Source organism: Xanthomonas euvesicatoria pv. euvesicatoria (assembly GCF_020880415.1).
Classification (GTDB): domain Bacteria; phylum Pseudomonadota; class Gammaproteobacteria; order Xanthomonadales; family Xanthomonadaceae; genus Xanthomonas; species Xanthomonas euvesicatoria.
Genome location: NZ_JAJIUJ010000048.1, coordinates 1 through 54,074 on the forward strand (window position 1 = coordinate 1; position 54,074 = coordinate 54,074).

Genomic DNA, 54,074 nt, shown 5'->3' on the forward strand with positions numbered 1-54,074 from the left:
CTCGGTTCACCACGTTTCAGAATGGCTATTGGCAGGTTGCCCGCTCAATAGCGGCTCCCAGCAGCGCACCGCAGCGCATTCCTGGGCACGCTCGATCAGGCACAGACGCTCAGCGCAGCGACTTGATGGTCAGGTCCAGCGCATCCTGGCCCTTTTCCTTCTGCAGCAGGCGCGCCGGGACCGGCAGATCCTTGACCACCCACGCAATCAATTCCTTGTCGCCGTCCACGCGCGAGACCTTGGTGGCCTGCTCCTGCTTGCCGTTGACGGTGATGGTTTCCTTGCCGACCACCTTATAGCTCATCGGCTTGATGCGGCCTTCGTCCACCATGCGGTAGTTCAGTGGTTTGCCGGCGGCCAGATCGCGCGTGATGGCCAGGTTGATCAGCAGCGCGTCCATGTCGCCGGGCTGCAGTTTCACCGGCCCGCGGCGGTCCGGCTTGATGTCGCCGCCCCAGGTCGCCTGACTGGTCTTCCAGTCGTAGTTGGCGGTGACATTACGGCGCTTGACCATCATCGACGAGGTGTCGTTGCTGCTGACCGGACGCAGTTGGCCATTTGCTTCTTCGAACACCGTGCTCTGGGTCAGGTTGGCCAGCTGGTTCTGGATGGTCAGCGTGTAGCGCCACTGGTTGGCGCCGGCAGCGGCCAGGGTCATGGTGCCATTGGCTTGCATGCCCATGTAGTTGGCCGAGTAGTCGGCCTGGAATGGCTGCATGGCCAAGGCAGGCAGACTGGCCAGGGCCAATGCGGCGGCGGCAACGATGGCGCTGGGACGGGGGAGGGTTTTCATCGATCAGGCTCCTTGGTATTCGACCAGGCGTAGATCGACCTGATCCTCACCTTTGTCACGTTGGAGGATGCGCACCGGGGTGGGGACCCCGTTGGCGATCCAGAGGATGGTTTCGTTGTCGCCACCGTTGACGCGGTACACGCGCAACGCGTCGTAGCTCAGATCGCCCACCTGCACCACCTCGGTGGCGTCGGCTGCGCGGTAGTCGTATTTGCGCACCTTGCCTACGTCGACATAGCGATAGCTGAGGTTGCGCCCGGGTTGCGCGTCGCGCATCAGCGACAGGTTCAGCGACAACGCGCTTTGGTCGCCGTGCTGCAAGGGGATCGGCTGCTGGCGATCTTCCTTCAGATCACCGTTCCACTGCGCTGTGCCGGCCTGCCAGTTGTAGACGCCGGTGACCTTCTTGCCGAAGAACACTGCCTTGCGCACCGTGCTCTGGCTTAGCGGCACATATGTGTCGCCGTCCACGCGGAACACCGTGCTCTGCTCCAGGTTCAGGCCCAGGATGCTGGCGAAGCCCTTGCGGCCACGCACCGACATGTCGATGCGCCACTGGCTACCCTCGCCGTGGCTGACCTGCATGGTGGCATCGCCTGCTTCCTTGCCACGGTAGAACGCCTGGTAGGTCGCCACGAACGGTTCCAGTGGCGGCGGTGTCCAGGTGCTGGCGGGCAGGGCTGCGGGCGGTGTCGGCGCGGCGCCTGGAGTTGTGACCGGAACGGGCGCCGCTGGCACAGGCGCGGCGGGCGCCTGCTGCGCACGGCCGGGGCCGGCCTCGGTCAGCAAGGCGACAGTTAACAGCGCGGCGGCGATCGGGATGACGTTCATGCGCTGGTGGCGGGCACGGAGGCCGCAAGGATGTCCGAGACGGGATGAGGGGGATGTCTTCCGCATTCAGGCGAGTGCGGTGTTTGCGGACTCTAGTCGCAGTGGCGTAAACAGGCACTGACCGTCGATAAGTACGGTGTCGCCGTGCACCGCGACGCGGCCACTGGCAAGCAGCTCCAGCGTGGCCAGGAGCAGCGGGTGCTCGCGCGCCAGCACCCGCGTGGCCAGTTGTTCGGCACTGTCTCCGGGCAGGACCGGCACGCGTGCCTGCGCGATCACCGCGCCGGCATCTAGCTCCGGCACCACCAGATGCACGCTGGCGCCATGCTCTGCATCGCCGGCTTCCAGCGCGCGCGCGTGCGTGTGCAGGCCGCGGTATTTGGGTAGCAGCGAGGGGTGGATGTTGAGCATGCGCCCGGCGAAACGGCGCACCAACGGCTCACCCAGGATGCGCATATAGCCGGCGCAGATCACCCAGTCCGGCTGCGTGGCGGCGATGGCATCGCCCAGCGCGGCATCGAAGGCGGCGCGGTCGGCGAAATCGCGCGGGCTGGCGCACCAGCGACGCGCCGGCTCGACTTTCTGCAAGGCCGGCGCCTGCGGGCGATCGGAAAATACGCCGACCACCTCGGCATGCAGGCGTCCGCTGGCGATCGCATCGACAATGGCCTGCAGATTGCTGCCGCGGCCGGAGGCCAGCACGGCCAGGCGCAATGGGGCCTCAGGTGCGGGCATTGGAGAGTAGGCTCACAAACGTCTCAAACCGCAGCGTTGCCGGCACCGAACAGAGCCTTCACCTGCGGACGCAGCAGCACCACCAGCGTAAACACACCGACGACGGTGCCGAACGGCATGAACGAGCAGGAGATGCCGGCCACGATCAGGCACAACAGATGCCGCCTGCGCTGGGCGATGCAACGGCCGGCATAGGCGATGAACCCTGCCAGCGTCAGGCCGCAGCAGATGAACGCTGCCGCGAACACCACGAAAAACCAGCCGAACCAGCGCGGGTCCATTGGCGGCGCGTCCGGGCTGGTGCTCTCCATGGGCAGATGGCCAGTCACGATGGCAAGGCCCATGAACAGATGGATCAATGGAAACAACGAAAACAACCCGGTGATGCCGGCCAGCACGTAGTGGAAGATCGACAGCAGCTTGAGCTGCTGCAGATCTTCGGCGCTGGCAGCGGCAGTGGCAGTGGAAGGGCTGGCGATCGGGGACGCGTCCATGCAGGTCTTCTCTCAGCCAATCCGCACGCGCTCGTCGCCATGCGCCGGCACCACCTGGCCGATGCGCCAGTGCGCCAGCGACTGCGCATCCAGTGCCTGCTCCAGCGTGGCGGCCTGCTCGAGCGAGGCGATCAGCACGAAGCCGATGCCGCAGTTGAAGGTGCGCCACATTTCGGCATCGGCCACCGCACCTTCGCGCTGCAGCCAGGCAAAGACCGGCGGCAGCGTCCAGGCGGTGGCGTCGATGTCCAGACCCAGGCCTTGGGGTATCACGCGGATGATGTTTTCGGTCAGGCCACCACCGGTGATATGCGCCATCGCGTGGATCGCTTCACCGTGCGACTTCAGCAGCGACAGCACCGGCTTGACGTAGAGCGCGGTCGGCGCCATCAGCGCATCGATCAGCTTGGTGCCATCGTCCAGCACATGTTCGGCCGGCGCGCCGGCACGCTCGTAGATCTTGCGGATCAGCGAATAGCCGTTGGAATGCGGGCCGGAGGAGGCGATGCCGATCAGCACGTCGCCGTCGCGCACCTGCGCGCCATCCAGCAGCTGCGATTTTTCCACCGCGCCCACGGTGAAACCGGCCAGGTCGTATTCGCCCGGCGGGTACATGTCGGGCATTTCGGCAGTTTCGCCGCCGATCAGTGCGCAACCGGAGAGCTCGCAGCCACGCGCGATGCCGCCCACCACCGCCGCGGCGGTGTCCACATCCAGCTTGCCGGTGGCGAAGTAATCCAGGAAGAACAGCGGCTCGGCGCCCTGCACCAGCACGTCGTTGACGCACATGCCGACCAGGTCGATGCCGATGGTGTCGTGCCGTCCCAATTGCTGAGCCAGCTTGAGCTTGGTGCCCACGCCGTCGGTGCCAGAGACCAGCACCGGCTCCTTGTACTTGCCGGACAGGTCGAACAGCGCGCCGAAGCCACCCAGGCCGCCCATGACCTCGGGCCGGAAGCTGCGCTTGACCAGCGGCTTGATGCGTTCGACCAATGCATTGCCGGCGTCGATGTCGACCCCTGCGTCGCGGTAGGTCATGGGCGAGGGGCTGGAAGGCGTCTGGCTGGTCACGGGCGGGGGTGGCTCGGCGGTAAAGGCGGCGATTTTAGCAGCCACGTTGGCGCTAGCGCCCCCATTCGGGCAACAATTCACCCGGATACGCTTATGTCATGGAACCGTCGATGCGCCGCAGTCTCGCTTTCTTTCTCGCCCTCGTGGTCGCCATGCCCGTTGCTCCGGCCTTTGCGCAAGCAGATCTGCGCACCGAAGGCGACGTTGCCAAGGCGCAAAGTGCCTACGACGCCGAAGTGCCGGTCAATAGCCAGAGCGAATCCGATCGCCCCGGCGCACTGGCACGTGCGCTCGGCGCCGTGCTGGGCAAGGTCTCCGGCGACCGCGCCGTGATGAGCCGCCCCGGCGTTCCGCAGGCGCTGCGCAACGCGCCGAACTACGTCGAACACTACGACTACCGCCAGGATCAGGGCACCTCGCGCACCGGCGCGCCGACCTTCCGTACGACCCTGGTGGCACGTTTCCGGCAATCGGATGTGGATGGCCTGATCGCCGCGCTGGGCCTGCCGGTGTGGCCCTTGCCGCGGCCCAAGCCGGTGCTGTGGTTGGCCATCGACGATGGCAGCGGCCCACGCCTGGTTGGCGTGGCCCAGGCCAATGCCGCGCGCAGCGTGCTGGACCGTGCGATCGAACGCGGCTACCGCCTCGGGCTGCCGAGCGGCGCCGCCGCCGAGCAGGCGCTGGCTGGCGCGATCTGGCGCAAGGACACCGCCGCGGTGTCGCGCGCCTCGGCCAAGTACAGCCCACCGATGCAGTTGATCGGCAAGCTCTACCGCAACGCCGCCGGCTGGACTGCCGATTGGGTCTTTGTAGACAACGGCAATGTGCTGTCCAGCTGGACCAGCAGCGACGGCGATGCACGCCGCGCCATGGCGGCCGGCGCCGACGGCGCCGCCGATGCGCTGGTCAAGCGCTACGCCAAGCGGGTGGATTCGGGCGTTCCCGGTGTCTACCGCGTGGTGATCACCGGCATCGGTAGCGCCGACGACTACCTGCGCGTGTCGGCCGCGCTGCAGGGCGTCTCGGTGGTACGCAGCATCCGCCCGGTCAGCGCCAATGGCGACCGGATGGAACTGGACCTGGAATTGCTCACGGGTATTTCCGGCCTCAACCGTATGCTCGGCGACAACAGCCCGCTGGTCTCGGTCTCGGTACCGACCGAAGGCCCTATCATTCTCGAAAACGAGCACGCCGAGTACCGCCTGAAATGACTTTGACTCCCGAAGCCGAAATTGCCCTGTTCCTGCGTCGCCTCAAGTGGGCGGCGGTGATTGTCGGTGTGTTGTGGGTGGTCTCGCTGCTGGCGCCGATCCTGACCCCGTTCGTGCTGGCGCTGTTGCTGGCCTGGCTGGGCGACCCGCTGGTGGATCGCATCGAACGTGCCGGACGCTCGCGGAATGTCGCGGTGATGCTGGTCTTCGTGCTGGCGACGCTGCTGTTCGTGCTGGCGCTGATGATTCTGGTGCCGATGATCGAGCGCCAGATCATGACCTTGATCGATGCGCTGCCGCAGATGCGCAACTGGGCGATTGGCACGGCCATCCCGTGGCTGGAAGCCAAGACCGGCATGCAGCTGATGGCCTGGCTGGATCCGGAGCGCTTGATCGACTGGATCCGCAGCCATTGGGAACAGGCCGGTGGCGCCGCCAAGACGCTCTTCGGCTACGTGTCGCGCTCGGGCTTTGCGATGGTGACCTGGGTGATCAACCTGGCGCTGCTGCCGATCCTGGCGTTCTACTTCCTGCGCGACTGGGATCGCCTGGTCGAACGCGTGGCTGCCGTCATCCCGCGCGCCTACATTGGTACCGTGAGTCGCCTGGCACAGGAATCCAACGACGTGCTCGGTGGCTTCATCCGTGGCCAGTTCCTGGTGATGCTGGCGCTGGGTGCGATTTACGCCACCGGTATGTCCATCATCGGGCTCAACCTGGGCCTGTTGATCGGCATCATCGCGGGCTTGATCAGCTTCATTCCGTACCTGGGCGCGACCACAGGCATCGTGCTGGCGCTACTGGCAGCCATCGTGCAGGCGCAAGGGCTGGATCTGAAATTGCTGGTCGGCGTGGGTGTCGTGTTCACGGTGGGCCAGCTGCTGGAAAGCTACGTGCTCACGCCGCGTATCGTCGGCGACAAGATCGGCCTGCACCCGGTGGCGGTGATCTTCGCGGTGATGGCCGGCGGCCAGTTGTTCGGCTTTCTCGGGATGTTGCTGGCATTGCCGGTCGCGGCAGTGGCCAACGTGCTGTTGCGCTATGCGCATGAGCAGTACACGCGCAGCGATCTGTATGCGGGCGAGCGCGCCGGCATCGTGCTGCAGTCCACGCCCGAGCGCAGCGTGATCATCGACCCCAGCAAGGACCCGGACCGGTCGTGAGTGTTCCGCAGTTGCCGCTGGCGTTGCGCGCGCCACCCGATCAGCGTTTCGACAGTTACATCGCCGCGCCCGACGGCCTGCTTGCGCAGTTGCAGGCGCTGGCTGCGGGGCATGTGAGCGATTGGTTGTATCTCTCCGGCCCCGCCGGCACCGGCAAGACGCATCTGGCGCTGTCGCTGTGCGCCGCCGCCGAGCAGGCCGGGCGCACTCCCGCGTATCTGCCGCTGCAGGCGGCCGCCGGCCGCTTGCGCGATGCGCTCGAAGCGCTGGAAGGCCGCGGCCTGGTCGCTCTGGATGGCGTGGAAAGCATCGCCGGCCGACGCGACGACGAAGTGGCGTTGTTCGATTTCCACAATCGCGCGCGCGCGGCCGGCATCACGCTGTTGTACACCGCGCGACAGATGCCCGATGGGCTGGCGTTGGTGTTGCCGGACCTGCGTTCGCGGCTGTCGCAATGCATTCGGATCGGGTTGCCCGTGCTCGACGATGCGGCACGCGGGGCAGTACTGCGCGACCGCGCGCAGCGTCGCGGCCTGGCGCTGGACGAAGCGGCGATCGACTGGCTGCTGACCCACAGCGAGCGCGAACTGGCGGGGCTGGTGGCCTTGCTGGATCGTCTGGATCGCGAATCGTTGGCCGCAAAACGCCGCATCACCGTGCCATTTCTGCGGCGTGTGGTAGCGGGGATGCCGGGACCCGAATAACGCAGAAGCGAAGCGGGTCGCGGTGCAGTTGTGCCGTGTGTTGGATACGCTGCGGTGGATCGGCGGCAGGTAATGCCCACGCCCTGGCGCGTCAGCTTTTCTCGGGTCCCGCCAGTTCCCCCTGCAGCGCGGCCAGCCGCTGCGGCGTGCCGACATCGGTCCAGCGTCCGGGGTGGTGGATGCCATCGATCAGGCCCTCCGCCATCTTTGCGCGCAGGATCGGCGCCAGCGCAAAGCGCGGCGCAGTACCAGTCTGTTCCGGCAACTGGCCAATGACCGATTGCCAATCGCGCAGCAGCGCTGGTCGATACATGCCAATGCCGGAATAGGTGAGCGTCGCGGGCAGATCTGCGCGCACCTTGCCATCCGCATCCAGCGCGAAGTCGGCGCGCGCTGCGTAGCTGGGGCGGTCGACCAGTACCAGCTGTGCAAGTCCTGCGGGTACCTGCGGCAGACGGGAAAAATCGAAGTCCGTCCAGATGTCGCCGTTGATCAGCAAAAAGGGCGCATCGCCTAATAGCGGCAGCGCATGCAACATGCCGCCGCCGGTTTCCAGCGGCGTGGTCCCTTCGTAGGAATAGGTCAGCCGTAGACCGTAGGCGCTGCCGTCTCCCAACAGCTGCGGAAACTGCTCGGCCAGCCACGAGGTATTGATCACCGCCTCGTCCACGCCCAGCGCCGCCAACTTGCGCAGATGCCACACGATCAACGGCGCACCACCGACGGACAGCAGTGGCTTGGGCGTGTGCTCTGTCAGCGGGCGCATGCGCTCGCCGAATCCTGCCGCAAAGATCAGCGCCTTCATGCCGTGGCCTGCTGGGCACGCGCAGCCAGCGCGGGCTTGATCACCTCGTCAAGCAGGCCGATTAACGGCGCAAGCTCGGCGTAGCGCGGCAGCACTTCGTCCAGATACGCCATGAAACGCGGCACATTGTCCAGATACCAATGCTTGCCATCGCGATGACTCAGGCGCGAGAAAATCCCCAGGTTTTTCAGGTGGCGCTGCACGCCCATCCAGTCCGCATCGCGCAGGAACTGCGCCAACGGCGGTACCGGTAATCCAGCCGTTGCGGCACGTGCGTGATAGTGCTGCAGCCAGCTGTCTACGCGAGCGATCGGCCAGCTCACCGAAGTGTCCTTGAACAGGCTGATCGGGTCGTAGGCAATCGGGCCGATCACGCAATCCTGGAAGTCCAGCACCGCCGGGCCATCGGGCACCGGCATCAGATTGCGCGGCATGAAATCGCGGTGGGTGAACACGCGCGGCTGGGCCAGCGCGTTGTCCATCAGACGGCGCTGCACCAATTGCAACTGCTCGGCATGGGCGCAGTCCAGCTGCACGCCCAGGTGGCGGCCTAAAAACCACTCTTCGAACAAGCCGGCATCGCGTTGGAGCAGCGCCTCGCCAAACACGCCACTATCGGCAGGTGGGGGAATTCTTTGCAGCAGCAGCAGCTGGGCAATCGCGCCATCCAGCAAGTCGTCGGCGTTGGCGTCGGTGAGCACCTGTGCCAGCGTCGGAACGCCCAGATCCTCTAGCAGTAAAAAGCCCGTTTCCAGATCCTGCGCAAGCACCTGAGGCACGCGTACCCCATGGGCGCCCAGAAGTGCATGCATGCGCAGCCAGGGCGCCACGTTTTCCAGCTGTGGCGGTGCATCCATCAAGATGCGATCCACGCCACGCCCGCGCGTGCGCCAGTAGCTGCGAAACCCCGCATCGACCGATGCGCGCTGCAGCGAAGCGTGTGGATCGTCGAGCGCTTGTTGTGCCCAATGCAGGCGAAGCGCATCGCGCGCAGGATCCGGATGAAGTGACGTCATGAAGAGAGAAGGCGTAGTGGAGTGATGGATAGACGCAGCAGAAACGCGTTGAAACGCTCAGCGCTTGCTGCCACTGAACAACCGCAATAACGCCAGGATGGCAATCGCGCCGAGTAGCGCGCCAAGGAAACCGGCCGGCTCGCCCGCGCGGTACCACCCCATGTAGCGGCCAAACCAGCTGGCGACCACGGCACCGGCAATGCCCAGCACGATCGTCAGCAGGCAGCCCAGACGTTGGGTACCCGGCGTAATGAAACGCGCCAGCAGCCCAACCACAAAACCGACCAGCAGAATGTAGAGCCAGCTGTCGCTACCAAACAGATGATTCATCGCAGCACCGAAGGTGGACGGGATCGGCAGACTAGCATTTCGGATGTCGCTGCCTCACGCAGCGAGCATTGGAGCGCGCGGGCCGATGCACTGCCTTCAGCATGACATGGTCATCGGCTCCTGCTACCAAGCGCTCATGGTTTCGGGCAGTGAATCCCGGGAAGTTGTCTTCCCGCGCAAAGAAGTCGTCTTTCGATAAACAAACCCCTGCGGGAACGCTTGCCGACTTGGGTGTGCAAAGAACGCCAGTTCTGCGCTGGGCAATGCGCGCCAGGCACGTCCCGAAGAAGAGCAACCGATCTCCCCTCTGCCAGCGGCAGAGGGGATCGGGTAAGGATGCGGTCCAGGCAGTACGTGGAGCCCGGCGGCCAGGTTGCGCCAGAAAGCCTGAGCGCCAAAGCGGGTCAGCCCGACGACCACGGCGCACCCGCTCATCCCCACTTAAAGCGCAGCCCCACCTTTCATGAAATCGATGCGCGCCAACCGCACGCATCGATGAAGCCACAACTCAACAGCAACCATGCCCACCATGACGGGTGCCGCTATCGGCCGCCACCGGCGAGCCGCTGGTTTCGCCGCGCAGGCAGGCGGCGTGATGGTCGGCAATCACCTTCGAGACGCAGGCAGTCACGCGCTTGCCCATCGGGATGTGCAGGAACTCGTTGGGGCCATGCGCATTGGAATGCGGGCCAAGCACGCCGGTGATCATGAACTGCGCGCCGGGAAACTTCTCGCCAAGCATGCCCATGAACGGGATCGAGCCGCCTTCGCCCATGTACATCGCCGGCTTGTCGAAAAAAGCCTGGCTGGCGTCGTCGATCGCCTTCTCCAGCCATGGTGCCATCGCCGGTGCATTCCAGCCGGACGAGGCCTTTTCCAGCTCGAGCGTCACCTGCGCGCCATTGGGCGGGTCGCGCAGTAGTGCGGCCTTGAGCAACTCGCCGCAGGCCTTGCCGTCAGCCGTTGGCGGCAGTCGCAGCGACAGTTTCACCGCGGTCTGCGGACGCAGCACGTTGCCGGCCGACGCCAGCGGCGGCTTGCCATCCACACCGGTAATCGACAGCGCCGGGCGCCAGGTGCGGTTCAACACCAATTCGGTGAGGTCCTCGTGCATCGGCACCAAGCCATCGACCATCGGGAACTTGTCGAAAATCGCGGTATCCAATGTGGCAGCGGCGGCCTTCGCTTGGGTCAGCCGCTCGGCGGGCACCTCCACATGCAGGCCATCGAGCAGGATGCGGCCGGTGGTTTCGTCTTCGATGCGGGACAGAAGCTGGCGCAGCAGGCGGAAGCTGGACGGCACCACGCCCGACGCATCGCCCGAGTGCACGCCTTCTTCCAGCACTTTGACCGTCAGGTTGCCGCCGGTCAGCCCGCGCAACGAAGTCGTGCACCACAGCTGTTCGTAATTGCCGCAGCCCGAGTCCAGGCACACCACCAGCGACGGCTTGCCGATGCGCTCGGCCAGATGGTCCACATAGGCCGGTAGATCGTAGCTGCCCGATTCCTCGCAGGCCTCGATCAACACCACGCAGCGCGCATGCGGCAGGCCCTGGTTGCGCAGTGCCAGAATCGCGGCGAGAGTAGCCGCACATTCTACGCCCGCCTCGGGGGGTAGGTATTTCCCTACAAGGCGGCGCGCAGTTCACCGGCTGTGTGAAAAGTTCGTTGGCGATAGGATTGCTGCATGTGGCGCGGGACACTGGCTCCGCCGGCAGGAATGCTGGCTAGGACCATCACCCAAGCCACAAGGAGCGTTGCAATGAAGTCATTTACCGTAGTCCTGAAGTCCCTGCTACTGGCGTTGTTGTTGTCCTCGAATGCGTATGCGCTCGACAAGGTCGATATCAACACCGCGTCTGCTGAGGAATTGGACAAGGTGCTGATGAATGTCGGGCGATCAAAAGCCGAGGCAATCGTCGAGCACCGTCAGGCAAACGGTCCCTTTAAAAGTGCCGAGGAACTGGCACTGGTCAAGGGCATCGGACTCAAGACGGTCGAACGGAATCGCGACCTGATCGAAGTTGGAGCCACGATGGCTCCAGCCAAGAAGGCTGCCAAGGGGGCGGCGGTGAAACCGGTGGGACGGCGTTAAGGGGAAGGGATCCGAGATACGGTTCGACGCGAGGATGCGTGGCCGCAACCTAACTGGACAGGATGTCTGGGGGATGGCTGGAAGCCGACAAGGACGTGGAATCGCCCGGTGTTGCACTTGGATGTGCAGCCGGGCGTTTTTCGTTTTTGGCCTGTGAAGATATTGGGATCGCGCATCGCCAAGGTGTTTTGAAGTGGACAGCAAAACTTGGTGGGCATTCTTCAGGCTGAGTGGACTGCTTCAAAGCCTCCAAGTGTTCGAGTGACTCATGCGTACCAAGTATTGGTAGAGCCCGCCTTGCGATGGGTCGTGGCGTCAGCCCGCCGCTTGATGTTCAGGTCACTGGCTATGCGTCTTGCCGATAAAGACAGACGAAGCGGCAAGATACAGCCTGATCTCGGGGCGTGAGCTTGAGGCACAATGCGCCGATGCAGCTGACAGACCTGAGCAGCCGGGTGATCCCGGCCAATGAGTACCGCCGTGAGCGGTGGCGCAATCAGTTGGGTTGGACGCGGGAGATCCTGCGTGTGGGCGATACAGCGCAGTGGGCATTGCGGCTGTCGATTGCCGAAATCGAGCAGGATGCCGCGTTCTCGGCATTCCCGGGCATCGATCGTGAGTTGGTGCTGCTTCGGGGTCATGGCATGCGTTTGACGTTCGGCAGCGGCGATGCTGATGTCCAAGCCGCAACCAAAGCCAAACCCAAAGCCGAAAGCCATATCCATACCGGTGCTAGTGAGATTGCCAGCGCTCGTGCGACCGTCGGTGCCGAGAATGCCGGAGCCGAAACCGAAACCGCTGCGGGCGCCTGGAAGGGTGTTGGTTCAGACGCGAGTGGCGCAGAGAGTGTTGGCGAGCATGCTGCTGTCGATGGATCTTTGAGCGCTGGTGAGCGCCTTGTTGCAAACGCTTCGCGCAGCAGGCGATGGGTGGACTTAGTACCGCCCTATCAACGCGTGCGATTTGCCGGCGAAGAGGCGGTTGAGGCAGTGCTGCTGGACGGTCCTACCCAGGATTTCAACCTGATGTGGCGGCGCGATGTGCTGCAGACCGAGCTGCTGCATCGTCCTCTGGTCGGCACCATGTTGTTCTTTGCCGACCCAGGTAGCGCCTGGGCGATTCATCTGCTTGCCGGCCAGGCCAGTTTCGGGCGCGACAGCGGTTTGCCGCCGTTGGCGGCTGGCGATACCGCGTGGTTGAGTGCAGCGACGCGCACCCGTTACGTACTCGACGGTGGCGGCGAATTGCTGGCGATTCGGGTGAGTCCGGTCTAGGGCCTTCTTCACGTATCTGCGAGCAGGGCGCGCCTCCTGGCACGTGCCCGGATGCATTCGTGTCAACGCAGACAAGCGACGGCATCGCTGTGCCACCTGGCTAGGGAACAGTGCAGGCGCCGCGAGTGGTTCCGGCAATTCCAGGGGGAAACCAATGAGTACCATCAGCTCGGTCGGAGCCGGCTACGCCGCCTACGCGTCCTATGCAAGCCGCAGTGCGACCACCGGCAACGCCGCATCCGCCGCACAGGCGGAAAAAACCAATCCGCTGACGCAGTTGTTCAAATCCATCGATAGTGACAGCGATGGCAGCCTGACCGCCTCCGAGCTATCGACCGCGCTGTCGTCCAATAGCAATGACGACGGCAAGATCGACATCGACGGGCTGCTGAGCATGCTCGATCAGGATGGTGGCGGCACCGTCAGCGAGAGCGAACTGGCACAGGCCTTGTCGCCGCCTCCGCCACCGCCGGGTGAGCAAGGACAGGATGTGCAGTCGTTGTTTGCCGGCCTGGACAGCGATGGCGACGACAGTGTCAGCAGCGGTGAATTGAGCACGCTGGTCAATGGCGACAGTACGTCGAGCACGCAGCTGCTGGACCTGCTCGACAGCGACAAGAGCGGGGCGCTGAGTCTGCAGGAACTGCAGGAAGCGATGCAGCCACGCGATCCGCCGCCGCGACCGCCGTCATCGGCCGATGCATCCAGCAGCGACGGCACACAGCAGGCCTATGCAGCGTTGATGCAGATGGCCGTGGGGCAGTACCGCAGCGTTGGCGGCAGCGCGACAACGAGCAATCTGGTCGATCTGGCAGCGTAATGCGGTGATCGAGAGAGAATGGGGAAGCCGGAGCGCGGTCCTGGATCAGCCGGCGCGTCTAGCGCGCAGCCACCGCAAGCAGGGATGTTGCGGATTTCAGCAGCAGACGCGCTGCGGGTATCTGCGTAATCGCTTTGTTGAGCGCTTTTGGCGGTGGCGCGTGCGATGGTTCAGTACACGTCGCGGCGATAGCGCCCGCTGCCCAGCAGTTCCTGGCTGACATCGGCTCCGAGGATGCAATCCAACGTGCGGTCGAGTTCGGGTGCCATGCCGCGCAGACTGCCGCAGACGTAGATACAGGCATCTTGATTGATCCAATGACGCAGGCGGTCGGCGGCTGCGGCCAGTGCGTGTTGGACGTAATGCGGTGGCTGCGGTTGATCGCGCGAGTAGACAAGCTCCAGGCGTTCGATCCAGCCGTCCTGGTGCCACTGCTGCAACTCGTCGGCATACAGCGCGTCGTGCGCGGCATTGCGTTCGCCGAACAGCAGCCAGTTGCGCCGCGCGCCGGCTGCGATGCGTGCACGTAGATGCGCGCGCAGACCGGCGATGCCGGTGCCGTTGCCGATCAGCAGCATCGGCTGGTCGGGTGCGGGCGGGTGGAAGCCGGGGTTGCTGCGCAAGCGCAGCGCGATGGGCGCGCCTATCTGTGCATGGACGCAGAGCCAGCCGCTACCCAGCCCCAGGCTGCCGTCGGCGTGCCGATGCTCGCGCACCAGCAGTTCGGCATGGCCTTCCTCGGGGATGGAGGCAAGCGAATAGTCGCGATGGGGCAGGGTGACCAAACTGCGCACCAACGCATCTGCGTCCAGTGGTGAAGTTGTGCCTGTTGCTGTTCCCGTAGCTGTATCAGTGCCTTTACCTGTGCCCGTAGTTGGGTCGATTCTGACTTCGGCATCGGCATCGGCATCGGCATCGGCATCGGCATCGGCATCGGCATCGGCATCGGCGCCAGCCCTAGCACTAGCACTAGCTCTGAGGCTGGCACCGGTATCCACATCGATACCGAGAGCGGCATCGGTATCGACAGGAAGTTGCGCGCCGCCGAGCCAGTCGAGCAGGGGGCGGCCGTCGATCTGCTGCGCGCCATCGTAGTGGTTACGCCGCAGCCAGGACTCGACCGCATCCGGGGTGTGACGCGGTGCGATCTCCGCGATATCGCCTGCGCTCCACTGCGGCAACGCGCCATCGCATGGCGTCAGGCGCAGTCGGTAAATCGGCGCACCCGCACTGCCGGGATTGACGTGGACACGTTCGCGTAGCTGCCAGGTGGTGTAGGTGGGCAGGCTCCAGTCGGGTTGCGTCGCCATTGCGGGCGCCAGTTCCGCCAGACGGCGTTGCCAGTGCTGCAGGGCGTTCGGGTCAGCGTTATCGACCTCGATGCGTTCGAACAGGCGAGTGGCGCCGCGCGCCTGCAGGCGATCGTCGAGGCGTCGGCCGAACGCGCAGTAGTGCGCGTAACCACGGTCGCCAAGCGCCAGCACTGCGTACTGCACCGCCGTCAGATCCTGCGCGTGGTCGGCACGCCAGGCGCGCTCGGCGGCCTGCGCATGGTCGGGCGCATCGCCTTCGCCGGTGGTGCTGACGATGCACAGCAGCCGCGGCACGCGTGCGAGTTGATCGCTATCGACGGCTTCGATCGGCAGCGCATGCGCGCCGACGCCAGCCGATTGCAGCGCGGCAACGCTGCGTTGCGCCAGCTCACGCGCAAATCCGGTCTGGCTTGCCCAGACGATCAACACGCCGCTGGCGTCTGCGCGTTGTGCGCCGACGCGCTTGCGGGCACGCAGCAGCACGACCGCACACAGGCCCACATACAGCGCCAGGCCGAGTGTGGCCAGTTGCCAACGATGCGGCGTGGGTGGGCTCCACCATGCGCCCTCATGCAGGCCGGCCAGCCAGCCGACGATGACCGCAAGCGCCAGCAGAACCAGCCCGTTGCCCAGCCACACGCGTGAGGTGGCGCCGCTCATGACGCGGACAGGTGGCGTTCGAATGCCGGGCTCATGGATTCGAGCAGGATGCCGTCCTTGCGTGCCAGGAATCGCACGGCCAGTTCCGCCTTGCGTGCATGGGCAAGACCGGCATCGACGCCAAGCACGGTCATCGCGGTGGCCCAGGCATCGGCCTGCATCGCATCGGGCGCGAGTACGGTGACCGCCGCAGGGGCATGCGGAACGGGCGCGCCGGTGCGTGGGTCGAAGGTGTGCGTATAGCGTGTGCCGTCGGCATCGAAGCGGTGCCAGCGATCGCCGGAGGTGGCGGCCGCCAGGCCGTCCAGCGCCAGCACGCGTGGTGGTAGTGCGCTGCCGGCGTCTTCGTCGGGGGCGGATTCGACCAGCACGCGCCACACGCTGGTATCGGGCTTGCGTCCGTAGCCGAACAATTCGCCGCCGACCTCGATCAATGCACTGTCGATACCCGACTGCAGCAATGCGCGATGCACACAGTCCACACCGAAGCCCTTGGCGATGCCGGACAGATCCAGTGCCACTGCGCCTGGCTGCAGCACACGCTTGCCATCCAGCTGCAGGCGTTGCCAGCCGCAACGCAGGCTCGCCAATGCGATCGCCTGCGCTTCCGGCACACGCCGGCGCGCGCCGGCGGCGCCGAAGCCCCATAGCTCGATCATCGGACCGACGGTGGGGTCGAAGGCACCCTCGCTGGCCTGTGCGATCTCCAATGCTGCGCTCAGCACTGCGTGGAATTCGTCGGGCAGGTGATGCCAGCTGCCCGCCGGTGCGCGGTTGTAACGGTTGATATCCGAATCGACCTCCCAGGTACTCATCTGCGCGACCACGCGATCCAGCGCGGCCTGGATGCACGCATGCAAGGGGTGCAGATCGCGTCCGCGCGGCGCCACCAGCTTCACGCTCCAGGTGGTGCCCATGCTGCGGCCGCCGAGCGTGGCAATGGCGTGGTCGGCGGAAGACGATGCGGGCATGGACGGGTCTTATGAAGATGGGGCGGCAGGATGCACGCTGCGTGTGCTCCTGCCGCGTGCCGGCAGATTACTGCGGCAGCACTTCCAGCGTGGCGACATAGCCCAGGCGACGTTGCTTGGCCTGCGGCAGCGAGGTGGTTGTGTCTTCGCTGGTGGTTTCCAGCCAATACATGCCGGCTTCCGGCCAGGTCACGCTGAAGCCACCCTTGGCATCGGTCTTGAGCTTGATCTCGTTTTGCGCATTCCGGTAACGGGTGCCGCCGCGCACGATGTCGATCTCCAGCCCGGCGGCCGGTTTGCCGTCCAGCTGCAGGGTGAACTGCGCGGGTTCGCCGGCAACCAGATCGTTGGGATGGGTCACCGGAATCAACTCGATGCCCTTGCCGGCGGGCTTGAAGACCGTGGTGGTCGGCGCACCGCGGGTGACGAAGGCTTCCACCCGATTGAAGGACTGCGAGACCTGTAAATCCTGCGCGTTCTTTGGCACCTCGGTGGCGAAGCGGGTTTCGTCGCCACGCCAGCGCTTGGGCTTGCCGTCTTCCTTCCAGCTGGCGAACAGGCCTGCATTGACGATGGCCAGCTTGTAGGTGCCGGGCTGGGTGAGCTGCAGGTCGAACACGCTGCGGTACTTGCCGGTCGCCGGGTTCTCCGGCGTGAGCGCACTGCCATCGGGGGCGGTGATGCTCAGGTTATCCAGTCGCAGCGGCACGTGGTTGAAGTAGAACAGATCGTTGGACACTGCAGCATCCACGGTGATCCACGGCGCATCGCCAGCGATGACGGTCTGCGACGGCAGCAACCAGGCCTTATGAGCAAGTGCGCTGAGTGGCAGGCTGGCAAGCAGGCTAATCAGGACGAGCGAGCGTTTCATGACGACTCCTTGAAAGACGATGACAACGATGGGACGCACGTGGAATCAGGGCGAGACTGCAGCGCTGTCTGCATGCATGGAAAGCGCCGGGTTTGAAGCAACACGCCTTGCCGCCATGCGGCAGGTGTGACCTGCGGAAACAGTGACGTGCTGGAGAGCACCGCCAACGCCAGCGCAGCGTTCAGGGCTTTGCAACCAGGATGATCGCACCGAGCTCGCTGCTGCCGCTGGCTTTGGCTGTCTGCGCGGAGGTCGCCGGCCAGGTGAAAGGCACCTTGACCAGCTCGCGGCCGCCAACTTCGCGTGCGGCTTCCACCACCAGCGTGTATTGCCCAGCCGGCAGCGACTTCAATGCGCCCTTGGTGTCGGAAAACGACAGCGCATGCGCGCCGGCCGGCCGGGTGGGGCCGGTGACACCGTCGACCGGCACGCTCAGGGTGCGGCCGCTCTTGCGCCACCACTGGCGCAGATCCGGCAGCCATTTGGTGCCGTGGCCTTCGGCGGTGTCCCTGGATTGATACCAGACCGCCAGATTGGCGGCGACCTTCTGATCGGCACCTTCCAGCCAGATCGCGACATACGGGCGGTGGTATTCGGCGACGTTGAGCTTGGGGATTTCGACGTTGATGTCGAGCGTGACCGCATATGCCGGCATGGCGAGCAGGCCGCTTAAGGCGATGGTCAATGTGGCGCGCATGATCGTCTCCGGTAGAAGGATTCAGTGGACCAACAGCAGGGCAAGCAACAGCGGAATCAGCAGGCCCAGGCCGACCAGCGGCCAGGTCATGTGTCGCTGCCGTGCATGCAAGTGAAGAAGAAACAGGCCGGTGATGCAGAACACCAGGCAGGCGATCGCAAAGACATCGATGAACCAGCCCCAGGCCGGCCCGGCGTTGCGACCTTTATGCAGATCGTTGAGATAGGCGACCCAGCCACGCGATGTGCGCTCGTATTCGATTGCACCCGTTGTACGGTCAAGGCTCAGCCACGCATCGCCGCCTGGGCGGGGCAGTGCGACATACACCTCGTCGGCCGACCATTCTCCGTTGCGTGCGCCGATGCTGATGTCGAGCTGGCGCGCCAACCATTGCGCCACACGGGGCGGCAGCGGTGCATTGCCGTCCTGCCGCTTGCCCAGCGTGTGCAGCAGGGCAGGCGGCAGCGTCAGCGTGCGTTGCTCGGTCGATGGGCTGGCTTCGATGCGCGCGGCGTGATTCAAGGTCAGCCCGGTGACCGTAAACAGCAGCATGCCGATCAGGCACAACGCCGAGCTGATCCAGTGCCACTGATGCAGCATGCGCAGCCAGAAACCGCGACGTTGCTGCGCGCTGGCGAGGTGAGCGTGGTCTGAGGTGGACATGCTGCGCTCAGGCCATAACGTCAGAAACGCGAGGCTGCAACTGCCGCTGCCGTGCAGCCACCTCGTGCAGCAGGGCGCGCAGGCGCGGATGGCGCGCGCGGGCCAGCAGCGGGGCGAGCTGTTGCAGAAAACCGGCGTGGCCACCTGCGATGGCGCGGCGCATCCACTGTTCTGCGTCATCCAGCTCGCCGCTGTCGGCGAGCAGGGTGGCGTAGCCGGCCTGACCGCGGAAATCGCCCGCTTCGGCAGAGCGCCGGTACCACACGCATGCGGCCAGGGGATCTGCAGCGCAGGCCAGGCCCTGGTCGAGATAGCGCGCCAGGAAGTTCATCGACTTGGCATGACCGGCTTCGGCCGCGCGGCGGTACAGCGCCAATGCCTGCGTGTGGTCCTGCGCCACGCCGCGCCCGGAGGCGTACATGTGTGCCAGGTTGTACATGCCCCAGACCAGGCCATGTTCGGCGGCGTGGCGATACCACAGCACGGCCAGCACATCGTTGCTGGCCGTGCCGAACCCGAGCTCATGGCAGCGGCCCAGCTGGTTCATCGCCTCCGCACACCCTGCGTTGGCGGCCACTTCGTACCACAGCATCGCTGCAGCCGGATCTGCGGCAATGCCGCGTCCTTCGGCGTACATCTGCGCGAGCAGCACTTGTGCACTTACGTCATGGTTCGCAGCGGCTTTGTGCAAGAGCGCACGTGCCTGTTCCGGCTGCGTGCGCAGCAACGCGCTCAGCTGCGTGATGTCCAGCGCCGGCTCAGACATCGGCCCATTGCCGCAACAGGTTGTGATACACGCCAGTGAGCTGGATCAATGAGGGATGCCCGGGCGTGTCCTGGGTGAGGCGGCGGATCGAGACATCCAGTTCGAACAACAGGCGGCGCTGCGCAGCGTCACGCAGCATGCTTTGTGTCCAGAAAAAGCACGCCACGCGCGCGCCACGCGTGACCGGCATGACCCTGTGCAGACTCGTGCCCGGATAGATCACCAGATGCCCGGCCGGCAGCTTGACCGACTGCGTGCCGTAGGTGTCTTCGATGACCAACTCGCCGCCGTCGTAGCTGTCCGGGTCGCTGAGAAACAAGGTGGCGGAGACATCGGTGCGCACGGGATCTGCGCCGCCGCGACTGCGGTCGTAGCGGATCGCATTGTCGACGTGGTAGCCGAACGACTGCCCGCCGCTGTAGCGATTGAACAGCGGCGGATAGATCCTGCGCGGCAGCACTGCGGAAAAGAACGTGCTGCTGCGCGCCAGTGCCTCCAGCACCAGCGCGCCGGCCTCGCGTGCAACGGCGCTGTCTTCGGGCAACTGTGCGTTGTCCTTGGCCTGTGCCGACTGGTGGCCGGCGGTGATGCGGCCGTCTGCCCAGTCGGCCACGTCTAGCTGCGCGCGCAGCTGGCTGAGCTGCGCGGGGCTGAGCACATCGGGAATGGGCAGCAACATGCGGTGGTCTCCACGTCGCCCGCGCAGCGCGCACGGCGTGCCTGAGGGTTAGAAGCTGAAGGTGGCGTTCAACACTGCCGAGCGGCCGTCCCCCGGCAATGCCCAACCGCTGCCCGCCGTGACGGTTCCTGCGGCATTGACAGTGAGGTTGTTGCGGATGCTGGTGTAGTAGACCTTGTCGAACAGGTTGTTGACGTTCAACTGCAGGCTGAGCCACGTGTTGACGCGCAGGCCGACCATGGCGCGATGCACCCAATAGGCGTCGGTCTTGCGGTAGACCGCGGTCGAGGTGTTGTTCGGGTAGAAGCTGCCCTGATAGTTGACGCCGTAACCGAAGGTCCACTGGTTGAGCTGGTAGGTGGTCCACAGATTGCCGGCGTTGCGCGGGGTCTGCACCAGCTCGCGCCCGGCGATGGGGTCGCCTGTCAGGCTGGCGGTGCGGTTGGACACGCTCTGCAGCACTTCGCTGTCCAGGAAGGTGTAGTTGGCGAAGATGGACCAGCGGTCGGTCAGGTAGCCGGCCGCACCGAGTGCGATGCCGTCAACGCGCGCCTTGCCGTCCAGCACCTGTTCCGGGACCAGCGGATCGCCGCTGTTGACCTTGTAGTTCTCGCGTTCGTTGCGGAACACCGCAGCGGTCAGCGCCAGGCGCTCGTCCAGCGCATCCCACTTGCCGCCCAGTTCGATATTGACCGCGGTTTCCGGTTCGACATTGCAGTTGGCGCCCACGGTGGAGGTGGCAATCGGCGTGCACGAGCCGTTGACCGAGGCTTTGGAAGGCGTCTTCGCATTTGCATAGGACAGGTACAGGCTGGCGTTGTCGACCGGCTTGAACACCAGGCCGGCGCGATACGAAAACAGATCGTCCTTGCTGCCGGCGGGGAAGCCTGCAGCCACGCCGGTGATGCCGCCGGTGGCGTTGACGGTGTAGGTGGTGGTGTCGCCTTCGTTGTGCTCGTAGCGGCCACCCAGGTTGAGCATCCATTGCTCGTTGAATTGCAGCGTGTCGAACAGGTACACCGCCTGGTTGGTCAGGCTGCCCTTGCTGCGGCCGGTGCGAAAATAGTTCTGCGGGCCGGTCCAGATGTTGTACGGGTTGTCGAACGACTGCAGCGGGTAGGTGATGCCGGTGGTGGAGCCGTCGGCATTGCGGAACAGCGAACCGCTATCCAGCTCGAAGTCTTCCTTGCTGAAGGCGACGCCGGCGACGACGCGATGTTCGATTGCACCGGTGTGCAGCGTGGCGGTCAGGTCGGTCTGGCTGTGCGCGATGAAGTTTTCGGTATCGCGCACCAGTCCGCGCGGCCCGCTGTTGGGGCTCCAGGTGGATGGCGGCTGGCCCACGCACGCGCGGCCGGTGTAGGCGTTGGTGTTGTCGGGCAGGCACCAGGTGCCCTCCGGAGCAGTGGCGGTGGTGCGCTGATCCACGCGCTGCAAGCGCGCCAGGCTGCGCAGTTTGACGTTGTCGTCGAAGTCCATTTCCAGCACGCCGGTGAGCATGTCCACGTCGATCTCCTGACGCGCCACATTGCGATAACCGTAGTAGGTTTCGCGGTCCACGCCCGGAAGCTGGCCATCGTTGAACGGGCTGAGCGCGAAGGGCACGCCGTACTGCGGCAGGTTGTTGTCGTGCTGGTGCAGATAGCTCAGCGTGAAACGCGTGTCCGAGCCCAGGCCGAACGCCACCGACGGCGCAAACCCCCAGCGGTGACGGAATTCTTCATCGCGGCCCGGCACGTCCTGGGTGTGGCCCATCGCATTCAAGCGCACGGCAGTGCCGTTTTCGAAATCGTAATTGCTGTCGGCAGTGAGGCGGCCGTAACGGTCGCTGCCGCCGCCGATCATGACATTGGTGAAGTTGCCCTGGCCGGCAGTCTTGGTGACCAGATTGATGTTGCCACCGACCGAGCCGGCGCCGGACATGGCCGAGTTGGCACCGTTGATGAGCTCGACGGATTCGAGGTTGAAGGTGTCGCTGCGGCTATACTGCGCGCTGTCGCGCACGCCGTCGGTGGTGATGTCGCTGCTGGCGGTGAAGCCGCGCAGGTTGATGCTGTCGCCATAGCCGCCGCCGCCTTCGCCCGCGCCGAAGGTGATGCCGGGCAGGGTGCTGAGCACATCGCGCAGCGACAGCAGATTCTGCTGGTCCATGGTCTGCTTGGTGACCACGGTAATGGTCTGCGGCGTGTCGCGCAGCGCTTCTGTGTACTTGGGCGAAGAGGGCTTCTGCGCACGTTCCTGCTGCACCCGGATCGCATCCAGATCCACCGCCCCTGGAGGCGCCGACACATCGTCGGGCTGGGCGAAAGCGGGGGCGGACAGCGTCAGCAACACGGCCGAAGCGAGCGGGGAAATGCTAGGCGTCATGGAAGGTCTCAAAGAGGAGGCGAGGCTCCCACCTGGCGATGGCTCGGCGGATGCGGGATGGAATGCGTGGAGGCTGCGCCGGCTAACCCGAAGCGCTGCGCCGACAGTCGCCCAAGCCAGGCAAGCTGAAGCGCTGCGCGAGGGCGCGCAGGCGGAGCGAACGAGCGGGGCGGGTGTCGAGCAGGACTGGTTGCATGGGGTCGCAGACAGGCCAGTTGTTAAGAAGGTCTTAAGGATGCGATCTTAAATGCAAATCATTCTTCTTTGCAATATTTACCTGTCGATGGCAGACGCTGCCACGCGTGGCGCCCTGGAGCGCTGGCCGCCGCAATGCACTGCGTCAGCGATCGTCGCGGGTCCAGATACCGTCGTGTTCGCGCTTGACCGGGAACTTGGGCACGGCCGTGTAGGCAGGCGCGCACAAGGGGCGGCCGTCGCGGATATCGAAGCGCGCGCTATGCAACTGGCATTCGATGGTGCCGGCAACCGGATCGAAGCTGCCGGGCGACAATTCGTAGTCTTCGTGGCTGCAGCGGTCTTCCAGCGCGTACAAGGCGCCATCGAGGTTGAACACCACGATCGGCGTGTCGGTGACCTCGTCCCAGACGGTTTGCATTTCACCGGGCAGCAGCGCATCGCTGGCACAGACGAAAGTCCAGGTGTCGCTCACGGGGTTGGCCCGCCCAACTGCTTTTCCAGCACTTCAAAACGCAGATCCTGGCGCAGCGGAATGCCGAAGCGCTCGTCGCCGTACGGGAAGGGTTTGACGATGCCGGTGCGGCGATACCCACGGCGTTCGTAGAACGCGATGAGTTCATCGCGCACATCGATGACGGTCATGCGCATGACCGTCAGCTGCCATTGGCTATGTGCGAGGCGCTCGGCTTCGGCCAACAGCGTCTTGCCGAGCCCGCTGCCCTGCAACGAAGGATCCACCGCTAACATCCCGAAGTACCCGGCGCCGTGGTCATCGGCGATATGCGCACAGGCCACCAGCCGCTCATCCTGTTCGACCACCAGCACCAGGCTGCGTTCGCGCAGGAGATCGTCGCGCAGCACGGCCGGATCGATACGCGCACCCTCGAGAATATCGGCCTCGGTGGTCCAGCCCACGCGGCTGCTATCGCCGCGATAGGCCGAGGTCACCAGCAGGACAAGGGCGTCGATGTCAGCGACGGTGGCGGTGCGGAAAGTGGTGGTCTGCATGGAGGCAGTTTAATCGGGAATGGGGAATGGGGAATGGGGAATGGGGAATGGGGAATGGGGAAAAGCATGTGCTGCTCGATGAGCCATGTTCCATGCATCGAGCGTTACCGGCGTTCGGGAGAACCGCTCTTCCGATTCTCCATTCCCGATTCCCGATTCCCGATTCCCATCAGCCCAACAGTCGACGCACCTTCATCAACGCGGCGACAAAGCGCTCGATTTCGTCGTGCGTGTTGTAGAACGCCAGCGACGCGCGGCAGGTGGCGGCGACACCGTAGTACTGCAGCAGCGGATGCGCGCAGTGTTGGCCCGAGCGCACCGCGACGCCTTCCAGGTCGAGCAGGGTGGCCAGGTCGTGCGAGTGCGCACCTTCGATCAGGAACGACACCACCGCGGCCTTGTCGGGCGTGGTGCCGAAGATGCGCAGGCCATCGATGCGTTGCAGCTCTTCAGTGAAATGGGCGAGCAGTTCGGCTTCGCGTGCTTCCACGTGCGCCAGCCCGAGCGACTCCAGGTAATCCACCGCCGCACCCAGGCCGACGAAACCGGCGATATTGGGCGTGCCGGCTTCGAACTTGTGCGGCGCATCGTTGAAGACCGTGTTCTCGAAGCTGACTTCCTTGATCATCTCGCCGCCGCCCAGAAACGGCGGCATCGCCTGCAGATGCTCGCGACGTGCCCACAGTGCGCCGGTGCCGGTAGGGCCGCACATCTTGTGCCCGGTGATGGCGTAGAAATCGCAGCCGATGCTGGCCACGTCGATGCGTCGATGCGGTGCCGCCTGCGAGCCGTCCACCATGGTGACGATGCCGCGCTTGCGCGCTTCGCGGCAGATCTCGCGTACCGGGTTGACCGTGCCGAGCACGTTGGACACGTGGGTGATTGCCAGCAGCTTGACGTCCGGGGTCATCGCCTTGCGCAAGGCATCCAGATCCAGCGCGCCATCGGGCGTGATTTCGGCCACGCGAATGGTGGCGCCGGTGCGCTGGGCCACCAACTGCCACGGCACGATGTTGGCATGGTGTTCCATGCGCGAAATCAGGATCACATCGCCGGCGCCCAGCCGCGGCAATGCCCACGAATACGCCACCAGATTGATTGCAAAGGTGGTGCCGCTGCACAGCACCAGCTCATCGGCGCGGACGTTGAGAAAGCGCGCCAGCTTGCTGCGCGCGCCCTCGAACGCGTCCGTCGCCTCGCTGCCGAGCGCATGCACGGCACGGCTCACGTTGGCATTCTGGCGCCGGTAGAACTCGTCGGTGGCGGCAATCACCTGCAGCGGCTTCTGGCCGGTGTTGGCGTTGTCGAAATAGATCAGCGGCTTGCCATGCACCTGCCGCATCAGCAGCGGGAAATCCAGGCGCACACGGTCCCAATCGGGCGCTGCGCTGGGCGGAATGGCCGGCATGTTCATGCCACGCCTGCCGAATTCAATGCACGGTCCAATTGCAGTGCCAGCACGGCACTCAGGGCGGCTGGCAGCACGCGCAAGGGCTCATGACAGAACGCGGCGCTCAGCAGGCGCTGCGCTTCTTCCTGCGGCAAGCCGCGCGAGCGCAAGTAGAACAAGGCGTTGTCGTCGAGCTGGCCCACCGTGGCACCATGCGCGGCCTGTACCTCGTCGGCATCGATCACCAGCACCGGCTGGGTGTCGATTTCGGCGTTGGACGACAGCAGCAGATTCTTGTTGGACAACCGTGCATCGGTGCCGTCGGCACCTGCGCGGATGCGGATGCCCCCATGGAATACCACGCGGCTGCGGTCCGCGCCCACACCGCGCCACACCAGCTCGCAGGCGGTGTCGCGCGCGATGTGCTCAATGCCCAGGCGCGTGTCCACATGCCGGCGGCCGTTGCCGAGCAGCACGCCATTGGCGGTGAGCTGGGCGTTGTTGCCTTCCAGCCGCACGTTGAGCTCGTGCCGCGACAGCCCGGCACCCAACTCCAGGTCCACACGCTGGTAGCGGGCGTCGCGTGCCAGCACCGCCTCGGTGCGCAGCAGCGACGTCGCATGTGCGCTGCCGGCTTGCACGCGCGCGTGCGACAGTGCTGCACCCTGGGCCAGATGCACATGCATCACGCTGTTGGCCAGATGCGCGGCATCGCCCACGTGCAGATGATGCTCAACCACCTGCAATGCGGCGCCGGCACGCAATTCGATCAGATGGCGGTGATGCCAAGACAGATCCTGCTCGCCGGCCACGCCGACGAACACCAGATGCAGCGGCAGCTCGATCTGCGCGCCGGCTTGCACGCGCACCAGCACGCCTTCGTCGGCAAGCGCAGCATTCAGACGCGCAAAGACTTCATCGCTGCCGTCGAAGCGGCGGCCCAGCAACTGCTGCGCCTCGTCGCTTGCAGCCAACGATGCAGACAGGGTGTCCAACTGCACGCCTTCCGGCAACGTGGACAGATCGCTGAGCGCCTCGGATGGGCGGCCATTGACGAAGACCAGGCGTGGCGACGGAATGTCGTCCAGCGCGGCGGCATCCACCAGCGTGGGCACCAGCGGGGCAGGCTGAAAGCTGCGCCGTTCCAGCTGCCGCAACGAGGTGTATTTCCAGGCCTCGGCACGCGGGCCGGGCAGGCCGGTCTGCAGGGCGGCATCGAGCTCGGCGCGGCGTGCGTCACTGCCGCAGAAACCGCGCGCCAGGGAATCGAGCAGGGCGCTCATCAGGCGGCAACCTCAGGCACGACGCGGTCCTTCAGGAAGTGGTAGCCGTGCTTTTCCAGCTCCAGCGCCAGTTCCGGGCCACCGCTCTGCACGATGCGGCCCTCGGCCAGCACATGCACCACGTCCGGCTTGATGTAGTCGAGCAGGCGCTGATAGTGGGTGATGACCAGGAACGAACGCTCGGGCAAACGCAGCGCGTTGACGCCGTCGGCCACGCTCTTGAGCGCATCGATATCCAGGCCCGAATCGGTCTCGTCCAGGATGGCGAGCTTGGGCTCGAGCACCGCCAGCTGGAAGATCTCGTTGCGCTTCTTTTCGCCGCCGGAGAACCCTTCATTGACACCGCGATGCAGCAGCTCGTCCTTCAGATGCAGCACGGCCAGCTTCTGCCGCACCAGCTTGAGGAACTGCATCGAATCCAGCTCGTCTTCGCCGCGCGCCTTGCGCTGCGCATTGAGCGCGGCGCGCAGGAAATAGGTGTTGTTGACGCCGGGAATTTCCACCGGGTACTGGAAGGCCAGGAACAGGCCGGCGGCGGCGCGTTCTTCCGGTGGAAGGTCGAGAAGATCCTTGCCGTCGAACTGCACGCTGCCTGCGCCGACCTCATAGCCATCGCGACCGGCCAGCACATTGCCCAGCGTGGATTTACCCGCGCCATTGGGACCCATGATGGCGTGCACCTGGCCGGGCTGGATGTCCAGCGACAGGCCTTTGAGGATGTCTTTGCCGGCGATGCTGGCGTGGAGGTTTTGAATGTTGAGCATAGTCTTATCCAGTGATTGAGCCCCTCTCCCGCCGGGAGAGGGGTTGGGGTGAGGGTTGGTGCGAAGCATCGTGCTGTTTGAGTGCACTTGGCTTCGCTCGTACCCTCATCCGGCGCTGCGCGCCATCTTCTCCCGAGGGGAGAAGGAAAGATGTGTCAGCCGACGCTGCCTTCCAACGAGACTTCCAGCAGCTTCTTGGCTTCCACTGCGAACTCCATCGGCAGCTCGCGGAACACCTGCTTGCAGAAGCCGTCGACGATCAACGACACCGCATCTTCCTGGCTGATGCCACGCGCGCGGCAATAGAAGAGTTGGTCGTCGCTGATCTTGGAGGTGGTGGCCTCGTGTTCGACGGTGGCACCCGGGTTCTTCACCTCGATATAGGGAAAGGTGTGGGCGCCGCACTGCTTGCCGATCAACAGCGAATCGCACTGCGTGTAGTTGCGTGCGCCATCGGCATTGCGGTCCACCTTGACCTGGCCGCGATAGGTATTTTGGCCGCGTCCGGCACTGATGCCCTTGCTGACGATCTTGCTTTTGGTGCGCTTGCCGATGTGGATCATCTTGGTGCCGGTGTCGGCCTGCTGACGGTGGTGGGTCAGCGCGACCGAATGGAATTCGCCCACCGAATCGTCGCCGATCAGCACGCACGACGGATACTTCCAGGTGATCGCCGAGCCCGTTTCGACCTGGGTCCAGGTCACCTTGCTGCGCGCGCCACGGCATTCGGCGCGCTTGGTGACGAAGTTGTAGATGCCGCCCCGGCCCTCCTCGTCGCCCGGGTACCAGTTCTGCACGGTGGAATACTTGATTTCTGCATCTTCCAGCGTCACCAGCTCGACGACCGCCGCATGCAGCTGGTTCTCGTCGCGCATGGGCGCCGTGCAGCCTTCCAGATACGAGACGTAGGCCTTGTCTTCGCACACGATCAAGGTGCGCTCGAACTGGCCGGTATGGCCGGCATTGATGCGGAAGTAGGTGCTCAATTCCATCGGGCAACGCACACCCGCAGGGATGAACACGAAACTGCCGTCGGAGAACACGGCCGAGTTGAGCGCGGCGAAGTAGTTATCGCCCACCGGCACCACGCTGCCCAGATACTGCCTGACGATCTCCGGGTGTTCCTTGATGGCCTCCGACATCGAACAGAAGATCACGCCTTTTTCGGCCAGCTCCTTGCGGAAGGTGGTACCGACCGAGACCGAATCGAACACCGCATCGACTGCGACGCCGGCCAGCTTGGCGCGCTCGTGCAGCGGCACGCCAAGCTTGTCGTAGGTGTCCAGCAATTCCTTGGGCACCTCGTCCAGCGAGGCGTACTTCGGGCCCTTGGGTGCGGAGTAATAGCTCAGCGCCTGGAAATCGATCGGCGAGATCTGCAGTTTCGCCCACTCCGGCATCGGCATCTTCAGCCAATGGCGATAGGCCTCAAGACGCCAGTCGGTCATCCATTGCGGCTCGTCTTTCTTGGCCGACAACGCACGGATGACGTCTTCGTCCAGGCCGGGCGGCAATGAGTCCGATTCGATTTCGGTGATGAAGCCGGCGTCGTAACGTCGACCCAGCCGTTCGAGGATCTGCGCATTCTGCGGAGGAGCAAGTTCGGTGGCCATTGGGCTGCCTACAGGTCAGGTGGTCGCGACGCGTGCGGCGATCGAACGCCGACGGCTGTCGCCAGGGAGAGAGAGGGGCTGCAACATCTGCGCGAGCGTGACGCGGCGCAAGGCATCGCCGACCACGTCGTTGATCAGGCGCCAGTTCGACCGCACGCCGCAGCGCTGCGCGATACCGCACTGGCTGTGGTCCTGGCTGCATTCGGTGATCGCCAACGGACCTTCCATCGCTTCGACGATCTCCACCAGGGTGATGTCGCTGGCGGCGCGCGCAAGCCGGTAGCCGCCGTGCACGCCGCGCAAGCCTTCGACCAGGCCTGCCTGCGACAACGGCTTGAGAATCTTGCTGACAGTCGGTGCTTCCAGACCGGCCTGTTCGGCCAATTCGCTTGCGCTGAGCACCTGATCGCAGCGTGCCGCCAGGACGGTCAGCACCACGGTGGCGTAATCGGTGAGTTTGGTGACGCGCAACATGGGGAAGGTGGAATCCGAAAGCGGACCGAAATTGTACTCTTTCCGGCAGGGCAGGGCCAACGGCGCGGTTCAGCCGCCGGCAAGCGTGGCCCGTTGCGGCGCACGCTGCGCTTGTGCTTGGCGCAGTGGCGCGCTGCAGTCACAATGAGCGGCCCCATCACTGGACCCTTACATGTCGCGCAAAGTTGCCGCCCGCAAGTCTCGTATCCACGGCAATGGCATGTTCGCCCTCGCCCCGCTCCGCAAGGGCGAGCGCATCATTCAATACAAGGGGCGGCTGCGCACGCATGCCGAAGTGGATGCCGACGACGCCGGCGACGTGGAAAGCGGGCATACCTTTTTGTTCACGCTCAGCGACGACTACGTGCTGGATGCCAACTACGAAGGCAATGTCGCGCGCTGGATCAACCACAGCTGCGATCCCAATTGCGAGGCGGTGATCGAAGAAGCCGAGGGCGACGACCGCCGCAAGGACAAGATCTTCATCGAGGCCAAGCGCGACATCAAACCCGGCGAAGAGCTCACCTATAACTACGGCATCACCCTTGCCGAGCGTCATACGCCACGCCTGAAGAAAATTTGGGAATGCCGGTGCGGCTCGAAGAATTGCACCGGAACGATGCTGCAACCCAAGCGCTGAGCACGCAGCCATGTGCGCGTACTGACGCCGCGCACACATCGGTTCACGGATGCGCAACGGCGTGATTCCTAGGGTCTGGGCTTCTTTTCAAGGAGCCTCCCATGTCTCATTCGCTCTCTGGCAAAACCGTCGCCGTGCTGGCCACCGATGGCTTCGAGCAATCCGAACTGACCGAACCCAAGCGCCTGCTGGAAAGCTGGGGTGCCAAGGTCGAGGTGATCGCGCCCGGCGACGGCACGCAAATTCGCGGCTGGAATCACACAGAGTGGGGCGATTCGGTAACGGTCGATCGGCGGCTAGATCATGCAGCGGCGGAATCCTACGACGCACTGGTGTTGCCTGGCGGTGTGCTCAATCCCGACACACTGCGCACCGATGAGCAGGCAATCACGTTCATTCGCGCGTTTTCGAACGCACAAAAACCGGTGGCGGCGATCTGTCACGGGCCGTGGTTGCTGCTCGAAAGCGACTTGGTCCGCGACCGCAAGGTCACTTCATGGCCATCGGTCAAGACGGACCTGATCAATGCCGGTGCGCGCTGGCAGGATGCCGAAGTGGTGGTCGACGGCCAACTGATTACCAGCCGCAAGCCGGACGACATTCCTGCATTCGCCGCAGCCGTGGCCAAGGCCTTGGCTGCATAGGTTCTTCACTGGCCAGTGTCAGCTCGAAACACCAAGGCCCGGCGCAGATGCGTCGGGCCTTGATGTGTAGCCTTGCGTGGATTGTCGCCATCCACGCCAATACCACGCGGACCTACTTCCCGGACAGCGCTGCCGCGGGCACCAGTTGCTCGATGTTCTGGTTGAAGTTGACCGCAACCCGCCCGTTCTGGATGCCGACCGATTCCACCTGCACCGCACCCATCACGGATGCAATGGCCGGGTCGATCCGATAGATCGGCTCCTTGCGCGCATAGTCGGCCAGCCAGGTATTGAGCAGCTGCCGCGTGCTGTGGTCGAGCTTTGCGCCTGCATGGGCGGGGCGGAAGTCGTCGATGCTGGGTTGATCCAGATAAAAGCCCTGTTTGGCCACGTCGTAGCGCAGTGCGCTGGTCAAGGTCACATTGCCGACCGGTGCAGGAGCGCCGCCTGCGGTCGCCACGGCAAGATCGAAGGCCATCTTGAGCCGATCGCCTGGCGGCAACGATAGCGCCGGGTTGCTGACCGTCATCGCGATCAGCCCGCCCAGCGTGTCATGTGTCTGCGGGAAGCGACCACCCAGATAGTGCCGCAGGTCGCTGGCCTGCACGCTGATCTGTTTTCCCTGGATCTGCGGCGCAGCCCAGGCGCTGGTGATGGGCATTGCCAAGGCGAGGGCGAGCATGGAACCGGCAAGCGAACGCAGTTTCATCGGGTGACTCCGGCAACAGATGACATCACCTTAGTCGGCGCCGGTGAACCACGGGTTAGCGCAACACCGGTTGCAGCGTGGCCGAATAGATTTCCCAGCCATCGCTGCCGGCCCGGGGTTGCAGCCGGTATGCCCCGACCAGGCGTTGTGTGCCGGTGGTGGTGCGTACCGTCAACTGCACCGGTACTTCGATACGCTGTGGCGGCTGCGCCTGATCCAGTGCAAAGGGCGGATCGTTGTTGATGCGCATCGACTGGATATTGGGGATGGCACGCAAGGCCGCATCGTCCGGTACCGGGGGAGGGCGACCGCCGGTCCATAAGGCATCGGCCTGCGCGCGCGCAGCTCCCGGCAACGCGCCGAGGTAGCGTTGAACGGTGGCGCTTGCTTGGGCGTAGTTGGCCAACGCAATGGCATCGGTGGGATCAGCCGCAGGGGCAGGTGATGCGGTCGCGGTGCCGGTAGCGGCGTTATCGAGCGGACGCGATGCGCTCGCAGCGTGCGTCGCCGAGGCGACGTTTGCCTGCGGATCGCCAGTGCGATGACAGCTGCAACCGGAAAGTGCGGCTGCGACAACGAGCATTCCCATCCAGCGCATGGCGCGTCCCCATCCCCGAGGTGCGCAGTGTAGCGGGTACGTGCGGCGATGCGTCTTCAGGCGCCGGTGGCGGGGTGCACGCGCTGCAGGCGTTCCAGCAGCAGCTGCAGTTTGGGACGCAATGCGTCCAGCGCATCGCTGGGCTGGGCGCGTGGGCGGGCCGCCAGGTCTTCCAGCAACTGCGAGCCTACGGTCAGTGCCGCGCATTCGTCGCTGCTCAGGTCGCGGCGCAGGTGTAGTTCTTCGAGCAGCCGCATCCAATCGGCGCGCGAGCGTTGTTCGAATTCGATGGTGCAGCGGTCGTCACAAGGGCGGCCGTCGTTTTCGATCGGCGTGACCGTGATGCGATAGCGTTTGCGGGACATATGGGTCGCGTCGTTCTGGGCTGTGCTCACCATAGGCGTAGGACGCAACCGTCTCGATAGGGTGGCCCATGACGCAGTGTTCCAACGTGCTCAGTTTGCTGGCCGAGCGGCAGGTTTGCGCAGGAGTGGCAGCGGATCGTACGCACCGTTGCGTCCATAGACACCATAGTGCAGGTGTGGCAGCGTGCCGCGCGCATTGCCGGTGCTGCCGACCTTGCCGAGCAGGGTGCCGGGCTCGACCACATCGCCTACTGCGAGGCCGGCAGCCCAATCGTCAAGATGCGCGTAGTAATGCCGTTCCATCGCTGGACCCAGCAGCCAGACCTGTTTTCCGCCCAGGCCCTGGTCGCGGATGGCGCTGACCACGCCGCGCGTTGCCGCCACCACCGGTGTACCGCGTGGCGCGAAGATATCCACGCCCGCATGCGTACGGTCGCGGCCACGCGGTGCACCAAAGGTGTCGGCAATCTGTCGCGCACGCACGCCTTCCACCGGCACATGCAACTGCGCAGGCGGCGGCATTTGCGACAGCTCCCAGCTGGTACGGAGCTGATGGGCGATCGGCAGCTGCCAGGCCCAGCGCGCGGCCACCGCCAGCACGCACAACAGCGCAATGGAGACAACAATGCTGCGCAGGCGACGTGCCGGGCTACGGGTGGCAACTCGGCGTGGCGACGACGGCGGGGTGTTCGACGGACCGGTCACAGGCACCTGCAGATGGCGAACCAGCATGCAGGGTAGGGCAGTGCCGATGAGCGGTATGTGCTGCACTCTGCGGAGCGAGCCCAAAAAAAAGACGGCCCGCAGGCCGTCTTCGTGATACAGGATGCGTGCTCGATTAGAGCGCCGCGTCCTTCAACTTCTTCAGTGGACGTGACTTGAGCTTGGTGGTCGCAGGCTTGGCGGCGAACATCTGCTCTTCCTTGGTGAACGGGTTGATGCCCTTGCGCTTCGGCTTGGCCGGCACGTGCACGGTGGTCAGCTTGAGCATGCCCGGGATGGTGAAGCTGCCGACGCCCTTCTTGCTCAGCGAGGCGTGTGCGGTGGCTTCCAGCGAAGCCAGCACGGCGCGGACGTCCTTCGGGGCCAACTGGGTGCTTTCGGCAATGTGCGCGACCAGGCCGGTCTTGCTCAGTGCTTCCTTGATCGGCTTGGGCGCAGCGGACTTGGCAGCAGCGGCCTTGGCCGGCTTTGCGGTCTTGGTCGCGGCGACCTTTTTCACTGCCTTCTTGGGGGCAGCCTTCTTAGCGGCGGTTTTTGCCATGAGTGATGTGTTCCGTATTCGTTGGTGGTGTTGGGTCTGCCGACCCAGTCGGCAACGCGAAATGTAGGGCAACTGCTGCGCGCCGCCAATAGGCAAACGATGAAACAGCACGAAAAAAGCATCTTTCGACGGGGATTCGTTCACCAGCGGCAGAAAAAGCGCACAAAACGCATCGGCTTGCCCGTGCCATGCGCGCGTTCGCTGCATGTCTGACGCACAGCAGCAGATCGTTTGCGCGAGCAAACGCCGCAACACGCATCCGTGGGGACGATGGAACGAGCCGATAAGGCCAGCCTTTTGGGGGATGCATGTAACGGGGCCACGCGCCGACAAGATGGCTGCCATCGATTGCAAACGTGGACGCACGTTCCATGTGCGGCAAATGGAGCGGTTATTGGGCGCTATGCAGCCTTCGGCCTTGTATTGCCCTGCATCCACCTTCCGGTGATCAGGCGCTGGCGCGGCGGTTTGCGCAGATGTTCGAATCGTTTTCGGCGTGCCATGCGCGCCACGCGAAGGCGCCGTGCGATACGCGACATGCAGACCCGCCGCGTTTCAATCAGTCATTGGCCGCGGACAAGCTGCGGCCGCGTTCGGTCGCTGCGGCAATGGCCTGGGCGGTAAGGGCTTCAAAGCCGCCGGCCTGGAACGTCTCGATGGCGGCGTGGGTCGTGCCGTTGGGCGAGGTCACGCGGCGACGCAGGACCTCCGGTGGTTCGCCCGATTCGGTGAGCATGCGTGCGGCGCCGAGCAGCGTTTGCAACACCAAGGTACGCGCGGTTGCGGCGGGCAGACCCTGGGCTTGCGCGGCAGCTTCCATCGCTTCTGCCAAGAGAAAAACATAGGCCGGTCCACTGCCGGAGACCGCGGTCACCGCATCCATCTGCGCTTCGTTGTCGATCCAGACGGTGACGCCGGCGCTGTCCAGCAGTTGGGTCGCCTGTTGGCGTTGCGCCGCCGACACGCGCGCGTTGGCGTACAGCCCGGTGACACCGGCGCCGAGCAGGGCGGGTGTGTTGGGCATGGCACGAACCACCGCGATATCGCCGCCCGACCAGCGCTGCAGCTGCGTGGCGGTGATGCCGGCAGCGATGGAAACCAGCAGCGGTTGTTGTGCCTGCGCCAGATCTGCCAGTTGCGCGCACACCATTGGCAAGACCTGCGGCTTGACCGCCAAGACCCAGGTCGTGGCCGCATCGACAGCGGCGCGCGCATCCTCGACCACCTGCACGCCGAAGTCGCGCGCCAAGGCGTCGCGCAGCTCGGCCACCGGCTCGGCCACGCGGATGCTGGCAGCCGGCGTGCCCTGCCGGATCAGCCCGGCAATCAGGCTGCGCGCCATGTTGCCGCCGCCGACGAAAGCGATGGACGTGGCAGCGGAAGACGAGGGCGATGACGAGGCAGGTGTGTTCATTGCGGCACCTTCATAAGACGAATCGATGTGGGAGGCGAGGCGATCAGGCAGAGGCGGCCGGCGCCTGATCGCGCGCACCGAACAACGCCGTGCCCACCCGCACCATGGTGGCGCCGGCCGCGATCGCTTCGGCGAAATCCGAGCTCATGCCCATCGACAAGGTGTCCACCTGCCGATGACGGGCTTGCAGCTGCTCGAACAGCGCCTGCATGCGCATGAACGCGGCCTGGCGTCGTGCCTGATCCGGAAACGGGGCAGGGATGGCCATCAGTCCGCGTAGCTGCAAACGCGGTTGCAGGGCGATCGCTTCGGCCAGGCTGTCGATCGCTTCGGGTGCGCATCCATGCTTGCTGTCCTCGTCGTCGATGTTGACCTGGATCAACACATTCAACGGCGCGCGGTCGGCAGGGCGATGGCGTGCCAGCAGCGGAATCAATTTGGCGCGGTCCACCGTCTGCACCCAATCGAAGCACTGGCTCGCCAGTTCGGCCTTGTTGGATTGCAGGTGGCCGATCAGATGCCATTCCAAACCCAACGCACGCAACTGGGCAATCTTGGCATCGGCTTCCTGCACGTAATTTTCGCCGAAGGCGCGCTGGCCCTGCGCGGCCAGGGCGGCGACGGCGTCGGCCGGCTTGGTCTTGGAGACCGCCAGCAGCCGCACGTCGGCACGCGCGTGTGCGGCCGCCGCGGCGTGGATGGCATCGAGAATCTGCTGCAGCGACGAAGCCGGCACGTGGCATTCCGAAGAAAGGCGGGAGCGCTATAGTGCCGGCCGCAGACGCTTCCATCCAGTTGGGGGCTGCCAGGCGCCTGGATCGGCGCGCCGGCGCTGCATGTATTTAGAGGAGTGTCTGGAAGCAAGGTGGGAGACCGTCCCCAGGTCCGCCCAAGGCCGGGCGCGATACGCACTGACGGCAGCGCGGCCGGCTACGCTCGGGCCAGCGCTGCGCTCGCCAGCGAGTCCTTGAAGCCACCGAGCAGCAGCCATTCGGCCTTGGACGGTTCCGCACCCGGGCGCAAGGCAACGGTTTCAGCCAGGCGCGTTGCGGCCGACCTGAACCGGCGACAGGGCTGCTTCCCGCCGGCAGCCAGAACGCTATACTGCCGGCCGGGGAGTACCTTCCAATCGCAGCCTAGGGGAAAAGCAGCGCATGGATATCGCTGAACTATTGGCGTTTTCTGTCAAGAACAAGGCATCGGACCTGCACCTGTCTGCAGGGCTGCCGCCGATGATCCGTGTCGATGGCGATGTCCGTCGCATCAATATTCCGGCGTTGGACCACAAGCAGGTGCACGCGCTGGTGTACGACATCATGTCGGACAAGCAGCGGCGCGATTACGAGGAATTTCTCGAGGTCGACTTTTCGTTCGAAATTCCGTCGCTGGCGCGTTTCCGCGTCAATGCGTTCAACCAGAACCGCGGCGCCGGTGCGGTGTTCCGTACCATTCCGTCCGAAGTGCTGACGCTGGAAGACCTGGGCTGCCCGCCGATCTTCCGCCAGCTGATCGACCAGCCGCAGGGCCTGATCCTGGTCACCGGCCCGACCGGCTCGGGCAAGTCGACCACGCTGGCAGGCATGATCGACTACATCAACAAGAATGAGTACGGGCACATCCTCACCGTCGAGGACCCGATCGAATTCGTGCACACCTCGCAGAAGTGCCTGATTAACCAGCGCGAAGTGCACCGCGATACCCACGGTTTCAACGAGGCGCTGCGCTCGGCACTGCGCGAAGACCCGGACATCATCCTGGTCGGCGAATTGCGCGACCTGGAAACCATTCGCCTGGCGCTCACCGCCGCGGAAACCGGCCACCTGGTGTTCGGCACCTTGCACACCAGCTCGGCGGCCAAGACCATCGACCGCATCATCGACGTGTTCCCGGCCGGCGAAAAGCCGATGGTGCGCTCGATGCTGTCCGAATCGCTGCGCGCAGTGATCTCGCAGGCACTGCTGAAGAAGGTCGGCGGCGGCCGCACGGCGGCGTGGGAAATCATGGTCGGCACCCCGGCCATCCGCAACCTGATCCGCGAGGACAAGGTGGCGCAGATGTATTCCTCGATCCAGACCGGCCAGCAATACGGCATGCAGACGTTGGACCAGCATCTGCAGGACCTGGTCAAGCGCAGCCTGATCACGCGCAACCAGGCGCGCGAGTACGCCAAGGACAAGCGGATATTCGAGTAGCCGGGATTCGGGATTCGGGATTGGGGATTCGCAACTGCGATTTCCCGTGCCGGATCCGCTCTTGCCAATCCCGAATCTCCACTCCCGAATCCCTGCTCCAGAGGAGCACGCCATGAGCACCATCGACTTCACCTCCTTCCTCAAGCTGATGGCGCATCAGAAGGCCTCGGACCTGTTCATCACCTCGGGCATGCCGCCGGCGATCAAGGTGCACGGCAAGATCAGCCCGATTACCCAGACCCCGCTGACTGCGCAGCAGAGCCGCGACCTGGTGTTGAACGTGATGACGCCGTCGCAGCGCGAGGAATTCGAAAAGACCCACGAGTGCAATTTCGCCATCGGCGTATCCGGGGTCGGGCGTTTCCGTGTGAGCTGCTTCTACCAGCGTAATCAGGTGGGCATGGTGCTGCGCCGGATCGAAACGCGCATCCCCACCGTGGACGAGCTGAGCTTGCCGCCGGTGATCAAGACGCTGTCGATGACCAAGCGCGGCATCATCATCTTCGTCGGCGCCACCGGAACCGGTAAATCGACTTCGCTGGCGGCGATGATCGGCTACCGCAACCAGAATTCCACCGGGCACATCATCACCATCGAAGACCCGATCGAATTCGTGCACAAGCACGAGGGCTGCATCATCACCCAGCGCGAGGTCGGCATCGACACCGACAGCTGGGAAAATGCGCTGAAGAACACCCTGCGCCAGGCGCCGGACGTGATCATGATCGGCGAGGTGCGCACCCGCGAAGGCATGGACCATGCGATCGCCTTCGCCGAAACCGGCCACCTGGTGCTGTGCACGCTGCACGCCAACAACGCCAACCAGGCGATGGACCGCATCATCAACTTCTTCCCAGAGGATCGGCGCAACCAGCTGTTGATGGACCTGTCGCTCAACCTCAAGGGCGTGGTCGCGCAGCAGCTGATTCCGACCCCGGACGGCCGCGGCCGACGCGTGGCGATGGAAATCATGCTGGGCACGCCGCTGGTGCAGGACTACATCCGCGATGGCGAGATCCACAAGCTCAAGGAGATCATGAAGGAGTCCACCAACCTGGGCATGCGCACCTTCGACCAGAGCCTGTTCGAGCTCTACCAGGCCGGCGAAATCAGTTATGAAGATGCGCTGCGCTACGCCGACTCGCAGAACGAAGTACGCCTGCGCATCAAGCTCTCGCAGGGTGGCGATGCCAAGACCTTGTCGCAGGGCCTGGACGGTGTGGAAATTTCCGAAGTGCGCTGAGTGCAGCACGCTTCGGTGCCCGCGTGCACGGGTGCCAGTGTCGACGGATAACAAACGCGGATACCTGCCCGGGCGTGCACGGAACTGACCTGCTGGCGCCGCGGCGACGCCAGCCCGTCTGCGTGCCGCTGCCATTTCGTGCCGGGCGTGGCGACCAGCGTTGCGCCAGGATCGTACCGACGACGCGGCCCGGGCCGCCGCGTGGAGGGGGCGCCTGAGCGCGCCAAGGAAGACGACGGCCTGGCTCGAATCGTCCGCGCATCTGCCGACGATCGAGGAGCCCGGCCATACCGTTGCCGCGCCGCCGCGGCATTCCGGGTGCTGCGGAGGAGGGCGGCGGTCGACGGCCGGCCGAGGCGCCCCTGTCACGCAGCGAGCTGGCGAGGCGTCGTCCCGGTTTCAGATGTAACCGGGTAGGTCGATAGTGTCTAATATCGCACCCCACTGCAGTGCCCAAGCCCGTGAGCCTTCCCGATTCCGATCTGCGACCGGAGCAAGAACCCTTGCCCGACGATGGTGCCGTGGTCACCGCCGGCCCGCTCACTCCTCCGCCGGATTCGGCCGGAACTGCCGCCGACGACCACGCCTTCCATCATTCGGTGGCTGAGGATGCGCAAGGCATGGTGCTGGCGACCCTGGTTGCATCCCTCGGTCTGGCCATCTTTGCCAAGGGCGGACTGATGATCGGCGGCATGGCCGGCGTGGCCTTCCTGTTGCACTACGCGCTGCACTGGAATTTCGGCCTGGTGTTCGTGCTGGTCAATCTGCCGTTCTATTGGCTGAGCGTGCGCCGGATGGGGTGGGAATTCACCCTGAAGACCTTCGCGGCAGTCGGCGCGTGCGGCGTGCTGACCAACCTGCTGCCGCGCTGGGCCGACTACGCGCACATGAGCACGGCATTTTCGGCAATCGCCGGCGGCGCGCTGTCTGGCCTGGGAATCTTGTTCTTCATTCGCCACCGCGGCAGCCTGGGCGGCATCGGCATCCTGGCGGTGTACCTGCAGCGCGAGCGTGGCTGGAGCGCGGGCAAGGTGCAAATGAGCTTCGACGCGATGCTCATGCTGGTCGCCTTCTTCGTGCTGACCCCGGACAAGGTGCTGTATTCGGCCATCGGCGCCTTGATGCTGAGTCTGGTGCTGATGTTCAATCACCGCCCGCACCGCTATATGGGCGTGTGATACGTGCCGAAGATCGCTCGCATGCGTCCGGGAGCGGCTAGCACGATGTCGCGGGCAGACGGTCAGCGGGCGCGGCTGGCGCGGCCAGAACCGCAGCGTGCCAGCGATGCATGCCGCTTTCCGTGTAACGGCCAGGCCCGTCTGGCGACAAGCGCCGTCGTTTGTCAGCAGTTCTAGGTGGTTTCGCGTGCCGGGCAATCGGTAGGCAACTGCAGCCGTTGCATCAACCCGCGCGCATCGAACGGTGCATGCACCTTCATGTCGTTGTCGAAATAACAGTACACATCGCGCATTGCGCGCTTGCGGGCGCGTGCGCCGACCCGGGCTGCATCGTCCGGTTCGGCTCCGCTGGCCCACGCGGCGATGCGTGCTGCCCAGCGATCCAGTGCGGTATCGCTGTAGCCGCTGGCGTACAACTGCGCATCGCCATGCAGACGCACATAGACAAAATCGGCGCTGACGTCCTCCATGTACGGGAATTTGCCTGCGGTGTCGGCGACCACCACCGCGACATTGTGACGCCGCAGCAGGCGCATGCAGGCTGGATCGCAGAAGCTGTCGTGACGAACTTCCAATGCGTGACGGATCGGCCGATTGCGATCGATTGCCAGGGCGCTGCGGCCCTGCATCAGCGCGGTGTCGCGCTTGCGCGCCCGCGCCAACGCGGCCTCGCTGTCGCGCGGCAGGCTGCCTAGAAATGCGTCCAGCAGCTCGGCATCGAACCGGAGTGTCGGCGGTAGCTGCCAGAGGACCGGGCCCAGTTTGGCGCCCAGCCGCAAGATTCCCGAAGCAAAGAAGTTGGCCAGCGCCTGCTCGCAATCGCGCAGGCGCTTCATGTGGGTGACGAAGCGCGGGCCCTTGACCGAAAAGACGAAGTCCTCGGGCGTTTCGTCATGCCAGCGCTGGAAGCTGTCCGGACGCTGCAGCGAATAAAAGGAGCCATTGATTTCCACGCTGGGAAAGCATCCCGCGGCGTATTCGAGCTCACGCCGCTGGGCCAGGCCAGCCGGATAGAACGTGCCGCGCCAGCGTGCGTAACGCCAACCGGAAATGCCGATGCGAATAGCCATGACCCCGAGCATTTCGCGTGCGCCGTGCAAGAGGTGTCTAGCCGCGCTGGACCGTGCGCGTTTTCGCCGGCGTCTGCGCCTGCAGCCAGGGCGGCGCCAGTGCCCGGATCTGCGCAAACACCGGGCACCGGGCATGGTGTGCGCCGGGCAGGTAGCCCAGGCTCATCAGGAACTCGCCGGTGATTTCGCCGCCGGTGAAGCGGAAGGTCTTCTTGAACAGCTTGACCCAGGCCGGTTTGTCGAGCGGGTGGTGGGCGTCCAGCCACTGCGCGAAGCTGCCGTGCGTGGCGCGTAGCGCCTGGATGACCTGTGCATTGTGGATGGCCGCCAGCACCTTGAGGCGATTGCGGATGATGCCGGCATCGCCCATCAACCTGCTGATGTCCTGGTCGCCATATGCCGCAACAGCGTCCACGTCGAAGCCGTCGTAAGCCCGCTGGAAATTGACGCGCTTGCGCAGGATGGTTTGCCAGCTCAGTCCGGCCTGGTTGATCTCCAGCACCAGCCGTTCGAACAACTCGCGTTCGTCGCGCTGCGGAAAGCCATACTCGTGATCGTGGTAGTGGCCATGGACCGGATGGCCTGGGGCGATGCTGCAGTAACCGCTCATGTGGATGCCTGTGGTTGTGGGGCGAGGCTTGCCAGTCGCGCGCCGGTCGCTGCCGTGGCGGGCGAGCGGCAGTAGCGCAGAGGCCGGGAGGCCGTTTGCGCCGCTGCAGCGCTGCAACTCGCACGCATCGCGGTCAAGCTGAACGTGTCGGTCAGGCGCCGCATGCGGTCTGCCGCGAAGGCTGCCGCATCGGCGGCATCGCACGTTTCCGGCGCCGGCAAGGCCCAGTATGGCAGCGGCTCTGCGCGCGGCGAAGCGAACGGCTAGAATGCGGCCATGTCTGTTTTGCCCACGCCTCTGGCCAACCAACTGCTGATTGCGCTTCCGGCGCTGTCCGACCCCACCTTCTCGCGCAGCGTCGCGCTGATCTGTCAGCACGACGAGAACGGCGCCATGGGCGTGCTGGTCAACCGGCCTTCCGAATACACCCTGGGCGAAGTGTTGTCGCAGATGGGCATCGACACCGACGATGAGCCGCTGCGCGAGCAGGTCGTGCTCAGCGGCGGGCCGGTGCACCCTGAGCGCGGTTTTGTGATCCATGACGATGCGCGCGAATGGGATTCCAGCCTGGAAGTGGGGCAGGGCGTGTTCCTGACCACCTCGCGCGACATCCTTGAGGCGATGGCGGCCGGCAACGGCCCGCGCAATGCGCTGGTCGCGCTGGGCTGCGCGGGTTGGGGTGCCGGCCAGCTGGAATTCGAGCTGGGCGAAAACAGCTGGCTCACCGCGCCCTCGGATGCCAACGTGCTATTTGCGACCGCGCTGGAAGATCGCTGGCAGACCGCTGCCGGGCGTATCGGCGTAGACCTGTTCCGGCTCACGGATTATTCCGGGCATGCCTGAGGCGGGCGCGATTCGCCCCGATGGCACGGTGCTGGGCTTCGACGTGGGGTCGCGCCGGATCGGCGTGGCGGTCGGAACCGCGCTCGGTGCCGGCGCGCGCGCGGTGGCTGTCATCAATGTGCATGCCAACGGCCCGGACTGGGTTGCGTTGGACCGCGTGTACAAGCAGTGGCGACCGGACGGCCTGGTGGTCGGCGACCCGCTCACGCTGGACGACAAAGACCAACCCGCCCGAAAACGCGCACACGCGTTCGGCCGCCAGCTGCGCGAGCGCTATGCGCTGCCGGTTGTCCTGATCGACGAGCGCTCCAGTTCGGTTGAGGCTGCGCAGCGTTTCGCGCGCGAGCGCGCCGATGGGCGCAAGCGCCGCCGCGACGCCGAAGCGCTCGATGCGATGGCCGCCGCAGTGATCGTCGAACGCTGGTTGGCCGCGCCCGACCAAGCCACCTCTCTTCCTTGACTCCCGACCTGCGATGACCACCATGCAACTCGATTCGGACGGACGCCTGCGCCACCTGCTCACCCTGGAAGGACTGCCGCGCACCACGCTGCTGCAATTGCTCGACCGCGCCGGCCAGATCCGCGATGCGGCGGTGGGGCGCGTGGGCAAGCGCAGCGTGCTGGCGGGCACGGCGGTGTGCACGCTGTTCTTCGAACCCTCCACGCGCACGCGCAGCTCCTTCCATCTGGCGGCGCAGCGGCTGGGCGCGGACGTGCTCAATTTCGATGCATCCACCTCATCCACCCGCAAGGGCGAAACCGCGCGCGACACCTTGAAGAATCTCGAAGCGATGGGCGTGCGCGGCTTCGTGGTGCGTCACCCCGACGACGGCGCGGTGGAAGCGCTGGCGACCGCCGCGGGCGAGGGCACCGCGTTGATCAATGCCGGCGACGGACGCAGCGCGCATCCTACCCAGGGCCTGCTCGACATGCTCACCCTGCGCCAGGCCAAGGGCACCGATTTTTCCAAGCTCAAGGTCGTTATCGTCGGCGACGTCAAGCACTCGCGTGTGGCGCGCTCGGACCTGCATGCCCTGCGCACGCTGGGCGCTGGCGAGATCCGCGTCTGCGGCCCGGCCAGCCTGCTGCCGGACGACGGCATACTGGAGGGCTGCGTGGTCGGCCAGGATTTCGATGCCATGCTCGAAGGCGCCGACGCGTTGATGATGCTGCGCCTGCAGCGCGAGCGCATGGAAGAAGGCCTGGTGCCCTCGCTGGAGCAGTACCACACCGAATATGGTCTGACCCGTGAGCGTCTGGCGCGTGCTGGCCGCGACGCCGCGGTGCTGCACCCGGGCCCGATCAACCGCGGCGTTGAAATCACCGATGAAGTGGCCGACGGCGCGCAATCCTGCGTGCTGCGTCAGGTTGCCAATGGCGTTGCCGTACGCATGGCCGTGCTGGAAACCCTGCTCGGCTAAGCGCGGCTGCGCCGTCAGATCGTGAGTCGCTCCAGGAGCGGCGCCCCCACCGCGCAACCAACGCGCGGTGGCCTTTGATCCATGAGGCGTCGATTGCGAAGAGGCAGCCGCTTCTCGCCGAACGTGCACCGTGGTCGGTCGCGCGGTGGCGTTCGATGCGCAACATCATGCGTGCAGACAAACAGTCGCTTGCTGCCTGAGGTGCCTGGCGGTCTGCTCTTGCGAATCCCGAATCCCGAATCCCGAATCCCCGCACCACCAGCTAACACCCTCTCACCTATCGTGAGCGCTCCTTTCAGCGCAGGAGATCGCAATGGGTATTTCACGTCACGCCACCGCCCACTGGGAAGGCGACCTCAAGACCGGCAAGGGCCAGCTCAGCACGCCGCAGAGCGGCTTGATGGACAACACCCGTTATGCCTTCAGCAGCCGCTTCGGCGACGAGAAGGGCACCAATCCGGAAGAACTCATCGCCGCCGCGCATGCCGGCTGTTTCACCATGGCGTTGTCTGCGCAGTTGACCGAAGCCGGTTTTCCGCCGGCCTCGCTGGACACGCGCGCCGATGTGGATCTGTCGATGGAAGGCGGCCCGCAGTTGTCGCAGATTCGCCTCAAGCTCAAGGCCGTGGTGCCCGGCATCGACGAGGCCAAGTTCCGCGAGCTGGCCGACGCCGCCAAGAAGAATTGCCCGGTCTCCAAGGCACTGAGCGCGGTGCCCATCAGTCTGGAAACCGAGTTTTCCAGCTAACGCCAATACCGCTGCGACGCGTCGGCGCAAACGCCCGGCGCGCGCAGCTGGCGGCAACCTGAATGGGGCTTTTTACGGCCGGTTTGGTTCAGTGCGGTTTCACTGGCGCAGGACGAGCATCGGCAGCGTGTCCTCCCTATGAAGCTGCCGCAATGAAAACTCTCGTGCTTGGTGCTCTGGTGATGGGTCTGGTCGTGGCGGGCAATGCCACGGCGCAGCGCTATGACAGCGGCTACCGCGATTACGGCCGCAGCGGCTACGAGGATGGCCGTTACGAATATGCGCGCGTCGTGCGCGTGGATCCGATCATCGTTGCCGACTCCTACAACGAGCGCACCAGCGAGCGTTGCTACGATCGTCCCGCCGACGGTTATTACACGAGCAACGACGGGTATTACCGCGACGGCGGCTATGCACAGGCCGGTGTGTCCAATCGCGGCGTGGCCAGTGTGATCGGTGGTATTGCGGGTGCCGTGCTCGGCAGCCAGGTCGGCGGCGGCAATGGTCGTCTGGTCGGTACCGCCGTGGGCACCATGGCGGGCGTCGCGGCGGGCCGTTCGATCTATGAGGCCAATCACCGCACCTACCAGGGCAACGTGAGGGTCTGCGAGCCGGTGTCCTACCGCCGTGAACGCGACCGCGTGGATGGCTACGACGTCACCTACGAATACGCCGGCCGCATGTACCACACGCGTAGCGATTACAACCCGGGCGACCGAATCCGTGTGCGTGTCGACGTGCGCCCCGACTGATCAGTGCCGGATGCATGCGGTGCCGCTGGTGGCTCCGGCATCGGGCTAAACAGAACGCTGCGGGCAACCGCAGCGTTCTTGCGTTTGGCGGAGCGATTGCCGGCAGCAGTGGCACGTCAACCAGGCGTGGGCGCTGATCGATGCGAGGCGCCTTGCTGTTTCACACAAGCGCCGATGCGCGGTGCACCGGCGGTGATCAGAAATTGGCAGCACCTGCAGGCCACCCGCTGCGTTGAATCCAGCGCAGCAGCGCTGCTGCCGCCCTAAGCCCAGTCCAGCGTGCCGCGAATCACCGTCTGCACCTGGCCACCCGACCACACGTCGCCGTCGGCATCGATATGCAGTTCCAACAGGGCATCGAAGCCGATTTCGCGGCCCTGGCTGACGGTGTAGCGACGGTCGGTACCGGGCAATGCGTCACGGCTGTCCAGCCATGCGGCCAGCACCGCATTGGCCGCGCCGGACGCCGCGTCTTCGAAGCGCCGGCCATTGCCGACGAAGGCTCGTACTGCCAGATCGTAGGTGCCCGGTGCGCCGGCGCGTGCATACGCAAACACGCCCATGCTGCCGGTGGATTCTGCCAACCCGGCAATCGCGTCCCAGTCCGGCTGCAGGCCGCGCAGCGCGGCTTCGCTTGCCAGTTCCACCACCCACCAGGTGCGGCCGCCGTCCATCAGCGCAGGCGGCAGCCTCCCCAGCGGCCAGCCCTGCAAGGCATCGCGCAGGCGCGGATCGTTGGCATCCACCTGCTCGGCCACGCGTGCGCGTGGCGTGCGGATCGCGATGCTGCGGTGGCCGCCGCGCTGCTCCACACGCAGCGGCAACCGGCCGGCGATGCCGTCCTGTACCAGGACGCCATCCTGTGGTGCGGCCAGGCCGGCCTCGAGCACGGCATGCGCAGTGCCCACACTGGGATGGCCGGCAAACGGCACCTCCTTCTGCGGCGAAAACATGCGCAGCCGGTAGCTGCTGTGCGTGCTTTCGGCGGGAAAGACGAAGGTGGTCTCCGGCAGTTTGGTCCAGCGTGCGATGGCCTGCATCGCCGCATCGTCCAGACCCTGCGCATCCAGCACCACCGCCAGCGGATTGCCGCTGCCGGGGCGGGCGGAGAACACATCCAGTTGCAGGAAACGGCGAGTGGTCATGGGCGTCGATCCGCAGTAAAGGCGCGGCAGCTTACCAATCGATGCGGCCGTCGATCACCTGCAGCGTCGCTCCGCCAATCCAGACTTCGCCTTCCGCGTCCACCTCCACCTGGACGCGGCCGTCGCGGCCAACCTCGCGGCCCTGACTGGCGACGTAGCGCGACTGCGCTCCGGGCAGGCGGCCCTCGCCATGCAGGCGGGCGGCAATACAGGCATTGGCGCTGCCGGTGACCGGGTCTTCCGCAATGCCATCGCCCGGGCAGAACGCGCGGACGGCCAAGTCGGCATCGCCATCGTGCACGGGCGCGTAGATGGCCAGGCCAACGGCGGCGCTGGCCTGGGTCAGGCGCGCAATGGCGGCAAGCTCCGGGACTGCCTGCCGTATCGCCTGCGCGTCGGCCAATTCCAGCAACCACCAGTTCGGGCCGTTGTTCCAGAGTGCGGCCGGCTGCGCGCTGACGCGCAGGCCAGTGCAGGCGCCACGCAGCGCCTCGGCGTACGTGTCGCCCGTGTCGATGGCGCGTGCGCGCGGGGCGCGCAGCCGCACCAGCAAGGCGCCGTGCCGGTCGAACACGTCCACCGGCAGCACGCCGGCCGCGCATTGCTGGCGCAGCCGGCCGTCGGGCTTGTACGCGGTCACGCCGTGGGTCACCGCCGCCCACGCGGCACCGACGCTGGGGTGGCCGGCAAACGGTAGCTCGGCACGTGGGGTGAAGATGCGGATGTGGTAATCGGCATCGGGCACGCTGACCGGCAGGAAGAAGACCGTCTCGGACAGATTCAGCCACGCGGCGATCTGCTGCATCTGCGCAGACGACAACGTCTCTGCATTGAAGACCACGCCCAGCGGGTTGCCGCTGCCGGCCCGGGCGGCGAAAACATCCAGTTGCAGATAGCGGTGCTTGCTCATGGTGGGGACATCTCGATCGAAGGAGGGCGCGGCGATGGTTGCAGTGCAAACCGATACGGCAGTGGACGTGGCGACCGTAACGCTGTGATCGCACGCGGGGTCATGTCAGCAGCATTGGCAGTAGAATCGGAGGTTCCGCTCGGCATCCCGGGCATCTTCCCCCCATCCTAAACGCATATCTCAATGTCAGCTCCCCACTCTACCGATCGTTGGATCGTCCTCAAGTTCGGCGGCACTTCGGTGTCGCGTCGTCATCGCTGGGACACGATTGGAAAACTGGCGGGCAAACGGGCGCACGAGACCGGCGGTCGCGTGCTGGTGGTGGTGTCTGCATTGTCGGGCGTGACCAACGAGCTCACCGCCATTGCCGACGGCGCCGCCGATAGCGCACAGCGCGTGGCGGCACTGGACCAACGCCATCGTGAGTTTCTGGCCGAGCTCGAACTGGACGCCGATGCGGTGCTGGGCGAGCGACTGGCCGCACTGCATGCGTTGCTGGGCGACGCGCGCGCTGCAATGCGCACGCTGGACTGGCAGGCCGAGGTGCTGGGGCAGGGCGAGTTGCTGTCGTCCACCATCGGTGCGGCGTACCTGCATGCCAGCGGCCTGGACATGGGCTGGCTGGATGCGCGCCAATGGCTGTCGGCGCCGCCCCCGCAGCCGAATCAGAGCGAGTGGTCCAAGCGGCTGTCGGTGTCGTGCCAGTGGCAGTCCGATGCCGATTGGCGCACGCGTTTCGCCGCGCAACCGACACGCTTGCTGATCACGCAAGGCTTCATTTCGCGTCATGCCGATGGCGGCACCGCGATTCTGGGCCGTGGCGGTTCGGATACCTCGGCGGCGTACTTCGGTGCGCTGCTCGGCGCCAGCCGCGTGGAAATCTGGACCGATGTGCCCGGCATGTTCAGCGCCAACCCGAAGGAAGTGCCGGACGCGCGGCTGCTGACCCGGCTGGACTATTACGAAGCGCAGGAAATCGCCACCACCGGCGCCAAGGTGCTGCATCCGCGTTCGATCAAGCCGTGTCGCGACTCCGGCGTGCCGATGGCGATCCTGGACACCGAGCGCCCCGATCTGCCGGGCACCAGCATCGACGGCAATGCCGAACCGGTGTTGGGCGTCAAGGCGATCAGCCGCCGCAACGGCATCGTGCTGGTGTCGATGGAAGGTATCGGCATGTGGCAGCAGGTCGGCTTCCTGGCCGACGTGTTCACGCTGTTCAAGAAGCATGGCCTGTCGGTGGATCTGATCGGTTCGGCCGAGACCAACGTCACCGTGTCGCTGGATCCTTCGGAAAACCTGGTCAACACCGACGTGCTGGCGGCGTTGTCGGCCGATCTGTCGCAGATCTGCAAGGTCAAGATCATCGTTCCTTGCGCGGCCATCACCCTGGTCGGGCGCGGCATGCGTTCGCTGCTGCACAAGCTCTCCGACGTGTGGGCCACGTTCGGGCAGGAGCGCGTGCACATGATTTCGCAGTCGTCCAACGACTTGAACCTGACCTTCGTCATCGACGAAGCCGATGCCGACGGTTTGCTGCCGATCCTGCATGCCGAACTGATCGACAGCGGTGCAATGCCGGTCAGCGAGGGCGAGGTGTTCGGCCCGCGCTGGCGGCAGATCATCGGCTCGGTACGTCCGCGTCCCACGCCGTGGTGGCATGCCGAGCGCGCGCATCTGCTGTCGCTGTCCAAGGCCGGGACGCCGCGTTACGCGTACCACCTGCCCACGGTGCGTGCGCGTGCGCATGCGCTGGCGCAGATTGCCGCGGTGGATCAGCGCTATTACGCGATCAAAGCCAACGCGCATCCGGCCATCTTGATGGCGCTGGAACAGGCCGGCTTCGGGCTGGAGTGCGTCTCGCACGGCGAATTGCGCCGCGTCTTCCAGACGCTGCCGGAGTTGTCGCCGCGGCGCGTGCTGTTCACGCCGAGCTTTGCGCCCAAGGCCGAATACGAGGCGGCCTTCGCGCTGGGCGTGACGGTGACCGTGGACAACGTCGAAGCGCTGCGCAACTGGCCCGAGGTGTTCCGTGGCCGCACGATCTGGCTGCGCATCGACCTGGGGCACGGCGACGGCCATCACGAGAAGGTCAACACCGGCGGCAAGGCGTCCAAGTTCGGCCTGTCGTCCACGCGCGTGGATGAATTCGTCGATGTGGCGCGCACGCTCGAGGTCACCATCACCGGCGTGCATGCGCATCTGGGCAGTGGCGTGGAGACCGGCGAGCACTGGCGGATGATGTACGACGAGTTGGCCGGCTTCGCGCGTCGCATCGGCACGGTAGAGACCATCGACATCGGCGGCGGCCTGCCGATTCCGTACAGCGCCGAAGACGAGCCGTTCGATCTGGAGGTGTGGGCCAAGGGCCTGGCCGAGGTCAAGGCGGTGCATCCTGGCTACCGCCTGGCGATCGAGCCGGGCCGCTATCTGGTGGCCGAAGCCGGCGTCTTGCTGGCCAGCGTCACCCAGGTGATCGAGAAGGACGGTGTGCACCGCGTGGGCCTGGATGCGGGCATGAACACCTTGATTCGCCCGGCGTTGTACGACGCCTGGCACGACATCGAAAACCTCAGCCAACTCGACGCGCCGGCCGGCGGCATGTTCGATATCGTCGGGCCGATCTGCGAATCGTCGGACGTGTTCGGCAAGCGTCGCCGGCTGCCAGCGGCCACTGCACCGGGCGATGTGGTGCTGGTCGCCGATGCCGGTGCCTACGGCTACACGATGGCCAGCACCTACAATCAGCGCGAATTGCCGCGCGAAGAGGTGATCGATGCGTCCACTGGCTGAGTTCGTCGTACTCAGCACGTTGGCCGGTGGCGTGGCGATGGTGTTTTCCACCGCCATCGATATCGCCGGGCAACCGACCCCGTGGACCGACAGCTTGAAGTGGGCAATCCCCGCATTGGTCGCTGCCGGCCTCGGCGCGTGGAGCGCAGCGTTCTGGCAACGTCGGCGTGCCCGGCAGGCACGCGCGCAGCGCGCCGGCGGCATGGCATTGCGCACCGTGGTGTTGAGTGCGCTTGGCTATCTGCCGGCGTTGCTGCTGTATCTGCTGGTCGCGTTGGCCATCACCGGCGACGCAACGGTGATTCGCTCGGATGTGATGCTGCTGTTGTTCGTGATCGGTTGCCTGCCGTTGCTTTGGGCGGCGGTGCCGTTTTCCATGATTGAATATGTCCTGTGCCGACGTTATCTGCGTCGTGTACGTGTTTCTGCAGGTAGTCCATGAGCGCTTTCGACAAACATCAGATGTCCACCTTCCGTTTCGTGCGTTGCGCACTCGACGCGCAGACCGGCGTGGCGACGCTGGTGTATGCCTTCGATCAAGGCCCGGAGCTGGTCGAGACCGTTGCGGTGCCGGGCGCTCCGTTCGTGCTAGAGGGCGCGCGGGCAACTGCCGTGCAACAGGCGCTGCGGCTGCTGCATCTCATTGCAGGGGTCAGTTATTTCAAGGCCGCGGTGCCGCCGAACATCGCCATCGACAGCTACGGCATCGATGCCGAGACGGCCGCGCTGGTGGAAAGCGTGTATCTGCACGGCCTGGGCGAATTTGCCTACCGCAATGGCTTGGATCTGCACGGCAAGATCCACTTCCCGGTGGAGGCGCAGGCTTCTGCCGCCGCGCCGGCGGTGGGGTTGCGCGAGCATGCGCTGGTGGCGATCGGCGGCGGTAAGGATTCGCTGGTCAGCATCGAGGCGCTGCGCCAGGCCGGCCTGGCGCAGACCGTGAGCTGGATCGGCGGTTCGCAACTCATCCGTGCCTGCGCAGAGCGCACCGGGTTGCCGGTACTCAACATCGGCCGCGTGCTGGCACCGGAATTGTTCGAACTCAACCGCCAGGGCGCGTGGAACGGGCATATCCCGGTGACCGCGGTGAACTCGGCCATTCTGGTGCTGGCAGCGCTGCTCACTGGTGTTGATCAGGTGGTGTTCTCCAACGAACGCTCGGCCAGTTACGGCAGCCAGATTCCCGGCACCGGCGAGGTCAATCACCAGTGGTCCAAGGGCTGGGCCTTCGAACAGGCGTTCGGCGAGTACGTGCAGCGGCACGTGGCAGCCGATCTGCGCTATTACTCGTTGCTGCGGCCGCTCTCGGAGTTGGCGGTGGCGCGGCAGTTCGCCAAGACCGATCACTACGACGCGCATTTTTCCAGCTGCAACCGCAACTTCCACATCATGGGCGAGCGCCCGGTGCACCGCTGGTGCGGCGTGTGCCCGAAGTGCCATTTCGTGTTCCTGGCGCTGGCGCCGTTCATGCCCAAGACACGGCTGGTCAACATCTTCGGGCGCAATCTGCTCGACGATGCGACCCAGGCCGGCGGCTACGACGCGTTGCTGGAATTCCAGGACCACAAGCCGTTCGAATGCGTGGGCGAAGGCCGTGAATCGCGCGCGGCGATGGCGGTGCTGGCCAGCCGCGCGGAGTGGAAGGAGGACGCGTTGTTGAAGCGCTTCATCCGCGACATCCAGCCGCAGCTCGACCCAGATGATCTGCAGGTCGAGCCACTCATGGCCATCGATGGCGAGCACCGGATTCCGCCGGCGCTGTGGGAGCGCGTGCGTGCGAATTTCGCAGCTTGAAGGCAAGACCGTTGCGTTGTGGGGCTGGGGGCGTGAAGGACGCGCGGCGTACCGTGCGCTGCGGACGCGCCTGCCGACGCAAGCGCTGACGGTGTTCTGCAACGCCGAAGAGGCGCGCGAGATTGATGCGCTGGAAGATGCGGCCTTGCAGGTGGAAACCGCTGCCAGCGCGCAGGCGCTGGGGCGATTCGAGATCGTCGTGAAGTCGCCCGGCATCAGCCCGTATCGCGCCGAGGCATTGGTCGCCGCCGCGCAGGGCACGTGCTTCATCGGCGGCACCGCGCTGTGGTTTGCCGAACACGCGCAGGCGGACGGCAGCGTGCCCGGTGTCATCTGCGTCACCGGCACCAAGGGCAAGAGCACCACCACGGCGCTGCTGGCGCACCTGCTGCGCGCGGCCGGGCATCGCACCGCGTTGGTCGGCAATATCGGCCAGCCCTTGCTGGAAGTGCTGGCACCGCAGCCGCCGCCGGCGTATTGGGCGATCGAGTTGTCCAGCTACCAGACCGGTGATGTCGGGCGCAGCGGCGCGCGCCCGGAACTGGCACTGGTGTTGAATCTGTTTCCCGAGCATCTGGACTGGCACGGCGATGAGGCACGCTATGTGCGCGACAAGCTGTCGCTGGTGACCGAAGGCCGGCCGCGGATCGCCTTGCTCAACGCTGCCGACCCGCTGCTTGCCGGCCTGCAGTTGCCGGATAGCCAGGTGCGTTGGTTCAATCATTCCGCCGGTTGGCATCTGCGTGGCGACGTGGTCTATCGCGGCGAACAGGCCATTTTCGATACCGCCGATGTGCCGCTGCCGGGCGAGCACAACCGCCGCAACCTGTGCGCGGTGCTGGCGGCGGTAGAGGCCTTGGGCCTGGATGCGGCGGCACTTGCGCCGGCGGCAGCGAGCTTTCGTCCATTGCCCAACCGCCTGCAGTTGCTCGGCAGCGTGGACGGCATCAGCTACGTCAACGATTCCATCAGCACCACGCCGCATGCATCGCTGGCTGCCCTGGCGTGCTTTGCGCAGCGACGCGTGGCACTACTGGTCGGTGGCCATGATCGCGGGCTGGATTGGCACGATTTCGCCCAGCAGATGGCGCGGCAGGCGCCGCTGGAAATCGTGACCATGGGCGCCAACGGCCCACGCATCCATGCATTGCTGGCGCCGCTGGCCGAGGCGGGGCACTTCGGCCTGCATGCGGCCAACGATCTCGAACACGCCATGGGACTGGCGCGCGCTGCGCTGGGCCAGCAGGGCGGTGTGGTGCTGCTCTCGCCCGGGGCGCCCAGCTTCGGCGCCTACAGCGACTATGTTGCGCGCGGCCGCCACTTCGCGCAGCTGGCAGGGTTCGACCCGGCGGCAATCAGCGCGATTGACGGACTGGGTGTGCACTGAAGGCGGCTAACGCACCGGCTGCACTCATCGGCTGGTGGGCATGGCCGATGCTCGGCAATGGTATGTGCCGCTCGCACACCGCTGTGCCTGCGCGCTGTTCTCCGCCACCAGATGGATGTTCGTTGCCTGTTGGTCGCCGCGCCAACGCCAGCGCCGCCGCGGTGGCGCGATCGCCTCGAAAGCACGCATGCGCAGCGCATGCGAACGCGCAGGTGCGATCGGACTGACTGCCTGCCGCCACCGTGGCCGGCAGCGGCGACGATGACCTCTCCTGCACGGCAGCAGCGCCTACACTCGCCGCACCATCCTGGGAGCAAGCACATTTACAAGCAACGGACATGGCGTGGCATTGGGTTGATCGGTGTTCTGGCTTCGCTGGCCTTCCCCGCAGCAGCGGCGATGCAGGCCAAGCCGCTGGAATGGAAGATCGGCAAGGACACCTATAGCGGCGTGCTGGTGTACGACGATGCCGGCGATGCCAAGCGCCCGGGGCTGGTCATGGTGCCCAACTGGCGCGGTGTCAACGACTCGGCGGTGACCAAGGCCAAGCAGCTGGCCGGCGACGATTACGTGGTGCTGGTGGCCGACGTGTATGGCAAGGGCAAGCGCCCGGCCAACGACAGCGAGGCTGGGCAGTTCGCCGGCGCCCTGAAGAAGGATCCGCCGGAGTTGCGCGCACGCGCACTGAAAGCGGTAGAGGTGCTCAAGGCGCAGGCCGGCAAGGCGCCGCTGGACGCAGCGCGCATCGGTGCGGTGGGTTTCTGCTTCGGCGGCACCACGGTGCTGGAGCTGGTGCGCTCAGGCGCGCAGCTGGCCGGCGTGGTGAGCCTGCATGGTGGCATCGCGACTCCCAGCCCGGCCGCCGCCGGCTCGGCCAAGACGCCGCTGCTGGTGCTCAACGGTGCCGACGACAAGAGCGTGAGCAAGGCGGATATCGCCGCGTTCGAAACCGAAATGAATGCGGCCGGCGCAGATTGGCAATTCGTCAATTTCAGCGGCGCGGTGCATTGCTTTGCCGAGGCCGACGCCAACAGCCCGCCGGGCTGCCTGTACAACCCGCGTGCGGCCAAGCGGGCGTATCGCATGCTCGGCGATTTCTTCGACGAGCGCTTTGGGCAGTAGCCGGGATTGGTGATTTGGGATTGGGGATTCGCAAGAGCGAAGTCCCGTCCTTCAGCGAATCAAACCCCCGGGTTTTTGCTCGGGAGTTTCGCTGATCAATCATTCGGCTAACCGATGTCGGGACGCGCAAAACCGCGATCAAGCCGCCTTTGCGAATCCCTAATCTCCAATCT

General features: G+C 65.2%; 55 protein-coding genes, 1 other RNA gene and 1 pseudogene. 22 read left to right on the top strand and 35 right to left on the bottom strand.

Annotated features, from left to right (window positions below):
- Positions 1-109: 109 nt before the first annotated feature.
- The 5 genes from LN450_RS08235 to purM form a co-directional block, all read right to left on the bottom strand.
- Positions 110-793, bottom strand: a complete 684-nt coding sequence (locus LN450_RS08235) for a DUF3108 domain-containing protein (protein WP_008572650.1) — start codon at positions 791-793, stop codon at positions 110-112.
- A gap of 3 nt (positions 794-796) precedes the next feature.
- On the bottom strand, positions 797-1,624 hold the full coding sequence (locus LN450_RS08240; protein WP_008572646.1) for a DUF3108 domain-containing protein: 828 nt from the start codon (positions 1,622-1,624) through the stop codon (positions 797-799).
- A gap of 66 nt (positions 1,625-1,690) precedes the next feature.
- On the bottom strand, positions 1,691-2,359 hold the full coding sequence (gene purN, locus LN450_RS08245) for a phosphoribosylglycinamide formyltransferase (RefSeq protein WP_011348140.1): 669 nt from the start codon (positions 2,357-2,359) through the stop codon (positions 1,691-1,693).
- A gap of 23 nt (positions 2,360-2,382) precedes the next feature.
- Positions 2,383-2,853 (bottom strand): hypothetical protein, encoded by a 471-nt coding sequence (locus tag LN450_RS08250; RefSeq protein ID WP_011348139.1) that lies wholly within the window; start codon positions 2,851-2,853, stop codon positions 2,383-2,385.
- A 12-nt stretch (positions 2,854-2,865) separates the two neighbouring features.
- The gene (purM, locus tag LN450_RS08255) at positions 2,866-3,891 is read right to left on the bottom strand and encodes a phosphoribosylformylglycinamidine cyclo-ligase (RefSeq protein WP_011348138.1); all 1,026 of its coding nucleotides are present in this window, start codon (positions 3,889-3,891) and stop codon (positions 2,866-2,868) included.
- A 131-nt stretch (positions 3,892-4,022) separates the two neighbouring features.
- Between purM and LN450_RS08260 the strand changes: the two genes are divergently transcribed.
- The 3 genes from LN450_RS08260 to hda are packed head-to-tail and all read left to right on the top strand — an operon-like array spanning position 4,023 to position 7,002.
- Positions 4,023-5,135: a DUF2066 domain-containing protein gene (locus tag LN450_RS08260; protein WP_011348137.1), complete on the top strand. Its 1,113-nt coding sequence runs from the start codon at positions 4,023-4,025 to the stop codon at positions 5,133-5,135.
- Positions 5,132-6,298, top strand: coding sequence for an AI-2E family transporter (locus LN450_RS08265; RefSeq protein ID WP_008572638.1), 1,167 nt, complete (start codon positions 5,132-5,134; stop codon positions 6,296-6,298). The genes LN450_RS08260 and LN450_RS08265 overlap by 4 nt, the downstream gene beginning before the upstream one ends.
- A complete protein-coding gene (gene hda / locus LN450_RS08270) occupies positions 6,295-7,002 on the top strand; it encodes a DnaA regulatory inactivator Hda (protein WP_011348136.1) in 708 nt (235 codons plus the stop codon). Before LN450_RS08265 ends, hda begins: the two co-directional genes overlap by 4 nt.
- Positions 7,003-7,093: 91 nt before the next feature.
- Here the strand turns inward: hda and murU are convergent, their stop codons facing one another.
- The 4 genes and pseudogenes from murU to LN450_RS08290 form a co-directional block, all read right to left on the bottom strand.
- Entirely contained in the window at positions 7,094-7,807 is a 714-nt protein-coding gene (gene murU, locus LN450_RS08275) for an N-acetylmuramate alpha-1-phosphate uridylyltransferase MurU (protein ID WP_011348135.1), read from the bottom strand.
- Positions 7,804-8,823, bottom strand: a complete 1,020-nt coding sequence (locus tag LN450_RS08280) for an aminoglycoside phosphotransferase family protein (protein ID WP_011348134.1) — start codon at positions 8,821-8,823, stop codon at positions 7,804-7,806. The genes murU and LN450_RS08280 overlap by 4 nt, the downstream gene beginning before the upstream one ends.
- Before the next feature lie 57 nt (positions 8,824-8,880).
- Complete coding sequence (locus LN450_RS08285; protein ID WP_005913344.1) at positions 8,881-9,153, bottom strand: GlsB/YeaQ/YmgE family stress response membrane protein; 273 nt, start codon at positions 9,151-9,153, stop codon at positions 8,881-8,883.
- Positions 9,154-9,661: 508 nt separating this feature from the next.
- A pseudogene (locus LN450_RS08290) lies at positions 9,662-10,735 on the bottom strand (M20/M25/M40 family metallo-hydrolase); the annotation flags it as partial.
- A gap of 138 nt (positions 10,736-10,873) precedes the next feature.
- Between LN450_RS08290 and LN450_RS08295 the strand changes: the two are divergent.
- The 3 genes from LN450_RS08295 (at position 10,874) to xopAW (ending at position 13,342) form a co-directional block, all read left to right on the top strand.
- Positions 10,874-11,248, top strand: coding sequence for a ComEA family DNA-binding protein (locus LN450_RS08295; RefSeq protein WP_008572623.1), 375 nt, complete (start codon positions 10,874-10,876; stop codon positions 11,246-11,248).
- Positions 11,249-11,676: 428 nt separating this feature from the next.
- Positions 11,677-12,522: a HutD/Ves family protein gene (locus LN450_RS08300; protein ID WP_011348130.1), complete on the top strand. Its 846-nt coding sequence runs from the start codon at positions 11,677-11,679 to the stop codon at positions 12,520-12,522.
- A 154-nt stretch (positions 12,523-12,676) separates the two neighbouring features.
- Complete coding sequence (gene xopAW, locus LN450_RS08305; protein WP_011348129.1) at positions 12,677-13,342, top strand: EF-hand domain-containing protein; 666 nt, start codon at positions 12,677-12,679, stop codon at positions 13,340-13,342.
- 170 nt (positions 13,343-13,512) lie between these two features.
- Here the strand turns inward: xopAW and LN450_RS08310 are convergent, their stop codons facing one another.
- The 15 genes from LN450_RS08310 to LN450_RS08380 all read right to left on the bottom strand — a co-directional run bounded on the left by LN450_RS08310 (position 13,513) and on the right by LN450_RS08380 (position 29,059).
- Entirely contained in the window at positions 13,513-15,315 is a 1,803-nt protein-coding gene (locus tag LN450_RS08310; RefSeq protein WP_039418426.1) for a flavodoxin domain-containing protein, read from the bottom strand.
- Complete coding sequence (locus tag LN450_RS08315) at positions 15,312-16,286, bottom strand: FAD:protein FMN transferase (RefSeq protein WP_041855074.1); 975 nt, start codon at positions 16,284-16,286, stop codon at positions 15,312-15,314. Before LN450_RS08315 ends, LN450_RS08310 begins: the two co-directional genes overlap by 4 nt.
- A gap of 67 nt (positions 16,287-16,353) precedes the next feature.
- On the bottom strand, positions 16,354-17,157 hold the full coding sequence (locus LN450_RS08320) for a DUF4198 domain-containing protein (protein WP_011348126.1): 804 nt from the start codon (positions 17,155-17,157) through the stop codon (positions 16,354-16,356).
- 181 nt (positions 17,158-17,338) lie between these two features.
- On the bottom strand, positions 17,339-17,854 hold the full coding sequence (locus LN450_RS08325) for a DUF2271 domain-containing protein (RefSeq protein WP_011348125.1): 516 nt from the start codon (positions 17,852-17,854) through the stop codon (positions 17,339-17,341).
- A 21-nt stretch (positions 17,855-17,875) separates the two neighbouring features.
- Positions 17,876-18,517 (bottom strand): PepSY-associated TM helix domain-containing protein, encoded by a 642-nt coding sequence (locus LN450_RS08330; RefSeq protein WP_011348124.1) that lies wholly within the window; start codon positions 18,515-18,517, stop codon positions 17,876-17,878.
- Between the two features lie 7 nt (positions 18,518-18,524).
- A complete protein-coding gene (locus LN450_RS08335) occupies positions 18,525-19,283 on the bottom strand; it encodes a tetratricopeptide repeat protein (RefSeq protein ID WP_011348123.1) in 759 nt (252 codons plus the stop codon).
- Positions 19,276-19,962: a Fe2+-dependent dioxygenase gene (locus tag LN450_RS08340; RefSeq protein ID WP_011348122.1), complete on the bottom strand. Its 687-nt coding sequence runs from the start codon at positions 19,960-19,962 to the stop codon at positions 19,276-19,278. Before LN450_RS08340 ends, LN450_RS08335 begins: the two co-directional genes overlap by 8 nt.
- Before the next feature lie 48 nt (positions 19,963-20,010).
- On the bottom strand, positions 20,011-22,329 hold the full coding sequence (locus LN450_RS08345) for a TonB-dependent receptor (RefSeq protein WP_011348121.1): 2,319 nt from the start codon (positions 22,327-22,329) through the stop codon (positions 20,011-20,013).
- A 340-nt stretch (positions 22,330-22,669) separates the two neighbouring features.
- Positions 22,670-22,999 carry a non-heme iron oxygenase ferredoxin subunit gene (locus tag LN450_RS08350; protein ID WP_003487771.1) on the bottom strand — a complete coding sequence of 110 codons (330 nt, stop codon included), beginning with the start codon at positions 22,997-22,999 and terminating at the stop codon, positions 22,670-22,672.
- The gene (locus LN450_RS08355) at positions 22,996-23,535 is read right to left on the bottom strand and encodes a GNAT family N-acetyltransferase (protein WP_011348120.1); all 540 of its coding nucleotides are present in this window, start codon (positions 23,533-23,535) and stop codon (positions 22,996-22,998) included. The genes LN450_RS08350 and LN450_RS08355 overlap by 4 nt, the downstream gene beginning before the upstream one ends.
- A gap of 169 nt (positions 23,536-23,704) precedes the next feature.
- Complete coding sequence (locus LN450_RS08360; RefSeq protein ID WP_011348119.1) at positions 23,705-24,949, bottom strand: cysteine desulfurase; 1,245 nt, start codon at positions 24,947-24,949, stop codon at positions 23,705-23,707.
- Entirely contained in the window at positions 24,946-26,208 is a 1,263-nt protein-coding gene (gene sufD, locus LN450_RS08365) for a Fe-S cluster assembly protein SufD (protein WP_005913315.1), read from the bottom strand. The genes LN450_RS08360 and sufD overlap by 4 nt, the downstream gene beginning before the upstream one ends.
- The gene (sufC, locus tag LN450_RS08370) at positions 26,208-26,972 is read right to left on the bottom strand and encodes a Fe-S cluster assembly ATPase SufC (protein WP_011348118.1); all 765 of its coding nucleotides are present in this window, start codon (positions 26,970-26,972) and stop codon (positions 26,208-26,210) included. The genes sufD and sufC overlap by 1 nt, the downstream gene beginning before the upstream one ends.
- Before the next feature lie 155 nt (positions 26,973-27,127).
- On the bottom strand, positions 27,128-28,585 hold the full coding sequence (sufB, locus tag LN450_RS08375) for a Fe-S cluster assembly protein SufB (protein ID WP_008571839.1): 1,458 nt from the start codon (positions 28,583-28,585) through the stop codon (positions 27,128-27,130).
- Positions 28,586-28,600: 15 nt separating this feature from the next.
- Positions 28,601-29,059, bottom strand: a complete 459-nt coding sequence (locus LN450_RS08380; protein WP_011348117.1) for an SUF system Fe-S cluster assembly regulator — start codon at positions 29,057-29,059, stop codon at positions 28,601-28,603.
- Positions 29,060-29,231: 172 nt separating this feature from the next.
- On the opposite strand from LN450_RS08380, the gene LN450_RS08385 reads away from it, so the two are divergent.
- Positions 29,232-29,699: an SET domain-containing protein gene (locus LN450_RS08385; RefSeq protein WP_011348116.1), complete on the top strand. Its 468-nt coding sequence runs from the start codon at positions 29,232-29,234 to the stop codon at positions 29,697-29,699.
- A 101-nt stretch (positions 29,700-29,800) separates the two neighbouring features.
- Positions 29,801-30,343: a type 1 glutamine amidotransferase domain-containing protein gene (locus LN450_RS08390; RefSeq protein WP_011348115.1), complete on the top strand. Its 543-nt coding sequence runs from the start codon at positions 29,801-29,803 to the stop codon at positions 30,341-30,343.
- A 112-nt stretch (positions 30,344-30,455) separates the two neighbouring features.
- Here the strand turns inward: LN450_RS08390 and LN450_RS08395 are convergent, their stop codons facing one another.
- The 7 genes from LN450_RS08395 to LN450_RS08425 all read right to left on the bottom strand — a co-directional run bounded on the left by LN450_RS08395 (position 30,456) and on the right by LN450_RS08425 (position 35,429).
- On the bottom strand, positions 30,456-31,052 hold the full coding sequence (locus tag LN450_RS08395) for a DUF1439 domain-containing protein (RefSeq protein ID WP_011348114.1): 597 nt from the start codon (positions 31,050-31,052) through the stop codon (positions 30,456-30,458).
- Positions 31,053-31,107: 55 nt separating this feature from the next.
- The gene (locus LN450_RS23250; protein ID WP_011348113.1) at positions 31,108-31,650 is read right to left on the bottom strand and encodes a hypothetical protein; all 543 of its coding nucleotides are present in this window, start codon (positions 31,648-31,650) and stop codon (positions 31,108-31,110) included.
- Between the two features lie 56 nt (positions 31,651-31,706).
- Complete coding sequence (locus tag LN450_RS08405; RefSeq protein WP_003489901.1) at positions 31,707-32,048, bottom strand: DUF3861 family protein; 342 nt, start codon at positions 32,046-32,048, stop codon at positions 31,707-31,709.
- Between the two features lie 57 nt (positions 32,049-32,105).
- Positions 32,106-32,747, bottom strand: coding sequence for a M23 family metallopeptidase (locus LN450_RS08410; protein ID WP_011348112.1), 642 nt, complete (start codon positions 32,745-32,747; stop codon positions 32,106-32,108).
- A gap of 106 nt (positions 32,748-32,853) precedes the next feature.
- Positions 32,854-33,279: an HU family DNA-binding protein gene (locus LN450_RS08415; RefSeq protein WP_008571830.1), complete on the bottom strand. Its 426-nt coding sequence runs from the start codon at positions 33,277-33,279 to the stop codon at positions 32,854-32,856.
- 559 nt (positions 33,280-33,838) lie between these two features.
- Entirely contained in the window at positions 33,839-34,693 is an 855-nt protein-coding gene (gene proC, locus LN450_RS08420; RefSeq protein WP_011348110.1) for a pyrroline-5-carboxylate reductase, read from the bottom strand.
- Positions 34,694-34,736: 43 nt separating this feature from the next.
- Positions 34,737-35,429 (bottom strand): YggS family pyridoxal phosphate-dependent enzyme, encoded by a 693-nt coding sequence (locus tag LN450_RS08425; RefSeq protein WP_008571828.1) that lies wholly within the window; start codon positions 35,427-35,429, stop codon positions 34,737-34,739.
- Between the two features lie 418 nt (positions 35,430-35,847).
- On the opposite strand from LN450_RS08425, the gene LN450_RS08430 reads away from it, so the two are divergent.
- The 3 genes from LN450_RS08430 (at position 35,848) to LN450_RS08440 (ending at position 39,306) form a co-directional block, all read left to right on the top strand.
- Positions 35,848-36,885 (top strand): type IV pilus twitching motility protein PilT, encoded by a 1,038-nt coding sequence (locus LN450_RS08430; protein WP_003489919.1) that lies wholly within the window; start codon positions 35,848-35,850, stop codon positions 36,883-36,885.
- A gap of 112 nt (positions 36,886-36,997) precedes the next feature.
- Complete coding sequence (locus tag LN450_RS08435) at positions 36,998-38,128, top strand: PilT/PilU family type 4a pilus ATPase (protein ID WP_008571827.1); 1,131 nt, start codon at positions 36,998-37,000, stop codon at positions 38,126-38,128.
- Between the two features lie 503 nt (positions 38,129-38,631).
- Complete coding sequence (locus LN450_RS08440; RefSeq protein WP_008571826.1) at positions 38,632-39,306, top strand: YitT family protein; 675 nt, start codon at positions 38,632-38,634, stop codon at positions 39,304-39,306.
- A gap of 173 nt (positions 39,307-39,479) precedes the next feature.
- On the opposite strand, the gene LN450_RS08445 is transcribed toward LN450_RS08440, so the two are convergent.
- Both LN450_RS08445 and LN450_RS08450 read right to left on the bottom strand, forming a co-directional pair.
- Positions 39,480-40,406 carry a DUF72 domain-containing protein gene (locus tag LN450_RS08445; protein WP_170808591.1) on the bottom strand — a complete coding sequence of 309 codons (927 nt, stop codon included), beginning with the start codon at positions 40,404-40,406 and terminating at the stop codon, positions 39,480-39,482.
- A 7-nt stretch (positions 40,407-40,413) separates the two neighbouring features.
- The gene (locus tag LN450_RS08450) at positions 40,414-40,986 is read right to left on the bottom strand and encodes a DNA-3-methyladenine glycosylase I (protein ID WP_008571824.1); all 573 of its coding nucleotides are present in this window, start codon (positions 40,984-40,986) and stop codon (positions 40,414-40,416) included.
- Between the two features lie 276 nt (positions 40,987-41,262).
- Between LN450_RS08450 and LN450_RS08455 the strand changes: the two genes are divergently transcribed.
- The 5 genes from LN450_RS08455 to LN450_RS08475 all read left to right on the top strand — a co-directional run bounded on the left by LN450_RS08455 (position 41,263) and on the right by LN450_RS08475 (position 44,750).
- Positions 41,263-41,829 (top strand): YqgE/AlgH family protein, encoded by a 567-nt coding sequence (locus LN450_RS08455; protein ID WP_003489930.1) that lies wholly within the window; start codon positions 41,263-41,265, stop codon positions 41,827-41,829.
- On the top strand, positions 41,822-42,289 hold the full coding sequence (gene ruvX / locus LN450_RS08460; protein WP_008571823.1) for a Holliday junction resolvase RuvX: 468 nt from the start codon (positions 41,822-41,824) through the stop codon (positions 42,287-42,289). Before LN450_RS08455 ends, ruvX begins: the two co-directional genes overlap by 8 nt.
- 13 nt (positions 42,290-42,302) lie before the next feature.
- Positions 42,303-43,250: an aspartate carbamoyltransferase catalytic subunit gene (locus LN450_RS08465; protein WP_011348107.1), complete on the top strand. Its 948-nt coding sequence runs from the start codon at positions 42,303-42,305 to the stop codon at positions 43,248-43,250.
- A 313-nt stretch (positions 43,251-43,563) separates the two neighbouring features.
- A complete protein-coding gene (locus tag LN450_RS08470; protein WP_005913281.1) occupies positions 43,564-43,998 on the top strand; it encodes an OsmC family protein in 435 nt (144 codons plus the stop codon).
- Positions 43,999-44,150: 152 nt separating this feature from the next.
- Positions 44,151-44,750: a glycine zipper 2TM domain-containing protein gene (locus LN450_RS08475; RefSeq protein ID WP_039416638.1), complete on the top strand. Its 600-nt coding sequence runs from the start codon at positions 44,151-44,153 to the stop codon at positions 44,748-44,750.
- A gap of 263 nt (positions 44,751-45,013) precedes the next feature.
- On the opposite strand, the gene LN450_RS08480 is transcribed toward LN450_RS08475, so the two are convergent.
- Positions 45,014-45,895 (bottom strand): PhzF family phenazine biosynthesis protein, encoded by an 882-nt coding sequence (locus LN450_RS08480; RefSeq protein ID WP_011348105.1) that lies wholly within the window; start codon positions 45,893-45,895, stop codon positions 45,014-45,016.
- Between the two features lie 31 nt (positions 45,896-45,926).
- Positions 45,927-46,805, bottom strand: a complete 879-nt coding sequence (locus LN450_RS08485; protein ID WP_011348104.1) for a PhzF family phenazine biosynthesis protein — start codon at positions 46,803-46,805, stop codon at positions 45,927-45,929.
- 183 nt (positions 46,806-46,988) lie between these two features.
- On the opposite strand from LN450_RS08485, the gene LN450_RS08490 reads away from it, so the two are divergent.
- The 6 genes from LN450_RS08490 (at position 46,989) to LN450_RS08515 (ending at position 53,901) form a co-directional block, all read left to right on the top strand.
- Complete coding sequence (locus tag LN450_RS08490; protein WP_011348103.1) at positions 46,989-49,598, top strand: bifunctional aspartate kinase/diaminopimelate decarboxylase; 2,610 nt, start codon at positions 46,989-46,991, stop codon at positions 49,596-49,598.
- Complete coding sequence (locus LN450_RS08495) at positions 49,582-50,040, top strand: hypothetical protein (RefSeq protein ID WP_008572403.1); 459 nt, start codon at positions 49,582-49,584, stop codon at positions 50,038-50,040. Before LN450_RS08490 ends, LN450_RS08495 begins: the two co-directional genes overlap by 17 nt.
- On the top strand, positions 50,037-51,392 hold the full coding sequence (gene murL / locus LN450_RS08500; protein ID WP_011348102.1) for a UDP-N-acetyl-alpha-D-muramoyl-L-alanyl-L-glutamate epimerase: 1,356 nt from the start codon (positions 50,037-50,039) through the stop codon (positions 51,390-51,392). The genes LN450_RS08495 and murL overlap by 4 nt, the downstream gene beginning before the upstream one ends.
- Complete coding sequence (murD, locus tag LN450_RS08505) at positions 51,373-52,779, top strand: UDP-N-acetylmuramoyl-L-alanine--D-glutamate ligase (RefSeq protein WP_011348101.1); 1,407 nt, start codon at positions 51,373-51,375, stop codon at positions 52,777-52,779. The genes murL and murD overlap by 20 nt, the downstream gene beginning before the upstream one ends.
- Positions 52,780-52,841: 62 nt before the next feature.
- Positions 52,842-52,917: non-coding RNA, sX9 sRNA (locus tag LN450_RS08510), on the top strand.
- Between the two features lie 183 nt (positions 52,918-53,100).
- The gene (locus LN450_RS08515) at positions 53,101-53,901 is read left to right on the top strand and encodes a dienelactone hydrolase family protein (protein ID WP_008572408.1); all 801 of its coding nucleotides are present in this window, start codon (positions 53,101-53,103) and stop codon (positions 53,899-53,901) included.
- Positions 53,902-54,074: the final 173 nt, after the last annotated feature.

Coding starts and splice junctions, on each gene's coding strand:
- LN450_RS08235 (WP_008572650.1), bottom strand. CDS start 793: ATGAAAACCCTCCCCCGTCCCAGCGCCATCGTTGCCGCCGCCGCATTG.
- LN450_RS08240 (WP_008572646.1), bottom strand. CDS start 1,624: ATGAACGTCATCCCGATCGCCGCCGCGCTGTTAACTGTCGCCTTGCTG.
- purN (WP_011348140.1), bottom strand. CDS start 2,359: ATGCCCGCACCTGAGGCCCCATTGCGCCTGGCCGTGCTGGCCTCCGGC.
- LN450_RS08250 (WP_011348139.1), bottom strand. CDS start 2,853: ATGGACGCGTCCCCGATCGCCAGCCCTTCCACTGCCACTGCCGCTGCC.
- purM (WP_011348138.1), bottom strand. CDS start 3,891: ATGACCTACCGCGACGCAGGGGTCGACATCGACGCCGGCAATGCATTG.
- LN450_RS08260 (WP_011348137.1), top strand. CDS start 4,023: ATGGAACCGTCGATGCGCCGCAGTCTCGCTTTCTTTCTCGCCCTCGTG.
- LN450_RS08265 (WP_008572638.1), top strand. CDS start 5,132: ATGACTTTGACTCCCGAAGCCGAAATTGCCCTGTTCCTGCGTCGCCTC.
- murU (WP_011348135.1), bottom strand. CDS start 7,807: ATGAAGGCGCTGATCTTTGCGGCAGGATTCGGCGAGCGCATGCGCCCG.
- LN450_RS08280 (WP_011348134.1), bottom strand. CDS start 8,823: ATGACGTCACTTCATCCGGATCCTGCGCGCGATGCGCTTCGCCTGCAT.
- LN450_RS08285 (WP_005913344.1), bottom strand. CDS start 9,153: ATGAATCATCTGTTTGGTAGCGACAGCTGGCTCTACATTCTGCTGGTC.
- LN450_RS08295 (WP_008572623.1), top strand. CDS start 10,874: ATGCTGGCTAGGACCATCACCCAAGCCACAAGGAGCGTTGCAATGAAG.
- LN450_RS08300 (WP_011348130.1), top strand. CDS start 11,677: ATGCAGCTGACAGACCTGAGCAGCCGGGTGATCCCGGCCAATGAGTAC.
- xopAW (WP_011348129.1), top strand. CDS start 12,677: ATGAGTACCATCAGCTCGGTCGGAGCCGGCTACGCCGCCTACGCGTCC.
- LN450_RS08310 (WP_039418426.1), bottom strand. CDS start 15,315: ATGAGCGGCGCCACCTCACGCGTGTGGCTGGGCAACGGGCTGGTTCTG.
- LN450_RS08315 (WP_041855074.1), bottom strand. CDS start 16,286: ATGCCCGCATCGTCTTCCGCCGACCACGCCATTGCCACGCTCGGCGGC.
- LN450_RS08320 (WP_011348126.1), bottom strand. CDS start 17,157: ATGAAACGCTCGCTCGTCCTGATTAGCCTGCTTGCCAGCCTGCCACTC.
- LN450_RS08325 (WP_011348125.1), bottom strand. CDS start 17,854: ATGCGCGCCACATTGACCATCGCCTTAAGCGGCCTGCTCGCCATGCCG.
- LN450_RS08330 (WP_011348124.1), bottom strand. CDS start 18,517: ATGTCCACCTCAGACCACGCTCACCTCGCCAGCGCGCAGCAACGTCGC.
- LN450_RS08335 (WP_011348123.1), bottom strand. CDS start 19,283: ATGTCTGAGCCGGCGCTGGACATCACGCAGCTGAGCGCGTTGCTGCGC.
- LN450_RS08340 (WP_011348122.1), bottom strand. CDS start 19,962: ATGTTGCTGCCCATTCCCGATGTGCTCAGCCCCGCGCAGCTCAGCCAG.
- LN450_RS08345 (WP_011348121.1), bottom strand. CDS start 22,329: ATGACGCCTAGCATTTCCCCGCTCGCTTCGGCCGTGTTGCTGACGCTG.
- LN450_RS08355 (WP_011348120.1), bottom strand. CDS start 23,535: ATGCAGACCACCACTTTCCGCACCGCCACCGTCGCTGACATCGACGCC.
- LN450_RS08360 (WP_011348119.1), bottom strand. CDS start 24,949: ATGAACATGCCGGCCATTCCGCCCAGCGCAGCGCCCGATTGGGACCGT.
- sufD (WP_005913315.1), bottom strand. CDS start 26,208: ATGAGCGCCCTGCTCGATTCCCTGGCGCGCGGTTTCTGCGGCAGTGAC.
- sufC (WP_011348118.1), bottom strand. CDS start 26,972: ATGCTCAACATTCAAAACCTCCACGCCAGCATCGCCGGCAAAGACATC.
- sufB (WP_008571839.1), bottom strand. CDS start 28,585: ATGGCCACCGAACTTGCTCCTCCGCAGAATGCGCAGATCCTCGAACGG.
- LN450_RS08380 (WP_011348117.1), bottom strand. CDS start 29,059: ATGTTGCGCGTCACCAAACTCACCGATTACGCCACCGTGGTGCTGACC.
- LN450_RS08385 (WP_011348116.1), top strand. CDS start 29,232: ATGTCGCGCAAAGTTGCCGCCCGCAAGTCTCGTATCCACGGCAATGGC.
- LN450_RS08390 (WP_011348115.1), top strand. CDS start 29,801: ATGTCTCATTCGCTCTCTGGCAAAACCGTCGCCGTGCTGGCCACCGAT.
- LN450_RS08395 (WP_011348114.1), bottom strand. CDS start 31,052: ATGAAACTGCGTTCGCTTGCCGGTTCCATGCTCGCCCTCGCCTTGGCA.
- LN450_RS23250 (WP_011348113.1), bottom strand. CDS start 31,650: ATGCGCTGGATGGGAATGCTCGTTGTCGCAGCCGCACTTTCCGGTTGC.
- LN450_RS08405 (WP_003489901.1), bottom strand. CDS start 32,048: ATGGTGAGCACAGCCCAGAACGACGCGACCCATATGTCCCGCAAACGC.
- LN450_RS08410 (WP_011348112.1), bottom strand. CDS start 32,747: ATGCTGGTTCGCCATCTGCAGGTGCCTGTGACCGGTCCGTCGAACACC.
- LN450_RS08415 (WP_008571830.1), bottom strand. CDS start 33,279: ATGGCAAAAACCGCCGCTAAGAAGGCTGCCCCCAAGAAGGCAGTGAAA.
- proC (WP_011348110.1), bottom strand. CDS start 34,693: ATGAACACACCTGCCTCGTCATCGCCCTCGTCTTCCGCTGCCACGTCC.
- LN450_RS08430 (WP_003489919.1), top strand. CDS start 35,848: ATGGATATCGCTGAACTATTGGCGTTTTCTGTCAAGAACAAGGCATCG.
- LN450_RS08435 (WP_008571827.1), top strand. CDS start 36,998: ATGAGCACCATCGACTTCACCTCCTTCCTCAAGCTGATGGCGCATCAG.
- LN450_RS08450 (WP_008571824.1), bottom strand. CDS start 40,986: ATGAGCGGTTACTGCAGCATCGCCCCAGGCCATCCGGTCCATGGCCAC.
- LN450_RS08455 (WP_003489930.1), top strand. CDS start 41,263: ATGTCTGTTTTGCCCACGCCTCTGGCCAACCAACTGCTGATTGCGCTT.
- ruvX (WP_008571823.1), top strand. CDS start 41,822: ATGCCTGAGGCGGGCGCGATTCGCCCCGATGGCACGGTGCTGGGCTTC.
- LN450_RS08465 (WP_011348107.1), top strand. CDS start 42,303: ATGACCACCATGCAACTCGATTCGGACGGACGCCTGCGCCACCTGCTC.
- LN450_RS08470 (WP_005913281.1), top strand. CDS start 43,564: ATGGGTATTTCACGTCACGCCACCGCCCACTGGGAAGGCGACCTCAAG.
- LN450_RS08475 (WP_039416638.1), top strand. CDS start 44,151: ATGAAAACTCTCGTGCTTGGTGCTCTGGTGATGGGTCTGGTCGTGGCG.
- LN450_RS08480 (WP_011348105.1), bottom strand. CDS start 45,895: ATGACCACTCGCCGTTTCCTGCAACTGGATGTGTTCTCCGCCCGCCCC.
- LN450_RS08485 (WP_011348104.1), bottom strand. CDS start 46,805: ATGAGCAAGCACCGCTATCTGCAACTGGATGTTTTCGCCGCCCGGGCC.
- LN450_RS08490 (WP_011348103.1), top strand. CDS start 46,989: ATGTCAGCTCCCCACTCTACCGATCGTTGGATCGTCCTCAAGTTCGGC.
- LN450_RS08495 (WP_008572403.1), top strand. CDS start 49,582: ATGCGTCCACTGGCTGAGTTCGTCGTACTCAGCACGTTGGCCGGTGGC.
- murL (WP_011348102.1), top strand. CDS start 50,037: ATGAGCGCTTTCGACAAACATCAGATGTCCACCTTCCGTTTCGTGCGT.